The sequence below is a fragment of the Actinomadura sp. KC06 genome (genome assembly GCF_004348735.1).
GTDB lineage: Bacteria > Actinomycetota > Actinomycetes > Streptosporangiales > Streptosporangiaceae > Spirillospora.
In genome coordinates this window covers 1-52,292 of sequence record NZ_SMKT01000051.1, presented here as the reverse complement: position 1 = coordinate 52,292, position 52,292 = coordinate 1, and the positions used below count along the sequence as shown (strand labels likewise).

The 52,292-nt window shown below is 69.6% G+C and carries 41 protein-coding genes; 17 read left to right on the top strand and 24 right to left on the bottom strand.

Annotation, left to right across the window (positions count from 1 at the left end; all coding sequences use genetic code 11):
* Positions 1 to 321: 321 nt before the first annotated feature.
* On the bottom strand, positions 322 to 2,490 hold the full coding sequence (locus tag E1287_RS18375) for an MMPL family transporter (protein WP_131966180.1): 2,169 nt from the start codon (positions 2,488 to 2,490) through the stop codon (positions 322 to 324).
* Positions 2,491 to 2,605: 115 nt separating this feature from the next.
* Here E1287_RS18375 and E1287_RS18370 point away from each other — a divergent pair, with 115 nt between their 5' ends.
* Entirely contained in the window at positions 2,606 to 3,334 is a 729-nt protein-coding gene (locus tag E1287_RS18370) for a TetR/AcrR family transcriptional regulator (protein ID WP_165969076.1), read from the top strand.
* A gap of 81 nt (positions 3,335 to 3,415) precedes the next feature.
* Here E1287_RS18370 and E1287_RS18365 read toward each other — a convergent pair whose 3' ends face one another.
* A complete protein-coding gene (locus tag E1287_RS18365) occupies positions 3,416 to 4,030 on the bottom strand; it encodes a sigma-70 family RNA polymerase sigma factor (RefSeq protein ID WP_131966178.1) in 615 nt (204 codons plus the stop codon).
* 176 nt (positions 4,031 to 4,206) lie between these two features.
* Between E1287_RS18365 and E1287_RS18360 the strand changes: the two genes are divergently transcribed.
* The 7 genes from E1287_RS18360 to E1287_RS18330 all read left to right on the top strand — a co-directional run bounded on the left by E1287_RS18360 (position 4,207) and on the right by E1287_RS18330 (position 13,281).
* A complete protein-coding gene (locus E1287_RS18360; RefSeq protein ID WP_207934296.1) occupies positions 4,207 to 5,667 on the top strand; it encodes a carotenoid oxygenase family protein in 1,461 nt (486 codons plus the stop codon).
* A gap of 418 nt (positions 5,668 to 6,085) precedes the next feature.
* Positions 6,086 to 7,114, top strand: coding sequence for a hypothetical protein (locus E1287_RS18355; RefSeq protein ID WP_131966176.1), 1,029 nt, complete (start codon positions 6,086 to 6,088; stop codon positions 7,112 to 7,114).
* A gap of 166 nt (positions 7,115 to 7,280) precedes the next feature.
* Entirely contained in the window at positions 7,281 to 8,423 is a 1,143-nt protein-coding gene (locus E1287_RS18350) for an FAD-dependent oxidoreductase (RefSeq protein WP_131966175.1), read from the top strand.
* A 250-nt stretch (positions 8,424 to 8,673) separates the two neighbouring features.
* Positions 8,674 to 9,846: a hypothetical protein gene (locus E1287_RS18345; protein WP_131966174.1), complete on the top strand. Its 1,173-nt coding sequence runs from the start codon at positions 8,674 to 8,676 to the stop codon at positions 9,844 to 9,846.
* Positions 9,847 to 10,083: 237 nt separating this feature from the next.
* Positions 10,084 to 11,379, top strand: coding sequence for a cytochrome P450 (locus E1287_RS18340; protein ID WP_131966173.1), 1,296 nt, complete (start codon positions 10,084 to 10,086; stop codon positions 11,377 to 11,379).
* 20 nt (positions 11,380 to 11,399) lie between these two features.
* On the top strand, positions 11,400 to 12,416 hold the full coding sequence (locus tag E1287_RS18335; protein ID WP_131966172.1) for an alcohol dehydrogenase catalytic domain-containing protein: 1,017 nt from the start codon (positions 11,400 to 11,402) through the stop codon (positions 12,414 to 12,416).
* 19 nt (positions 12,417 to 12,435) lie between these two features.
* Complete coding sequence (locus E1287_RS18330; RefSeq protein WP_131966171.1) at positions 12,436 to 13,281, top strand: phytanoyl-CoA dioxygenase family protein; 846 nt, start codon at positions 12,436 to 12,438, stop codon at positions 13,279 to 13,281.
* A gap of 83 nt (positions 13,282 to 13,364) precedes the next feature.
* Here the strand turns inward: E1287_RS18330 and E1287_RS18325 are convergent, their stop codons facing one another.
* The 6 genes from E1287_RS18325 to E1287_RS18300 form a co-directional block, all read right to left on the bottom strand.
* On the bottom strand, positions 13,365 to 14,936 hold the full coding sequence (locus E1287_RS18325; RefSeq protein ID WP_131966170.1) for an MFS transporter: 1,572 nt from the start codon (positions 14,934 to 14,936) through the stop codon (positions 13,365 to 13,367).
* Between the two features lie 55 nt (positions 14,937 to 14,991).
* Positions 14,992 to 15,297: a hypothetical protein gene (locus E1287_RS18320; protein WP_131966169.1), complete on the bottom strand. Its 306-nt coding sequence runs from the start codon at positions 15,295 to 15,297 to the stop codon at positions 14,992 to 14,994.
* Positions 15,297 to 16,373, bottom strand: a complete 1,077-nt coding sequence (locus E1287_RS18315; RefSeq protein ID WP_131966168.1) for a sigma-70 family RNA polymerase sigma factor — start codon at positions 16,371 to 16,373, stop codon at positions 15,297 to 15,299. The genes E1287_RS18320 and E1287_RS18315 overlap by 1 nt, the downstream gene beginning before the upstream one ends.
* 127 nt (positions 16,374 to 16,500) lie before the next feature.
* Positions 16,501 to 17,895, bottom strand: a complete 1,395-nt coding sequence (locus tag E1287_RS18310) for an extracellular solute-binding protein (protein ID WP_131966167.1) — start codon at positions 17,893 to 17,895, stop codon at positions 16,501 to 16,503.
* Positions 17,896 to 17,918: 23 nt separating this feature from the next.
* Positions 17,919 to 18,743 carry a methyltransferase domain-containing protein gene (locus E1287_RS18305; RefSeq protein WP_165969075.1) on the bottom strand — a complete coding sequence of 275 codons (825 nt, stop codon included), beginning with the start codon at positions 18,741 to 18,743 and terminating at the stop codon, positions 17,919 to 17,921.
* Positions 18,744 to 18,759: 16 nt separating this feature from the next.
* Positions 18,760 to 19,005 (bottom strand): phosphopantetheine-binding protein, encoded by a 246-nt coding sequence (locus tag E1287_RS18300; protein WP_131966165.1) that lies wholly within the window; start codon positions 19,003 to 19,005, stop codon positions 18,760 to 18,762.
* A gap of 228 nt (positions 19,006 to 19,233) precedes the next feature.
* Here E1287_RS18300 and E1287_RS18295 point away from each other — a divergent pair, with 228 nt between their 5' ends.
* Positions 19,234 to 19,902, top strand: coding sequence for a class I SAM-dependent methyltransferase (locus E1287_RS18295; RefSeq protein WP_131966164.1), 669 nt, complete (start codon positions 19,234 to 19,236; stop codon positions 19,900 to 19,902).
* Positions 19,903 to 19,961: 59 nt separating this feature from the next.
* Positions 19,962 to 21,488, top strand: a complete 1,527-nt coding sequence (locus tag E1287_RS18290) for a 4-hydroxyphenylacetate 3-hydroxylase N-terminal domain-containing protein (protein ID WP_131966163.1) — start codon at positions 19,962 to 19,964, stop codon at positions 21,486 to 21,488.
* 99 nt (positions 21,489 to 21,587) lie between these two features.
* Here the strand turns inward: E1287_RS18290 and E1287_RS18285 are convergent, their stop codons facing one another.
* From E1287_RS18285 to E1287_RS18275, 3 genes are read right to left on the bottom strand one after another with little or no spacing between them, the layout of a single operon-like run.
* A complete protein-coding gene (locus E1287_RS18285) occupies positions 21,588 to 22,340 on the bottom strand; it encodes a DUF2306 domain-containing protein (RefSeq protein ID WP_207934295.1) in 753 nt (250 codons plus the stop codon).
* A 26-nt stretch (positions 22,341 to 22,366) separates the two neighbouring features.
* Positions 22,367 to 23,803 carry an FAD-binding monooxygenase gene (locus E1287_RS18280; protein ID WP_131966162.1) on the bottom strand — a complete coding sequence of 479 codons (1,437 nt, stop codon included), beginning with the start codon at positions 23,801 to 23,803 and terminating at the stop codon, positions 22,367 to 22,369.
* 34 nt (positions 23,804 to 23,837) lie between these two features.
* Complete coding sequence (locus tag E1287_RS18275) at positions 23,838 to 24,590, bottom strand: glucose 1-dehydrogenase (RefSeq protein ID WP_131966161.1); 753 nt, start codon at positions 24,588 to 24,590, stop codon at positions 23,838 to 23,840.
* Positions 24,591 to 24,762: 172 nt separating this feature from the next.
* Between E1287_RS18275 and E1287_RS18270 the strand changes: the two genes are divergently transcribed.
* From E1287_RS18270 to E1287_RS18245, 6 genes are all read left to right on the top strand, one after another.
* Positions 24,763 to 27,717 carry an AMP-binding protein gene (locus E1287_RS18270; RefSeq protein ID WP_131966160.1) on the top strand — a complete coding sequence of 985 codons (2,955 nt, stop codon included), beginning with the start codon at positions 24,763 to 24,765 and terminating at the stop codon, positions 27,715 to 27,717.
* Positions 27,714 to 29,330 (top strand): tyrosine 2,3-aminomutase, encoded by a 1,617-nt coding sequence (cmdF, locus tag E1287_RS18265; RefSeq protein WP_207934294.1) that lies wholly within the window; start codon positions 27,714 to 27,716, stop codon positions 29,328 to 29,330. The genes E1287_RS18270 and cmdF overlap by 4 nt, the downstream gene beginning before the upstream one ends.
* Positions 29,331 to 29,380: 50 nt before the next feature.
* A complete protein-coding gene (locus tag E1287_RS18260; RefSeq protein ID WP_131966159.1) occupies positions 29,381 to 30,871 on the top strand; it encodes a tryptophan 7-halogenase in 1,491 nt (496 codons plus the stop codon).
* Between the two features lie 22 nt (positions 30,872 to 30,893).
* Entirely contained in the window at positions 30,894 to 32,231 is a 1,338-nt protein-coding gene (locus E1287_RS18255; RefSeq protein ID WP_131966158.1) for a cation:proton antiporter, read from the top strand.
* A gap of 28 nt (positions 32,232 to 32,259) precedes the next feature.
* Positions 32,260 to 33,591, top strand: coding sequence for a condensation domain-containing protein (locus tag E1287_RS18250; RefSeq protein WP_131966157.1), 1,332 nt, complete (start codon positions 32,260 to 32,262; stop codon positions 33,589 to 33,591).
* Between the two features lie 129 nt (positions 33,592 to 33,720).
* Complete coding sequence (locus E1287_RS18245; RefSeq protein WP_131966156.1) at positions 33,721 to 34,905, top strand: acyl-CoA dehydrogenase family protein; 1,185 nt, start codon at positions 33,721 to 33,723, stop codon at positions 34,903 to 34,905.
* Between the two features lie 59 nt (positions 34,906 to 34,964).
* Here the strand turns inward: E1287_RS18245 and E1287_RS18240 are convergent, their stop codons facing one another.
* The 13 genes from E1287_RS18240 to E1287_RS18180 all read right to left on the bottom strand — a co-directional run bounded on the left by E1287_RS18240 (position 34,965) and on the right by E1287_RS18180 (position 51,307).
* A complete protein-coding gene (locus E1287_RS18240; protein WP_131966155.1) occupies positions 34,965 to 35,537 on the bottom strand; it encodes a glycoside hydrolase family 25 protein in 573 nt (190 codons plus the stop codon).
* Positions 35,538 to 35,657: 120 nt separating this feature from the next.
* Entirely contained in the window at positions 35,658 to 36,875 is a 1,218-nt protein-coding gene (locus E1287_RS18235) for an amidohydrolase family protein (protein WP_131966154.1), read from the bottom strand.
* Entirely contained in the window at positions 36,876 to 37,886 is a 1,011-nt protein-coding gene (locus tag E1287_RS18230) for a BMP family protein (RefSeq protein WP_131966153.1), read from the bottom strand.
* Positions 37,887 to 37,947: 61 nt separating this feature from the next.
* A complete protein-coding gene (locus tag E1287_RS18225; RefSeq protein ID WP_165969073.1) occupies positions 37,948 to 38,919 on the bottom strand; it encodes an ABC transporter permease in 972 nt (323 codons plus the stop codon).
* A gap of 11 nt (positions 38,920 to 38,930) precedes the next feature.
* On the bottom strand, positions 38,931 to 39,989 hold the full coding sequence (locus E1287_RS18220; protein ID WP_131966151.1) for an ABC transporter permease: 1,059 nt from the start codon (positions 39,987 to 39,989) through the stop codon (positions 38,931 to 38,933).
* Positions 39,990 to 40,077: 88 nt separating this feature from the next.
* Positions 40,078 to 41,685 carry an ABC transporter ATP-binding protein gene (locus E1287_RS18215; protein ID WP_207934293.1) on the bottom strand — a complete coding sequence of 536 codons (1,608 nt, stop codon included), beginning with the start codon at positions 41,683 to 41,685 and terminating at the stop codon, positions 40,078 to 40,080.
* Positions 41,686 to 41,764: 79 nt separating this feature from the next.
* Positions 41,765 to 42,826, bottom strand: a complete 1,062-nt coding sequence (locus tag E1287_RS18210; protein WP_165969072.1) for an LLM class flavin-dependent oxidoreductase — start codon at positions 42,824 to 42,826, stop codon at positions 41,765 to 41,767.
* Positions 42,823 to 44,925: a hydantoinase/oxoprolinase family protein gene (locus tag E1287_RS18205; RefSeq protein WP_131966150.1), complete on the bottom strand. Its 2,103-nt coding sequence runs from the start codon at positions 44,923 to 44,925 to the stop codon at positions 42,823 to 42,825. Before E1287_RS18205 ends, E1287_RS18210 begins: the two co-directional genes overlap by 4 nt.
* Complete coding sequence (locus tag E1287_RS18200) at positions 44,922 to 47,204, bottom strand: hydantoinase B/oxoprolinase family protein (RefSeq protein ID WP_131966149.1); 2,283 nt, start codon at positions 47,202 to 47,204, stop codon at positions 44,922 to 44,924. Before E1287_RS18200 ends, E1287_RS18205 begins: the two co-directional genes overlap by 4 nt.
* Positions 47,201 to 47,860 carry an isochorismatase family cysteine hydrolase gene (locus tag E1287_RS18195; RefSeq protein WP_165969071.1) on the bottom strand — a complete coding sequence of 220 codons (660 nt, stop codon included), beginning with the start codon at positions 47,858 to 47,860 and terminating at the stop codon, positions 47,201 to 47,203. The genes E1287_RS18200 and E1287_RS18195 overlap by 4 nt, the downstream gene beginning before the upstream one ends.
* A gap of 303 nt (positions 47,861 to 48,163) precedes the next feature.
* On the bottom strand, positions 48,164 to 49,054 hold the full coding sequence (locus E1287_RS18190; protein ID WP_207934292.1) for an agmatinase family protein: 891 nt from the start codon (positions 49,052 to 49,054) through the stop codon (positions 48,164 to 48,166).
* Between the two features lie 178 nt (positions 49,055 to 49,232).
* Positions 49,233 to 49,718 carry a nuclear transport factor 2 family protein gene (locus E1287_RS43795; protein ID WP_165969069.1) on the bottom strand — a complete coding sequence of 162 codons (486 nt, stop codon included), beginning with the start codon at positions 49,716 to 49,718 and terminating at the stop codon, positions 49,233 to 49,235.
* 746 nt (positions 49,719 to 50,464) lie between these two features.
* Positions 50,465 to 51,307 (bottom strand): DUF1028 domain-containing protein, encoded by an 843-nt coding sequence (locus E1287_RS18180; RefSeq protein WP_131966145.1) that lies wholly within the window; start codon positions 51,305 to 51,307, stop codon positions 50,465 to 50,467.
* A gap of 227 nt (positions 51,308 to 51,534) precedes the next feature.
* Here E1287_RS18180 and E1287_RS18175 point away from each other — a divergent pair.
* Positions 51,535 to 52,292, top strand: a 758-nt coding sequence (locus tag E1287_RS18175) for a FadR/GntR family transcriptional regulator (RefSeq protein WP_131966144.1), incomplete at its 3' end; no start/stop codon positions are given.

The following is a 52,292-nucleotide window of genomic DNA, read 5'->3' as shown; positions in this document are numbered from 1 at the left end:
GGCTGGGGCTGGGGCCATTAAGCAGGGCACGGGCGCGCACCGAAATCCGCTGCGCGAACCGTCCCATACGGCTCCAAGCGCAACCGGACGCGGACGGGGATTCGGACACCGGACGACTGACGCCCGATTCGGCTTGACCACCCCACGGACGGTGATGAAGTCCATACAAACTCACGCGGGCTTCTGTCACGATCGTCTCACCACCGTTTCGAATTCTTGCTGGCCGACGCGGAGGGGTGTCCTCCATCGGCGACTTCATCGGGAGTTCCGCCGCGGGGAGCCACCGGGTACGGCGGCTCCCCGCGGCGGTCGTCCACCCCTTTATTGTGCCGTGACCGACGGCACCGAGCGACCGACCGAATCCTCATCGGCCGGGTCGGTCTCGCGCCTTGGCCGGACCGTCCGGCCGAGGAACGGGGCCCACCAGCCCGCCTTTCCGAAGATCTGCATCAGCGCCGGGGAAAGCAGCAACCGGATGATCGTCGCATCGATCGCGATCGCCACGACACCGCCCACTCCGGTCATCTTCATGAAGGTTACGCCGCCGAGTGCGAAACCGCCGATCACGACGATCAGCAGCAGCGCCGCGGCCGTGATGATGCTGCCGCTGCGCTGGAGCCCACCGATGATGGCCTTGCTGTTGTCGCCCGTGCGATCCCATTCCTCGCGCATCCGCGAGACGAGGAACACCTCGTAGTCCAGGGACAGCCCGAACAGCAGCGTGAAGATCAAGATGAGCTGGTTGGCCTCCAGCTCGCCGGTGGAGGTGAAGCCGAGCACGCCGGCCAGGTGCCCGTCCTGGAACCCCCAGACCACGACGCCGAGCGCGGCGGCGATGGACAGGCCGTTCATCAGCACCGCCTTGATCGGCAAGAGCACCGAACGGAACGCGATGAACAGCACGAACAGCATCACCGCGGTCAGGATCGCCCCCACCACGGGCAGCCGAACTCCCAGGCCGTCGAGGCGGTCGACGAGCGCCGCGCTGGTGCCTCCGACCATCACCTCCCCGCCGGGCGGCGCCGGCAGCTCCCGGATCTCGGTCACCAGCGCCCGCGCTCGATCGGAGGTCGGCGGCACGGACAGCGACACCCGGAACAGGGTGGACGAGCCGCGCGCGGCGGCCGGCCGGACGTTCTCCACGCCCCGCAACCCGCGGATCCCGTCGCCCAGCCGCTGCGCCGCGGCGGGATCGGCGCCGGAGACCAGGACGTCGACGTCGTTGACACCCGGGGCGGGGAAGTCGGCGGCGATCCGCTCCGCGGTCACCCGGCTGCGGGCGTCGGAGGGCAGCATGCGCTCGTCGGCGGCGCCGAGCCGGATGTGCAGCAGCGGCAGCGCCATCACCACGAGCAGCGCGAGCGAGGCGGCGGCGAAGATCACCGGCCGCCGGGTGACGGCGGTGCCCAGCCGGATCCACCGGTCGGGCCCGGTCGCCGGACGCGCCTCGCGGCGGCGCCGTCCTGGCAGCGGAACCCGCCAGGAGTCGACCCGCGGCCCGAGCACCGCGAGCAGCGCCGGAAGGACCGTCAGCGCGCTGACCGCCGCGACCACCACGGTGCCGATGCCGCCCATCCCCATGGAGCGGAGGAACGGCTGCGGGAACAGCAGGAGCGCCGACAGGGCGAGGGACAGGATCAGGCCGGAGACCGCCACCGTGCGCCCCGCGGTCGCCATCGTCGTGCGCACCGCTTCGGGAACGTCCCGTCCGCGGGCCAGTTCCTCCCGGAAACGGCTGACGATGAACAGCGCGTAGTCGATGCCGAGGCCGAGCCCCAGCAGGATAATCACATTGACCGAGAAGATGGAGATGTCGGTGGCGTAGGTCAGCAGCCTGGTGACCAGGAACCCGCCCAGGATCGCCATGCCGCCGACGGCCAGCGGCAGCAGGGCGGCGACCGCCGACCGGAAGATGAACACCAGCAGCACCAGCAGGATCGGCAGGGTGATGGACTCGCCCAGCCCGACGTCCTTGGTCGCTTCGACGTTGAGGTCGTCGTAGACGGCGACCGGACCGCCGATGGTCTGTGCCAGACCCGGCGCCTTGAGGGCGTCCTCGATGTCCTTGAAGCTGTCCACCCTGGCGTTGTTGTCCTTGCCGCGCAGAGTCAGCGCCAGGTAGGTGGCCTTGCGGTCCTCGGCCACGAACACCGGGGCGCCCGTCTGCTGGAACGACAGGACGCGCTCCACCTCGGGCTGCCGGCCGAGCCGGTCGATGACCGGCGCGACGGCCGCCTTGAACCGCGGGTCGTCCACGGTCCACGATCCGCTGGAGTACATCACCAGCAGGTCGACGCGCTGCGGACCCACCTCGCGATCGATCTGCCCGATGGTCTTCTGCGCTTCGGCCTTGGGATCGTCGAACCCGCCATCGGTCAACGCGGTGAAGACCGTGGTCCCCCATGTCGACGCCACGAGCAGGACGCCTCCGGCCAACGCCAGGATCGTCCATCGCAGCCTTACGGCCGCCCGTCCTATGCCTGCGAACACCGCTCCACCCCTCCCGGTTTGGTATGCATGGATCATTCTTGTTACTGCTGATAACTCTTTCAGCACTGCTAACGTGAGTCAAGAGGTAATGTTCTCTTGGGGGTGGAGGCAGCTGATGACAACGGTTCCGAGCAGGCGAGACCGCATCCGTGCCGCGACGGTCGCCGAGATCAAGGAGGTGGCGCGCCGGCATCTGGTGCAGGGCGGGCCGGCCCAGATCTCGCTGCGGGCCATCGCCCGGGAGATGGGGATGACCTCACCGGCGCTGTACCGGTACTTCCCCAGCCTGGAGACGCTGGTGACGGTGCTGACCGGTGACTTCTACGACGAGGTGCGCCTCGTCATGGAGGAGGCGCGCGACGCCGTGCCCAAGGCGGACGCGCTGACACGGCTGCGCGCCGTCAGCCACGCGTTCCGGGAATGGGCGGTCGAGCATCCGGCCGAGTTCGCCCTGATGTTCGGAGCCCCCCTGCCCGCCTTCAGCGATCACTTGACCAGCACGGACATGGCGCAGGCGGCGTGCACCGAGGCCGGCATGCGCTTCGCCCGGGTGTTCTCCAACCTGTTCAACGAGCTCTGGTTCCACCAGCCGTTCCCGATACCCGAGCCGGACGAGATCGCCCCCGACCTGCGCGAGCAGCTCGCGGACGTCGGCGACCGGCTCGGCGGACTGCTGCCGGTCGGCGCCGTCTACGTCTACCTGTCCTGCTGGACCAACCTCTACGGAATGGTCACGATGGAGACGTTCGGGCATCAGCGGTGGGCACTGCAGGACGCGAAGCCGCTGTTCGACGCCAAGCTGGAGGCCATGCTCGGCCGCCTCGTCCCCAGCGAAGTCCCATAACGCGCCCACTGGCTTGAGCACGCGAAAATCCACCCCCCGCCGGAAACGACCTGCCACACCGCCGGGCACGCCCCATCCCGGTCAGCCTCGGTTGGGTGACGGTGCCTTCATCTGGTCCGCCAGGTGTCGCAGGATCCGGCGGCGAGTGGGGCCGATCGAGCCGCGTGGAATGGCCAGCGCGTCGCTGATCGCCTCGTAGCTCATCGGCGGCTCGGTCAACAGCAGCGCCATCAGGGCCTGATGCTGGTCGGGGAGCCGGCGTACGGCCTCCAGCACCCGGGTGGCCTCGCACCGGGTCAGCGCCGTGTCCTCGGGTCCGGGCCCGGAGTCCTCCTGTTCCGACCACAGGCGGGAGTCGCCGACCGGAACCGGCTCGCGGCAGGCCACCACCTTCAGGGCCTCCCGGCGTGATGTGGTGACGAGCCAGCCGCCGATTTTCGCCGGCTCGCGGAGCCCGCCGATGCTCTGCGCGAGGCGGAGCCACGTGGCCTGGCACACGTCCTCGCAGTCGGCCCGGGATAACCGGAGCGACCGGGCGACCGTCCACACGACCGGTGTGAACGTCCTGATCAGGATTGCCCAGGCGCCGGCGTCCCCCGCCGCGCAGCGCCGCACGATCTCCGCTATCTCCGTTGTCTCCGTCCGGCCCTGAATCGGGCCGGATTGTTCCGTGGCTGCGTCGATCTCTGAGTCCATACGATCGCCCCCGCGCCGGTTTGCTCATCGGACTGGTGAAACAAACTGGGCGTATGCTTGCATGTGTGCAGTGGTAAGTAAAGTATCTCTATGTAACTAGGTAGCTACACGTAACCATTCGTATACGTCAAGCCTGGCTTTTCCTCCTGGCCGGGCCAGAAGGGGGCATGTGTGTGATGAACGAGAGTGAGATCATCCCGGCAACGTTCACATCGGGCTTCTCCAGCCTGACCAATGAGGTAATTGAGGAAGACCTTGTGGTGCAGGGCGCACTACCAGGCTGGCTCACCGGGGCCCTGCTGCGCAACGGGCCCGCGCTGTTCGACGCGCACGCCGGCCGGTCGGTCCGGCACTGGTTCGACGGCCAGGCGATGCTGCACCGCTTCACCATCGAAGCGGGCACCGTCACATACACGAATCGTTTTCTGAATTCGCCCGCTTACCGGGCCATTCGCCATGAAGGCCGGATCACTCACGGGGAGTTCGCAACGGACCCGTGCATGTCCATCTTCCGGAGGTTCATCAGCCGTTTCATTCCCGGCCCGAGCGGCGTTCAAGATCGGGAAGCGAGCGTAAACGCCAACGTCAACATCGTCCGGGCCGGTAATCGATCACTCGCGATCACCGAGGCGCCGATGGCCGTGCAATTCGATCCCGGCACGCTGGAGACGCTCGGCGTCGTCGGATACAGCGACGACCTCGATGCGCACACGACGACGGCGCATCCGCACGTCCAGCCGGGCACCGACGACCTGGTGAACGTCTTCCTGCGGTTCTCGCGGGTCAGCGAGTACATGGTCCAGCGGCAGCGCGGCAGCGAGCTCCGGCGGACCCCGATCGGCTCCTACGGCACCGACCTGCCCGGCTACATGCACAGCTTCGCGATCACCGAACGCTACGCCGTGCTGGTCGTCTACCCGTTCGCCGTGAACGCCCTGTCCTTCGTCCTACGTAACCGACCGTTCATCGAGAACTACCGATGGCGGCCGGAGCTGGACACGCGGTTCGTCGTGCTGGACCTCCAGGACGGCTCCATCCGCGGCGAGTTCCATGGACCGCCCCTGTTCGCCTTCCATCACATCAACGCCTTCGAGGACGGCCCCGACGCCATTTCCGTCGACATCTGCGCCTACGAGGACTCCGAAGTGATCGACGCGCTGTACCTGCACCGGCTGCGGGACGGCGCCCCCGTCCCCATGCCGCTGCCGACCCGCTACCGGATCGACATGGCGTCGGGCGAGGTCACGACCCGGCGGCTGTCGTCCGAGCCGCTGGAGCTCCCGCAGATCGCGTACGGGAGCCGGAACGGCCGCGAGTACGAGGTCGCCTACGGCGTCAGCGCGTCCGATCCGGCGGGCGGCGACTTCTTCGACCGGCTGTGCCGGCTGCGCGTCACGACCGGCGACACCCTTCACTGGGACGAACCCGGCTGCTATCCGGGCGAGCCGGTGTTCGTGTCCGCGCCGGACGCCACCGCCGAGGACGACGGCGTGGTGCTGTCGGTCGTCTTGGACGTCGGACGCGGCCGATCCTTCCTGCTGGTCCTCGACGCGTCCACATTCGAGGAGCTCGCGCGGGCCGAGGTGCCGCACGGCATCCCGTTCGGCTTCCACGGCCACTTCACCCCGAACGGCTGACGTCCCGTCCCCGGCCACAGGTCGCCGTCGAAGTCCGCTCCGCGCCGCAGGGGAACCCGTTGGCGGGGGACTCGGAGTGACCCATAGCCGGGGTGTCCGCGCAGGGGCGTCAGCTGTCAGTCGTCCATCACCATGACGTGGGCAAAGTGTGAGCGTCGATCGGTGTGTCGCCGAGCGAGCGATTCACGTCGCGGCGTCAACTTTTCGCGAGGGTCATGGCGAAGGGCGGTCTCGTGCACAACATCGTGGTCGGACGCGCTGAAACCATCGGCGCGTTACGAGCGGTTCGGCCCCTACCCGGTTCCGATGCGCGAGTTCGCGTCCGCCTTCCAGCCGCCTGTACGACGATCCCCCGGTCAACCACATGGACAGGGGGACTCGACCGATGACATCCCGGAACCCATCGGCACGAGGATCGATGGTGTCTCGCCTCCTGCGCCGCCCGGCGCGTCCACTGCTCGTCGCGGCGCTCGCCGTCCTCCTGGCCGGAGCATCGCCGGCACCGGGAACTGCGCTGGCCGCAGAACCCGGTGGCCGCGGCACGACGGTCTGCTTCGTCGCCCGCGACAACCCAGACCGCGAACATACGATCCGCGTGCCATCGCGCGCCGTACCGAAGCTCCTGCGCACCTCGTTGTCGTATGTCGGCCCGTGCGCCGAGTACGGCCACTCGCTCTCACTCGGCGACGGCGCGATGCGTACGTACACGCAGCGTGTACGCAGCCGTCCGCTCGCGATGGGCGTGACGTTCCGGGCGTCGACGTTGCGGAACCTGCCCATCCCGGTGAGCGACGGCAAGCACTGCTTCGACAAGGACGGCAGCGGCGACCTCGACCTGCACAAGGAATGCGCCGTCGGCCATGAACTCGTGCTCGACCTGCCGCGCGGGTTTCGCAGCGCCATCGACACGCCGTTCAAATGGTCGCTGACGAACTGGAACCCCCAAGGGCACATGCCGACCGGCGTCTACGACGTCCCGCACTTCGACTTTCACTTCTACATCCAGCCGCTCGCGGAACGGAACCAGATCCGTCCTGGTCCGTGCCCGATGCTCACCAACTGCGACGACTACAAACGCGCGAAACTGCCGGTGCCCGAGCGCTACCGTCCACCGGACTTCAGCGATGTCGACGCGGTCGAGCCCGCGATGGGCAACCACCTGATCGACCTGACCGGCCCGGAGTTCAACGGCAGGCCGTTCACGCACACGTGGATCTACGGCCAGTACGACGGCGAGATCACGTTCTACGAAGCGATGATCACCAAGGCCTGGTTCGACGGCCAGCGCAAGGGCGCGACCGGCGACATCTGCGTGCCGTTCAAGCAGCCGCGCGAGTGGCGGTTGGCCGGCTGGTATCCGACGAGCTACTGCATCGCCTACCGCGAGAACCGTGACGACTACACCGTCGCCCTGACCGACTTCCGCTACCGCGGAAAGAGCCGATAGCCGGAGCCGCCCGTCCGGTGGTGATCACCATCAGCCGCCTTGGCTCGTGGTCCTGCACAGACTGACCCGCTCAGTTCCTCCACGCCGCCCCGTCCGCCAGCCCGACGGCGGCAACGGTCTGCGGGTAGGTTCGGCAGGGCAAGCGTGCCGGGTGGGAAGGACCGCGATGGGCTCGTTCGTCGTCGTCGGGGCCGGGCTCGCCGGGGCCGCGGCCGCCTGGCAGCTGGCGCGGCGCGGTCACGAGGTGACCGTGCTGGAACGCTCCACTCCAGCCAACGCCGCGGGCAGCTCGCACGGGTCCGCGCGGATCTTCCGGTACGGCTACCACGACCCGTTCTACACCCGGCTCGTCGCCGACTCGCGGAGCGAATGGGACGAGCTGGAACGCCAGGCCGGTGAGCGGCTCATCACCCCAACGGGCTCGCTCGACTTCGGCGCCGCCCGCGCCCCGGCGGCGCTGGCCGCCGTGTTCGAGCAGGTCGGCGTCGAGCACGAGCTGCTCACCGCCGCCGCGGCCGCCGCGCGCTGGCCGGGGCTCGGCTTCGACGGCGAGAACGCCGGCGTCCTGTGGCACCCGGGTGCCGGGGTGATCGACGCGGAAGCCGCCGCGGCGGCCATGCTGCGGCTGGCGCTGGCCGATGGCGCCCGCGTCGAGACCGGCTGGCCGGTGGCGTCGATCGAACGGGCCGGCCGCGGCCATCGCCTGGTGGGCTCGGACGGACGCGCCGAGGAGGCCGAGAAGGTCATCGTCACCGCCGGCGCCTGGCTGCCGGACCTGCTCGGCGAACTTCCTCTGCCGGGGCGGTTCCTGACCGCGTTCCCTCCGCTTCAGGTAATGCAGGAGAACGCCTACCACTTCCCGTATCGCGACACCCTGGAAGGGACGTGGCCGACGTTCATCCACAAGAAGTCGACCATGCTGATCTACGGCCTGCCCGGCGGCCGCGACGCCGTCCTCCCCGACGGCCGGTCCGGCCAGAAAGTGGCCGAGTACAACGGCGGACGGCCGATCCGGAGTGCGGCCGCACAGAACGGCGAGATCGATCCGGCCAATCGTGAGCGGCTCATCGCGTACGTCCGGCGGACGTTGCCTGGTCTCGTCCCCGAGCCTTATGCCGAAACGACCTGCCTGTTCACCAACACCCCCACCGAGGACTTCGTTGTCGACGGTGTGGACGGGATCACCGTCGCCTCAGCCTGTTCGGGACACGGCGCCAAATTCGCTCCCCTCATCGGCCGGATCATCGCCGACGCGGCCAGCGGCGAACGCGCGGCACCACAGCGGTTCAGAGCAACCCGCGGCCACTGACCTTGATCGGCATAAAGAGTGCTAGATCACTGAGGCCGTGACGTTCGCGGGACGCTCGCCACGGTGGGGCCGCCTGCGCAGGGTGTCAGTCGTCGAGCGCGGAGGGCGAAAGTGTCTCGAACTTCACGGCCGTACAAGCGATCAAAGCCCATGTGATCGTTGAGCCGTTGAATCGGCCGCGCGCGTTCCTCTCGGGGACCGTTGAGGCCGGGTATACCGCTGCCCCGCCCGGCGTCCGGAGGCCGCGGGCATGATCGGTCAGCTCGTCCGGCGGCTGCGCGCCGAGCCTCGGTTAGCCGCCGCCGTCGCGGCTGTCATCGTCATCGTGCTGGTCGCGGCCGGGGTGGGGGTCGCCCGGTCCAGCGAGGACGAGCCGCGCCCTTCTCGCGTCCACGGTGTCGCCGAGGGGCCGTTCGAGACTCCGCGCCGTGGGCCTGACACCGTCCCCGAGCTTCCCGACCTGCCCGATGGGTGCGGAGTGTCGAAGCGAACCGCCAAGGCACTGGTTCCGCTGAACCGGTACGAGGACCCCGACGACTGCGTCTGGCTCTCCCAGTCCGGCGCGAGCGGCCACAAGAAGGTCCTCACGGTGAAGGTCGACCAGCTCGACACGTCCCGGAACATGCCGGCGACCTCGGCGTACGACACGGCGTTCGGCACGCTCAGCCCGCCCGCCGAACGCGTGGACGGCCTCGGCGAGCAGGCCATCTCGCGATTCTCCAGCGTGGCGAAGGGCGGGCGAGGCGAGTACGTCTTCACCGCTCGCGGACGGTACTACGCCATCGTCTACGAGGGGTACGAGCAAGGGCGGCCGATCTCCAAGGAGGTGGCGCTGGCCGGAGCCCGGCGGGCTGCGATCGATGTCGCCCGCAAGCTCGGCCTGCCCGCGAAACCGACCCCGCACAAGAAGGACGACCCGCAGGGACCATCCCCGCTTCACCAGGTTCCACAAGCTTGCCGGTTGGTGTCCGCCGAGACGCTCGGCAAAGTGGTCCGTGACGGCGTGAACATCGAACCCTGGAAGGAAGAACCGCTCCTCGCCGGATTCCGCGATGTTCACGTCACCTCCTGCCGCTGGAAGGCCGACAAGACCGTGGACTCGAAGACGCAGTCCGCGGATCTGACGGTCGAGGTGGCGTCGGTCTCCGATTATTGGCCGGGGGCCGGGTATCGCGCGGCATCCCATGGCTATGCGGGGCTGCAGCGCAGATCGCGTGGGGTGCTGAAGGAGTTCCGTCCGCTGGGAGGACTGGGCGAGCAGGCATTCGGCGGCCACATGCACGACTTCGGCCACGTGGGATTCCGCGTGCGGAACGTGGTCGTCCTGATCACCTACAAGGTCGCGCCCCTCCCCACTGGCGAGGACGACGTCGCCGGCGCCTACACGGTCGCTCTCGACGTCGCCCGAAGATTGCAGCGCTAAAGGTCGTTCTAATAAGCCTACATAAATCGTGGGTTGCGGCTCTGAATGACAATGCCGAGGCCGCGGGCTGAAACAGAAGAAATCCGGACTAGCCGTTCACGTCGGCGCCAGCCGGTAAACCGGCATGCCCGGAACCTTATCGGTAGGCAGGGAGCACTTCAGAAGATGCGGAGGTACGCACGCGGAGAGATCATGAGATGGCGGGATCGGCAATAGTTCCTGGTCAGAGGGGGTCCAATGTCCACCGATAGTGCTGCGTCGGCGGCCCGGGCGGAGTCGGCGGCGGTCGACAGGACGGCGCGGCGCGGCGCCCGGCCCGATCCGGTGGTCATCGACCCGACCGGTGCCGACATCCATGGTGAGGCGGCGCGGATCCGGGCGCGCGGTCCGGTCGCGAGGATCGAACTTCCGGGCGGCGTGACGGCCTGGTCGATCACTGGTTATGACGAGGCCAGGCAGGCGCTGTCGGACAGCCGGTTCTCCAAGGATCCACGCAAACATTGGACGGCCTTCGTGCGCGGTGAGATCGGGATGGACTTCCCGCTCATCGGCTGGATCCTGATGGAGAACCTGACCACCATGCACGGAGCGGACCACAGCCGGCTCCGCCGCCTGACCGCGGGCGCGTTCACGCCGCGCCGTGTCGAGAAGATGCGCGAGAGCATCGAGAAGGTCACCGCGGAACTGCTGGACGACATCGACACCACACCGCCGGGCCAGGCGATCGACCTTAAAGCGCGTTTCGCGCACCCGCTTCCGTCCGCCGTGATCTGCGACCTGTTCGGAATACCGGTCGAGCGGCGCGCGGAGATGCTGCACGGCGGCGAGGTGAACGTCAATACGACGATCACCCCGGAGGAATCCGCGGCCAATGTGGAGAAATGGCATCAGACGATTCTTGACTTCGTCGACGGCAAGCGGCGGGCGATGGGAGACGACCTCACCTCGGCCCTGATCGCGGCCCAGGACGAGGACGGCTCCAAGCTCACCGACAACGAGCTGGCCGGCACGATCCACCTGATGCTGGCCACCGGCACCGAGCCCGTGATGAACCTGATCGCGAACGCGGTGTGCGCGCTGCTCGCGCACCCGGAGCAGCGGCGGCTGGTGCAGTCGGGCGGGGTGTCCTGGCAGCAGGTCATCGAGGAGACGCTGCGGGCCGAGGCGCCGGTGGCGCACCTGCCCTTCAGGTTCGCCGTCGAGGACATCGAGCTGGGCGGTGTGACGATCGCCGAGGGCGACCCGGTGCTGATCGGGTTCGCCGGCGTCGGGCGCGATCCCGCCGTTCACGGCGACACCGCCGCCGAATTCGACTGCACGAGGCCGGACACCTCGCACCTGTCCTTCGGGCACGGGATCTACCGCTGCATCGGAAAGCCGCTCGCGCTGCTGGAGGCGGAGATCGCGCTCTCCAGCCTCTTCCGCCGCTTCCCCGACCTCACGCTTGCGGTGTCGCGGGCCGAGATCAAGCCCCAGGAGACGTTCATCATGAACGGCGTCGGCTCGCTGCCGGTCCTCCCGAAACCGCGGTAGAGAGACAGAGGAGAGGTCTTATGCGAGCGGCAGTGGTCCCCAAGGTCAGTGCGCCGTGGGAGGTTCAGGACGTCCCGACGCCCTCGGCCGGTCCGGGCGAGGTTCTGGTACGGGTGCGCGCGTGCGGCGTCTGCGGCAATGACGTCGGGTTGACGCGGGGCGGATACCCCTTCCCGCCCATGGACCCGGTGATCGTCGGCCACGAGGCGGCCGGGGAGGTCGTCGAGGTCGGCGCGGGAGTGAGCACGCTCGACGTCGGCGACCGGGTGGGGACGACGTGGGTGCAGGGCACCTGCGGCCGCTGCGACTACTGCCGCGAGATGAAGCCGCTCACCGGGCAGTCGGCGATGAACTGCGCGGCGCCCTCGCTCGCCGGGATGACGGTCCAGGGCGGGCATGCCGAGTACATCGCCATCCCGGCCGACAGCACCGTCAGGATCCCCGATCAGGTGCCGTTCGAACTCGCCGCGCCGGTGCTGTGCGCCGGTTACACGGCGTGGAGCGCGTTGCGGGTGGCCAGGGTCCAGCCGTCCGAGCGGGTCGCGGTCCTCGGCATCGGCGGCCTCGGCCACCTCGCGGTGCAGTTCGCGAGCGCGTGCGGTTTCGAGACCGTGGCGATCACCAGCACCCCCGGCAAGCAGGACGCGGCCAAAAGGCTCGGCGCGGACCTGGTGGTCTTCAGCGGAGAGGAACTGCGCGCCGCGGGCGGAGCGGACGTGATCCTCCAGACCGGCAGCTCCTTCGCCGCGGCCTCAGAGGTCCTGCGCGGCCTGCGCCCGGACGGACGGCTCGTGCTGGCCGGCATCGATCCCCAGAACTCCTTCACGATCCCGCCCGACTTCCCGTTCTTCGCCCAGGGCTGCACGGTCATGGGCGCCACCCACGGCGGCCTGCATTGGCTGGGCGAGGCGTTCGACCTCGTCGCCTCCGGCCGGGTGGCCCCGGTCATCGAGGAGTTCCCGCTGGCGAGGGTCAACGACGCAGTCGAACGCGTGGCCCGTGGAGATGTGCGCTTCCGGGCCGTGGTGACCTACTGACCTCACACACGGAGGCGTAATGACCGCACTCATCCGGGTAACGAACGACGCCGACGTCGACGACGTGGTCGAGATCATCGAACGGGACGGCGGCGTCGTGGTGGAGGACTTCGCAGCCCCCGACACGTTGCGGGGGCTGTGGGACGACCTGGGCCCCCGTCTCGACGCGACCATGCTGCCGGAGGACCAGTTCGGCGGAACCAGGACGAAAAGGGTCAACGGCCTGTTCGGCCGCACCGACCACCTGACGCCGGTGGTGACGCATCCGCTCTACCTGGGGCCCGCGCGCCGGATCATGCAGAAGCCGGTCAGACGCTGGGTCGGCCGCTACCGGGCGGAGATCACGCCGTCGATCCAGATCGGGGTGACGCAGGCGGTGCAGATCATGCCCGGTGAGAGCAAGCAGCCCCTTCACCGGGACGACACCCTGCACCTGCGCCCCCATCCGGGACCGACCACCCGCGTCCAGTTGATGCTGGCCATGAGCGATTTCACCGCGGACAACGGCGCCACGCTGGTGATCCCGGGCAGCCACCACTGGGACGACGAACGGCGTCCCAGGCTGGAGGAAGCGGTCCCCACCGAGATGCCGGCGGGTTCAGCGCTGGTTTGGCTTGGGGCGGTGTGGCATGCCGGAGGGCGCAACAGCACGGACCGGCCGCGGACGGGCCTGACCATCGGCTTGGATCTGGGCAACATCCGCCAGGAGGAGAACCAGTACCTGGCCGTTGCGCGGGACAAGGTGCTGGCCTATCCCCAGGAGGTACAGGAGCTGCTCGGCTACGACCTGTGCCCGCCGTATCTGGGCTGGTACGAGATGGAGAACCCCTCCACCTGGTTGAAGCAGTCCGCCGACCGGTCATGAGCGACCGCCCCTGAGCGACAACAGGACCATCACATGAGTACGGGAGGCGCGCGGGGCTCGCCTCCCGTACCCATGAACCCCGGTCAGCCGACCGGGGCGGTGTCGTCCTGGGTCGCGGCGGTGTCCTTCTCCTGCTGAGCACCGGTAGGAGGAACCGACCGCAACAACCAGGCCGTCGTGATGGCGATCCCGACGAGCAGAACCGCGCTCACCGCGGCCACCACGTGGAAGCCGCTGGCGAACGCCTCCTGAGCCGGTTCGAGCAGGCTCGCGCCCACGTCGTCCGGCAGCTTCGAGGCCGCGTCGCTCGCGCCGGCGAGGCTGTCCTCCGCCGCGGCGGCCGCGTCGGCGGGCACCCCGGCGGGCACCGTGATCGAGTCACGGTAGATCCAGGCGCCGAGGCTGCCGATCAGCGCGACCCCGATCGCGTATCCGAACTCGCCGCTGACCTCGGACATCGAGGCGGCCGAACCGGCCTTCTCCTCCGGCGCGGAGCCGACGATCAGGTCCGTGGCCAGGGCCACCAGCGGACCGGCGCCCAGGTTGATCAGCGCGAATCCGATCACCACGGGCGCCAGCGCGCCGTCCGCGCCCGCCTGGGTGAGCGCGAGCAGACCGACGACCGAGACCATGAGGCCGAGGCCGATCACGTACGCCGGCCGGTACCGCCGGGCGAGCAGCGGCGCGGCCATGTTGCCGGCGATCGAGCCGGCCATCGCCGGGATCATCCACAGCCCGGCCACGAAGGGGGACAGCTCGGCGACCAGCTGGAAGTACTGCGTGATGAACAGCATCATCGCGCCCGTGGTCAGCGTCCCCAGGAACATCCCCAGCAGCGCGGCGCTGAACGACCTGTTGCCGAACAGCCGCAGGTCGAGCAGCGGGCTGGTCAGCTTGCGCTGCCGGAGCACGAAGATGATCCCGAAGACGATGCCGATCAGGCTGATCGCCACGGGGGCGGCGCTCCAGCCGTCCTTCGCGACCTCCTTGAGGCCGTACACGAACGGCAGGATCGCCAGCAGCGACAGGCCGACGCTGACCAGGTCGAGCGGCGCCCGCACGCTGGTGTCGCGGTACTCGGGCAGCAGGATCGGGCCGGTGACCAGGAGCAGGACCATCGCGGGGACGCCGAGCAGGAACACCGAGCCCCACCAGAACGCGTCCAGCATCACGCCGCCGACCAGCGGGCCGGCGGTGGCGCCCGCCATGAAGCAGACCATCCAGACCCCGATGGCCAGGCCGCGCTGCTGGGCGTCCTTGAACATCGTGGTGATGAGGGACAGCGTCGACGGCATCAGCGTCGATCCGGCGATGCCCAGCAGGGCCCGGGAGACGATCAGCATCTCGGCGTTGACGGCGAACGCGGCGGCGACCGAGGCCGCGCCGAACGCCGTGGCGCCGATGAGCAACAGTTTCCGGCGGCCGATACGGTCGCCGACATTGCCCATCGTGATCATGAAGCCGGCGAGCAGGAAGCCGTAAATGTCGGTAATCCACAGCTGTTCCGTGCTGCTGGCGTCGAGGTCCGAGCTGAGGTGCGGCAAAGCAAGCAACAGCACGAAGACGTCAATGGACACGAGGAAGGTCGGCAAGGCCAGAACGGCCAGACCGATCCATTCTCGACGCCCCGCGCGGAGCGCTTGGCTGTCGTTCACGGTTTCTCTCCTTTGCTGAGGTGCTAGCTGTTGGAACCCCAGTGCGGCGAGAAACTCATCGGTCTGCTGCGGAATTCGGCCCTGACCTGCGGAAGATGACGGTCAGGACGGCGGTTTCGGGGCCGAGGCCGTGCAGCGTCCGCAACGGCAGTTCGCTCAGCGTCAGCACGTCCCCGCGATCGAACCGCTGGCGCACGCCGTCGACGGCCTCCACTTCGATCGAGCCGCGTTCGACGATGACCAGCGCGTCCTGCCAGTCGGCGCTGACGTACTCCCTGCTCGCGCCCGGCGGGATCGTGAAGGTCCGGCGCGCCATCGAGGACGGAACCCGGTCGCGCGGCATGGAAAGCCGGTCGTCCATCACAGTTCCCCGGGCAGTTCGAAGAACGGGAAGACAACGGGAGTGAAACTGGTGATCTCCGCGATCTGGCCGTCGTCGATCCGCAGCACGTCCAGCGAGAACGCTCGAAATCGCGAATCGCCGGGAGCCTTGGCATAGCAGGCCGCCGCCGGTTGCGCATTGGCGCGGGTCGCGATGAATCGCAGATCTCCGATGAAGCCTTCGGAACCGGGATCGAAACTCGACCGCAACGCGGCCAGAATCGACGCGCGGCCCCGGTACCAGGTGGGCGTCGGCGGCATCGTGCCGACGGCGTCCTCGCGCAGCAGAGCCGCCAGCGTCCGGATGTCGGCGCGCTGGTGCGCCTCCATGTACCGGTGCAGGACGGCACGCTCTTCGGCGCTCGCCTCCGCGACGGGAGACCACTCGACCCGGCGGGACGGCAGGTGGGCCATGAGGGTGGCGCGGGCGCGCTGCAGGGCGCTGGCGACGGACGCGCCGCTGGAGTCGAGCAGGTCGGCGACCTCCTTCGTCGGCCAGCCCAGCACGTCCCGCAGGATGAGCACGGCCCGCTGCCTGGGCGGCAGCAACTGGATCGCCGCGAGGAAGGCGAGTTCGATCGTCTCCTTCGCCAGGACCGCGGTCTCGGGCTCCATCTCGTCGGAAACGAGGTTCTCCAGCAGATGGTCCGGGAACGGTTGCAACCACGGCTGGTCCGCGGGCGGCGCGACCGGCCGGGTGGGGTCGCCGGCCGGTCCCAGCTGCGAGGGCAGCACGCGTCTCGGGGTACGCGTCAACGTGTTGAGGCACGCGTTCGTTGCGATCCGGTACAGCCAGGCGCGAAACGACCAGTGCCCCTCAAGGCTGAACCGCTCCCGGGACCGCCACGCGCGCAGGAACGTCTCCTGCACGAGGTCCTCGGCCTCCTCGAAAGAGCCGAGCATCCTGTAGCAGTGAACCCGCAACTCGGGTCGGTAGCGTTCCGCCAGAGCGCCGAACGCCAGCTCATCGCCGTCCCGTGCGGCCGAGACGACGGCTTCGTCGTCGCCGAGTCGGCTGTGCCCGAAACGAGGTTGCAATGTGCTCACCTTGTCCATGCAGATGTAACCCACCTTGGCGGTGAAATCCATCGGTCACGGAGCGCACCGCGGACGGGTACAGGCAGTAGCCCGAGGGTACTGGACCCTGCCCCGCCCTCGCGGGTCGACGGCGCGAACATGCAGGTCAGCGGCGCGGCCGCGACGCGTGATAGGCGTCCAGCCGGGCCTGCGACTCGCGGTCCGCCCGCCGCATCGCCTTCTCCGGCGTCGCCTTGCCGGTGAGGACGTCGATCATCGCGACGGACATGATGTCCTGCATGGCGTAGAAGTCGCCGATGAACGCGCCGAGCGCCGCCGGGGTGTGCGCGTTGCGGCTCAGCTGCTGGATCGCCACCTTCTTGTGCGGGTTCTTGGTGAAGTAGCCCTCTCGCGCCAAGTGTTCGACGGCTCCGTGCGTGACCGGCATGAAGCCGCTTCCCGGTTCCTTCGCCCATGCGGCGCCGTTGGCCGGACGGTTGATGAACTGCATGAAGGCCAGCGCGCCGTCGCGGGTCCGCTGGTCCAGCCGGTCCTGGATCCAGAGCGCGTCACCGCCCAGCACGTAGCCGGCGAGAGGGACGTCGCCGTTGTGCGGTAGGTAGGTGGTCTGGACGGGGAAGTCGCCGTTGATCCCGTCCTGCACGATCGGGTCGGTCTCCACGGAAGAACTGAACAGGAAGGCCACCTGCTGCGCGGCGAACGCCTTCCGGATCCCGATCCAGTCACCGCCCACGTCCTTGCCGGTGAGCACGTAGTGGCCCTTCTTCTGCTGTCCGGCCCACCACCGGGTCCAGTCGAGCATGGCCTTGGACGTGAAGTCGACCTTCCTCGCCGGCGCCGCGCGGCCGTTCTCGTGATCGGCGAGGTTCACGCCCTGCGTCGAGGCCGCCTGCTCGAAGAACCAGCCGTGGGTCGGCCAGGTCATGCAGTTGTCGGGCCCGTCGGGCAGCTTCGCGATCGCCGTGCACGCCGCGTCGAGTTCGTCCCAGGTGCGCGGCGGGCGTTCCACGCCCGCCGCCTTGAGGATCTTCATGTTGGCGAACTGCAAGGTCGTCGAGATGTTGCGCGGCATGGCCGCCAGCCGGCCCCGGTGGCGGTAGAACTTGCCGGCCGTGGGCAGGATGTCGCCGATCACGACCTTCTCGCCGAGGATCGTCTCCCGGTCCCCGACGGCCTCCTCGACCGAGGCGAACAGGGGGCGGCCGTCGGCGGCGTCGGCGTCGAGGGCCTCCTGCGTCGCGGAGTAGTAGTACTCCGCGACGTCCGGCGCCTCGCCGCGGGCGGCCGCTTCCCTGACCTTGCCCGGCAGTTCCAGCAGATCGTGCCCCTGGATGTCGATCTTGACGTCGGGATGCTCGGCGCCGAATTCGGCGGCCTTGGCCTTCACCCAGTCCAGATGCCCCGGCCACCGGTCGGCCAGCCAGAAGGTCACGCTCACGTCCCGCTCGGCGCGGTCGTCCGCCGCGACCGCGCCGCCGGCGAGCGTGATCGCCGCCACGGTGACGGCCAGCGGGGTGAACAGGTTCCGAGTCAGGCGCATGGTCCCTCCAAGGACGCCTCAGATCAGGGTTTCCGGGCCGAGATGATCACGTATCCGATGTCGTCCTTGCGCGGCGCGTAGAAGCCTTGGAGGCTTCGCGAGAATTCACTCATCGTCGAATCCCCGACCGCGGTCGATATCTCGTCCCTGCGGGCCATCGCGGCCTTCAGATACTTCGACTTCTTGCCGTATACGCGCGGGCCGCACTGGGTGTGCTCTTCGACGCCGAATCCCGCGTCCTGCACCCTGTCAAGCCATTCCGGCAAGGACGGGAGAACGTTCATCTTCACGGTCGACATGAACTTTTCGATACGCTTCGGGTCCGCGGTCGGCATCAGGCTGAAGTCGGAGAACGATATGCGGCCGCCCGGTCGCAGCACGCGGAAGAGCTCGCGCAGCGCCCGGTCGAGGTCCGGTGAATACATCAGCGCCTCGATCACCAGCACGGCGTCGAACGTGCCGTCCGGATAAGGGAGATCGGTGTAATCGCCGTACTCGAACCTGACCCGGTCGGCCAGATCGGTCCCCTTGGTGCGCCGGATCGCGTCGTCGATCTCGGCGGCGCTCACGGAGACGCCCGTGACGCGGGCGCCGAACTCCCTGGCGAGATATCGGGCCGGTTCGCCCTGGCCGCACCCCGCGTCGAGGACGTGCTCCCCCGGCCGGACGCCGAGCGTGTCGACCACCTTCCGGGTGATCCGGTGCACCGCCTCCTCCAGCGGCGCCTCGTCCTCGTCGTCGTACCAGTACCACATGTGCAGGTGGCCGTATCCGAACCCGTCCCTTATCGCCGCGTTCTCGTCATAGGTCTTTCCGATCTCCACGGGATCGAAGCCCGGCCGAGCCATGACTGCCCCCTTGGCGCTACGCGATGGACTTGGCGGCGGAGAGAACCTCGTGCGTGAACGAGTCCAGGTCCGGGTCCTCGAAGAGCAGGCCGACATCGACCTCGATGCCGAGCTCGTCCTCGATCCGCGCGGCGATGCGCACCGCCGAAATCGACTGGCCTTTCAGCTCGAAAAAGGTGGCGGAGGAATCGCCGTCGGGAGCGCCGAGTACATCCCTCCAGATCTCGGCGACTTTTTCCGAGATCAGGTTCTTTTCCTGCATGACTCCTCCTGTTGACGCGTGCGGCGACGTTCCACGAGGTCGTACGTTTCTCATTTGTAGCAGTTCGTTCGTGGCGGGGTTTCTTCGATGATGCGCACCTCCGGGGGGCGGCGGCCGGCGCCGTGATTCGGCAACACAGAAGGTGCCGTGGCCGACCGGAAGATCCAATGATGGGCGGAGTGGGGCGCGCGTTGTGCGCCCTGTCTGTGAATCGGCTCTGGAGGTGGCATGGGGCGGCAGTTGTTCGTCACTCCCGCGATGGGGGACTATCTGGACGGATCGGGTTCTCCCCTGGATCCCGCCTTGGCCGGCCTGATCGAGGACACCGGCGCGGCCGGCGAACTGTCGGCGATGATGGTCCCGCCGGAACAGGCCCGCCTCCTGACGATGCTGACCCGCCTCATGTCGGCCTCGCTCGTGCTCGACATCGGCACGTTCACCGGCGTCTCGGCGCTGGCCTTCGCGACGGGGCTCGCCCCCGGCGGCCGAGTGATCACCTGCGACGTCACCGATCAGTGGCTCGCCGTCGCGGAGAAGCGCTGGGAGCAGGCGGGCGTCGCCGACCGGATCGAGTTCAGGCTCGGAGCGGCGGCCAGGACGCTGCGCTCGCTGCCACCGGAAACCGGCGCCGACCTCGCCTTCATAGACGCGGACAAACTGAATTACGCCACGTACTACGAACTGCTCCTGGAACGGTTGCGCCCCGGTGGCGTGCTGCTGGCCGACAACGTGCTGCTGGACGGCTACGTCCTGGATCCAGAACTCGCGAAGGAAAGGCTGCTGCACCGCAGCGCCAAAGCGCTGCACGACTTCAACGCCGCGCTCGCGGCCGACGATCGGGTCGAGGTGACCGTGTTGCCGGTGGCGGACGGGCTGACGATCGCCCGCAAGAAATGACCTGGAACGAGGAGAGCGCGATGGTCGGAAACGAGACATCTGAAGCACCGACTCGGCCGATGACCGGGGACGAGTACGTCGAAAGCCTGCGCGACGGCCGGGAGATCTTCCTCTACGGCGACCGTGTCAAGGACGTCACGACGCACCCGGCATTCCACAATCCGATCCGCATGACGGCCAGGTTGTACGACTCGCTGCACGCTCCGGAGACCCAGGGCGTGCTCACCTGTCCGACGGACACCGGCCGGGCCGGATTCACGCATCGGTTCTTCACCACGCCGCGCAGCGCCGATGATCTCGTCGCCTGCCAGCAGGCCATCGCCGCCTGGGCGAGGATGACCTACGGCTGGATGGGGCGCAGCCCGGATTACAAGGCGTCGTTCCTCGGCACGCTCGGCGCGAACGCCGACTACTACGCGCCCTTCGCCGACAACGCGCGCCGGTGGTACCGGGAGGCGCAGGAGAAGGTGCTGTTCTGGAACCACGCGATCGTGCACCCGCCGGTCGACAGGGACCGGCCTCCGGACGAGGTCGCCGACGTGTTCGTCCATGTCGAGAAGGAGACCGACGCCGGGCTGGTCGTCAGCGGCGCCAAAGTGGTCGCGACCGGTTCCGCGCTCGCCCACCACAACTTCATCGCGCACTACGGGCTGCCGATCAAGAAGCGTGAGTTCGCGCTGGTGGCGTCGGTGCCGATGGACGCACCCGGGATGAAGCTGATCTGCCGCGCGTCCTATACCCAGCAGGCGGCGGTGATGGGCAGCCCGTTCGACTATCCGCTGTCGTCGCGCCTGGACGAGAACGACACGATCCTCGTCCTGGACAAGGTCCTCATCCCCTGGGAGAACGTCTTCGTCTACGGCGACCTCGGCAAGGCGCAACTGTTCAGCGGCCGGTCGGGGTTCTTCGAGCGGTTCACCTTCCACGGCTGCACCCGGCTGGCGGTCAAGCTCGAGTTCATCGCCGGCCTGCTGGTGAAGGCGTTGGAGATCACCGGCTCGGCGGGGTTCCGCGGCGTCCAGAGCCGGGTCGGGGAGGTGCTGGCCTGGCGCAACCTGTTCTGGGCGCTCTCCGACGCCGCGGCGCGCAACCCGGTGCCGTGGCACGACGGCGCGGTCCTGCCGAACCCCGAATACGGGCTGGCCTACCGCTGGTTCATGCAGGTGGGGTACCCGCGGGTCATGGAGATCGTGCAGCAGGACGTCGCGAGCGGGCTCATCTACACCAACTCGAGCGCCGAAGACTTCCACAACCCCGACATCCGCCGGTACCTGGACACGTACCTCCGCGGGTCGGGCGGCACCGACGCCGCCGGCCGGGTCAAGGTGATGAAGCTGCTGTGGGACGCGGTGGGAACGGAGTTCGGCGGCCGGCACGAGCTGTACGAGCGCAACTACGCGGGCAACCACGAGAACACGCGGATCGAGCTCATGAACGCCCAGCTCGCCGGCGGGCAGCTGGACCGCTTCACGAGCATGGTCGACGCCTGCCTCAGCGAGTACGACCTCGATGGCTGGACCGTCCCCGATCTCGCCTCGTTCTCCGAGCTCGGCTCGGCGTGGAAGGGGATGTCCGACGGCCGGTGAGGGCCCCGAGCACGGGGCGACGGACGACGGGCGGGACACCTCATCGCGTGTCCCGCCCGTACCGTGAGCTCACCGGCTATGCGCTCACCGGCTGTACGCTCATTGCGTCGCCACGACGCGCCGTGGTTTCCGCCGCCGCCGGTGTTCGGTGTGGATCAGCCACCACTGCGCGATGATCAGGTTGACCACCCAGCTCGTCCAGGTCGAGGTGTCCATCAGGATGTCGGCGGGGATCTTGATGCTCGGCATCGCCGTGGTGAGCACGAAGATCACCCGGCCCCACGAGGTGCCCAGCGCCAGCGCGAAGCTGTAGATCATGAGGCGCCGGTGGTCGGCGTAGCGCCGCTGCCGGGCCGCCCGCCAGCCGAACGCGGTGACGACGAGCCAGAGCGCCGCCGACAACGCCGTTCCGCTGGTCGCGGTCGAGTAGGGCAGGATCACGAGTGCGAGCGTCGCCGACGGCAGCGCGCCGGCGAAGACGTACACCCGTCCGCTGATCCGGTGCAGCCGCGGCCACTGCTCCCGGATGGCGGGGATCACCTGCAGGAAAACGGTGACCATGGCGATGTTCCCGGTGAGGATGTGCGCGACCAGCACCGGGAAGTGCGCGGGGAACGCCGGGTCCAGGATGGATCGCGACCGGGCGGGGTCCAGCGCCGCGTACGGCAGCGCGTGGAACAGGTTGAACCCGACGAGGACGAGGAGACCGATCAGCCAGGGGTTGACCCACCACCTTCGTGCTGCGCGCTCGGGCGGTACCTGCTCGCCGGAAAGCTGCGGCGCGGCCACGACGGCCGCCTGACCGCCGTTCACCCTTCGCCGGGTCGCCTTCTCAGTTCCTTCCTTGCTCATGCGGGGCTCTCTTCTCGGTTCGGGAGCTACGTTGCGCGGACGTGCCTGTCCGCCGCCCGCGGGGCCGTTGCGGCGGGGTTGGTGACGGTGGTGGCGGGCACTCGCCAGGCCTTGCGCAGCACCCGCAGGACGACCTTGGGCTTCATGAGGGCGTCGGGGCGGTCGACCATGCCGGCGCAGCGCATGTACGCGGCGGCGACCTTCGCGTCCTTAGTCGCCGCGACCTGCACTCTGGCCAGGTACGCCTGGCCGAGCCGGACCTTCAGCGGCCGTTCGCCCTGCACCCCCGGGAAGCTCAGGTCGACCGTGTTGGTCATCTCCCAGGGCGGATCGATGACGTCCCGGGCGAGATCGCGGAAGTAGTCCTGCGGCACGGGCGCCGCCCCACTGTGCAGGTGCTCGCGGAGGGTCAGCGCGGTCATCGCCGCGACCGTCATGCCCTGCGCGTACACCGGGTTGAAGCACGCGACGGCGTCACCGACCACGAGCAGCCCCTCGGGGAACCGGGACATCCGCTCGTAGCGCTGGCGCACCGTGGTCGGGAAGCGGAACGCCACCGGCTCGTCGAGCGGCTCCGCGTTCTGCACGGCCTCGTAGATGTCGGGGCAGGGCAGCGTCTTCAGCCACCCGTACAGGCCGGCCTGGTCGGTGGGCGGGTGATCGCCGAGGATTCCGTAGGTGGTCAGCTCGGTGCGGCCGCCGTCGGTCTTGGTGAAGATGGCGCCGCGCGGCAACGCGGGCCAGGCGACCGGAATGATCGCCAAATCGCCGTGGTACGGGTCCTTCTTCATGCGGTAGTGCTGGGTGACGTAACCCAGCCCGATCTTCTTCCGCTCCTCCTCGACCCGCCCGTAGCCGAGTTCCTCCAGCCAGACAGGGGTGCGGGAGCCGCGGCCGGTGGCGTCGACCACCAGATCGGCGTCGATGACCTCCTCGGCGGACGCGCCGTCCTGCGGGTCGTCCAGGCGGTGCACCCGGACGCCCGTCACCTTTCCGCCTCCGGGTGCGGTCACGAGTCCCAGCACGTCCCGGCGCTCCACGAAGGTGACGTTCGGCAGCTGCTGGGTCCGCTCGCGGATGTGCTGCTCCATGAGAGGCGCCGTCGCGGGCACGGCCAGCAGACCGACGTGGGGCTGCTTCGCGCGCTTGCCGCGGAAGTACCAGCGCACCGATCCCGCCATGTCGCCGCTCGGGCACCCGTCCGCGATGAGCTCATCGGTGATGCCCGGATAGAGCTCCTCCATCACGAGCCTGCCGCGGCAGTGCATCGCGTTGATGTGCTTGCCCTGCGGGCGTCCGCGCCGCGTCCCGGCCACGCCCACCAGGCGGTCGCGGTCCACGATCTGGACCTCGTCGTACGCCTCGGAGAGCACCCGGGCGGCGAACAACCCGGCGATACTGCCGCCTAGCACGACTGCGCGGGTGCCGCTCTCGTGCGTCGTCGCGGCCTGCTTGACTGTCACAACGAACTCCTCATGCCAAGTAGGCGGGCAAGGGTCAGCTGGGCATGGCCTTGGTCAGCCCGCCGTCGACGACGAGTTCCTGGCCGGTGATGTAGGACGCCCGGTCGGACAGCAGGAAGTGCACTGCGTTGGCGATGTCCTCGGGGAGGCCGAGCCGGCCGAGCGCGACCTGCGCCCGGAACATCTCGCGGACCTCGTCGCTGCCGGTGATGGCATTGAACATGTCGGTCAGCACGTGCCCCGGCGTCACGGCGTTGACCCGGATGCCGCGTCCGGCGGTCTCGGTCGCGAGCGTGCGCGTCAGGTGCAGCACCGCGGCCTTGGTCGCGGCGTAGACCGACGAACCGGGCACGCCCGCGTGGGCCGTCCATGAGGAGTTCAACACGATCGCGCCGCCGTCGTTGAGCAGCGGCAGGGCCTTCTGGACGGTGAAGTAGACGCCCTTGAGGTTCGTGCTGACGACGCTGTCGAAGTCGGCCTCGGCGAGCTGCGCGGCGGGGGCGTTCACCCCGATCCCGGCGTTGGCGAACACGCCGTCGAGCCGTCCGAAGCGAGCCTTGATCTGTTCGGCGAGGCCGTCCAGATCGCGCGTGTCGGAGACGTCCGCGGGCGCCGCCAGCACCCGGTCGCCGTTGTCGAGTTCCGCGGCGGCGGTCTTGAGCCGCAGGTCGTTGCGTCCGGCCAGCACCACGTTGGCGCCGCTGTTCAGCAGCCGCTCGGCGGTGGCCAGGCCGATGCCGCTTCCCCCGCCGGTGATGAGGATCGTCCTGCCGTCGAATTCAGTCATGGGGCCAGGGTCACAGGCCCGGCGAGCGGGGGCATCTCCTCGATTGCGGAGTCGCCGTCATGCATCGCATTTCACGAGAAGCCCCCGGTGCGACCCGGGTGTGACACTCGGTGGAGTCGAATTATTGCCAGATGAAGGCTGCCCCGGTCGGGGCTTCTTTTGGGGAGCTCGAATGCTTGCAGGCCAGGAGGCGCACTGGTTTCTTGAGCAACTGGTCCCCGGCAGCCCCGCCAATGTCATCGACCGCCGGTACCGGGTGGTCGGAAAGCTGAATATCGCGGCCCTGGATGCGGCGTGGAGATCGATCGTCGACCGCCACGATATTCTCCGGACGACCTTTGACCGGTCCGGTGGCCGCCCGGTTCCGGTGGTCAATAAGCAGTCGGAATCCGCCTTTGTCGACCACGAGATCGAGCCCGGCGCTTTTGACCTGACCGCTGGTCCGCTGGCGCGGCTGGCGGTGAAACGGGAGACCGGAACGAGCCACATCGTGCAGATGGCGCTGCACCGCTCGATCGCGGACGACGAGACCGTTTCCCTGCTTCGGGACGAATTGTCGACCGGCTATGGCAACGTGCTACGAGGGTGCTCGCCGATCGAGGGGCTCCCGAGCCCGGCGGAACACTCCGGAGAACGTCGGCGACCGGCCGGCTGGTGGTCCGCACGGCTGTCACCTGCGCCGGAGCCAGTGGATCTTCCGGCCGATCGGCCAAGGCTCGACGTCCCGTCGCCCGAAGGCGGCGTGGCTCGATTCGGCTGGGATTTCTCCGCGTCGTCCGCCGCGCTTCTCGCCGCCTTCCAAGCACTGCTTCACCGGTATTCACAGCAGGACCGGGTTCCGGTGTGCGGCCCAGTGTCGCTTCGCACCGGATCTGACCACCTGCCCGGTCCCTTCACAAATCTGGTGGTGTGGTGCAGTGACATCTCTTCCTCATGGACGTTCGCCGAGCTGGTGGACAGAATCCGCCACTCGGTCGACGAGGCGAAAGCACACCGGGACACACCGTTCGCCGATGTCGTACGCGAACTGAGACCCGCTCGGGATCCACGGCGGATTCCGCTGTGTGCCGCACTTTTCGTCCCGGCCGGAGAACCGGAGAGGGAACTGCGGCTGCCGGGCGCGTCAGTGCGCCGGGAACTGCCGGAGCGGGTACCGGTGCACCACGATCTCACTTTGCGGATCGATCGGACCGAGCCGACGGTGAGCGGCTCGCTGGAGTATCGGGCGAGCATGTACGACCCCGAATCCGCCTCTCGTATCGTCGAGCAACTCCACACGCTCCTTGGCGCGGGAATCGCGAATCCGAACACTCCTATAAGGGCGCTGCCATTGGACAACGGAACGGCAGGTTCGGACCGCATCGCAGAAGGGCTCCCGGCTCACAAGCCGGCGCACGCGCCAGCGCACGAGCCGGTGCACGAGATGGTGCGCTCCTGGGCGGAGCGCAGGCCCTATGACACCGCAGTGGTCGGAACGGACGTGACGCTCACCTACGGCGCCGTCGACGCGGCCGCGGCGGAACTGCAGGCGACCCTGCAGAAGCTCGGGTGCGGCGCGGGAACGACGGTGGCCGTACAGATCCCGCCCGGCCCCGAATACGTGACGGCCCTGCTCGGCGTGTTCCGGGCCGGGGGCCACGTGCTGTGCCTGAACCCCGCGGAAAAGGGGGATCGCAGCAGCGCCGTGCTGACCGACATGGGGGCGCAGTGGCTGGTCACCGCGGGCGGCGGCGGGTTCGACGTCCGGCGCCAGCCAGGTACCGGTGGCGGTGGCGGCGACCCCGACCGGGCCTACATCGCGCACACGTCCGGCTCGACCGGCCGGCCCAAGGGAATCGCGCAGTCGCACGCAGCGCTCGCGCAGTTCGCTTCCTGGATGCGTACCGAGTTCGCGATCGGCCCCGGCGCGAGGGTCGCGCAATGGGCCGTGCCGAGCTATGACGCGAGCCTTTGCGAAGTGTTCATGTCCTTGGTCGGCGGCGGGACGCTGTATCCGGTGCCTCAACGGATCCGGGCCAATCCCGACAAGCTGGTGGCCTGGCTCGAAATGCAGCGGATCACGCACTTCCAGACGGTGCCGAGCTTTGCCAGGGAGATCCTCGCGGCCATCGAGCGGCGAAATACCCCGGCCATTCTGTCCCACCTGACCCATGTGCTCCTCGCGGGAGAAGCCCTGTCGGCGGATCTGGCCCACGCGTTCCGCGCGGCGGCGCCGGCGGCCCGTGTCGTCAATCTGTACGGCCCGACCGAATCCATTCTCGCGACGTGGCATGAGGTCGACGGAACCGAGCGCGGCATGGTTCCAGTCGGCATGGCCATTCCGGGTCGTCAGGTCGTCGTCGTCGATGAGCGGGACGAGCCGTGCCCGGCAGGCGTGCCCGGCGAGATCGTGATCCGCGGCCCATTCGTCGCGCGTGGCTATCTGGGTGCGACGGCGGACCAGGCGGCGTTCCTGCCATTGCGCCGCGACACCGAGTCCACCGGCAGTTATCGAACCGGAGATCGGGGGCGATTCCGCTGGAACGGCGAACTGGAGTTCCTCGGGCGGCGTGACTTCCAGATCAAGCTGCACGGAAAGCGGTTGGAGCTCTCCGAAGTGGAGACCGCGCTGGCCGCTCACCCGGGGGTCGTCGAGTGCGGAGTCGTCCCGGTGGCAGGACCGGACGGGTCGCCGGCCGGGCTGGTCGCCCACGTCGTCCCCGCAGGTGCCGGCGCCGATCGCACCGGACTCGTGCGGGAGTGCCGGGACCGGCTGCGCGGCTGGTTCGGCGGCCCGGGACCGCCGGTCGCCGTCGAGGTTCGCGACCGGCTGCCGAGAACGGTGAGCGGAAAGATCGACCGGCGGCGGCTGTCCGAAGACGGGCACCGTCCCGACGGAATCGGCGGAGGCGCGCTGCCACCGCAGGAGAAGAGAATGGCCGAGATCTGGAGCGAAATGCTGGTGTCGAGCGAGCTGGCCGACGGCGGCGGCGACTTCTTCTCGGCCGGGGGCCATTCAATGCTGGTGCCGATCCTGGTCGAACGGATCTATGAAGTGTTCGGTGTACGGATCTCGCCGTGGAAGGTTTTCGAGAATCCTTCGCTGCACGCAATGGCGCAGCTGGTCGAACGTAACGATGGGATGTGAGTGAAGTGACAATCACCGAGAAGGGCGTGTCCATCGCCTTGGACGGCGAGTCGATCGACATCGACCATATCCGGAACATCGCCGAACGGGGTGCCCTGTGCACCGTGGAACCGGCGTGCCTGGAACGGGCGGCACAGAGCCGGGAGATGTTCGAGAAACTCGTCCGCTCCGGCATCCCGGTCTACGGCGTCACGACCGGATACGGCGAGATGATCTACCGGATGGTCGACACGGCGAAGGAGACCGAACTGCAGACCAACCTGGTCCGCAGCCATTCCGCCGGCGTCGGGCCGATGTTCGAGGAGGCCGAGGCCCGCGCGATCGTCGCGGCCCGCCTGAACGCACTCGCCAAGGGGTACTCGGCCGTGCGGCCCGAACTGATCAATCAGCTCGTGCTGTACCTGAACGAGCGGATCGTCCCGGCGATCCCGGAAGTGGGCTCGCTCGGGGCCAGCGGAGACCTGGCCCCGCTCGCCCACGTCGCGGTCACCGTCATCGGCGAGGGGTACGTGCTGCGGGACGGTCACCGGGTACCGACCGCGGAGGTGCTGACCGAACGCGAGATCACTCCGATGGACCTCAAGTTCAAGGAGGGGCTCGCGCTGATCAACGGCACGTCGGCGATGACCGGGCTGGGCTCGCTGGTCGTCGGCCGGGCGCTGGACCAGGTACGGCAGGCCGAGATCGTGTGCGCGCTGGTGCTGGAGAGCCTGCGCGCGTCCAACAGCCCGTTCCAGCCGGAAGGCCACGAGATCGCCCGGCCGCATCGCGGGCAGATCGAGTCCGCCGCGAACATGCGCGCCCTGCTGGACGGCAGCGCGGCGATCCTCGAGCACTCGGCCCTGCGCCGCCAGGTGGAGGAGTACAAGCAGTCCGGCAACGGGGTGGGCCGGAACGAGGTCTACATGCAGAAGGCCTACACCTTGCGCGCCATCCCCCAGGTGCTCGGCGCCGTCCGGGAGACGCTGTACGACGCGAAGGCGAAACTGGAGACCGAACTCAACTCGGCCAACGACAACCCGCTGTTCTTCGAGGGCAAGGAAGTCTTCCACGGCGCGAACTTCCACGGTCAGCCGATCGCGTTCGCGATGGACTTCGTCACCATCGCCCTGACCCAGCTCGGGGTCTTCTCCGAGCGCCGGACGAACCGCCTGCTGAACCGGCATCTCAGCGAAGGGCTGCCGGAGTTCCTGGTCGCCGGGGAACCCGGCCTCAACAGCGGGTTCGCCGGGGCGCAGTATCCGGCGACGGCGCTGGTCGCGGAGAACCGCACGATCGGGCCGGCCAGCACGCAGAGCGTTCCGTCCAACGGCGACAACCAGGACGTGGTCAGCATGGGGCTGATCTCCGCCAGGAACGCCCGGCGGGTCCTGCGCAACAACGACCGGATCCTCGCCCTCGAATTCCTGGCCGCCGCGCAGGCCGTCGACCTGTCGGGGCGGCGCGACCTGCTCGGCCCGGCGGCGAGGGCGACCTACGAGCAGGTCCGGGCCCTGGTGCCGACGCTGGCCGAGGACCGGTACATGGCCGACGACATCGAGCGGATCGCGGCCGCGGTGTCCGACGGGCGATTCCTGTCGGTCGCCCGTGACGCCGGGATCGCGCTGCGCTAGCGGGCACCGAACCGACCGAACGTCCAGGCGGATGCCGAGGAGGCGGAACATTGAGTAGTGACAACCCTGTGTACGACGTGATCGTGGTCGGCGGCGGGCCAGGGGGCTCGACCGTGTCCACACTGGTGGCCAAGCAGGGCCATCGCGTGCTCCTGCTGGAGAAGGAGACCTTCCCCCGCTATCAGATCGGCGAGTCGCTGCTGCCGTCGACGGTCCATGGGATCTGCCGGATGCTGGGCGTCACCAAGGAACTCGAGGACGCGAACTTCATGGTGAAACGGGGCGGGACGCTGCTGTGGGGCAGCAATCCGGAACCGTGGACCTTCTCCTTCTCCATCTCGTCGAAGTTCTCCGGCGCCGGAGCGACGGCCTTCCAGGTCGAACGCATGAAGTTCGACAAGATCCTGCTGGACAACGCCCGGCGCAACGGCGTCGACGTGCGCGAGCGCTGCTCGGTGCTCGACGTCGTCGAGGACGAGTCCGGACGCGTGTGCGGCGTCACCTACACCGACCCGGACGGCGCACAGCGCGAGGCGCGGGCCCGGATCGTCGTGGACGCGTCCGGCAACAAGAGCCGCATCCACAGCCGGGTGCACAGCAAGCGGGTCTATTCGGAGTTCTTCCGGAACCTGGCGCTGTTCGGCTACTACCGCGGCGGCCGGCGCCTGCCGGCGCCCAACCGCGGCAACATCCTCGGCGTCGCGTTCGAACACGGCTGGTTCTGGTACATCCCGCTGACCGACGACCTGACGAGCGTCGGCGCCGTCCTGCTGCCGGACGCGCTGGACCGGGTGCAGGGCGACAAGGAGGCGGCCCTGAACGGCTTCATCGAGGACTGCCCGATGATCGCCGAGTACCTCGCCGACGCGCACCGGGTCACCAGCGGCACCTACGGCGAGATCCGGGTCCGAAAGGACTACTCCTACAGCCGCGAAAAGTTCTGGCGGCCAGGGCTGGTGCTGATCGGAGACGCGGCGTGCTTCATCGACCCGGTCTTCTCCTCCGGCGTCCACCTCGCGACCTACAGCGGGCTGCTGTCGGCCCGGTCCATCAACTCCGTCCTGGCGGGCACGGTCGACGAGACGGCCTCCTTCGACGAGTTCGAACGGCGCTACCGCAAGGAGTTCGCGCTGTTCCATGACTTCCTCGTCGCGTTCTACGACATGCACCAGGACGAGCAGTCCTATTTCTGGAAGGCCAAGAAGGTCACCAACAGCACGGCCGACCACTTCGAGTCGTTCGTCGAGCTGGTCGGCGGGGGCGCGTCAGCGGACACGGCGCTGTTCGAGGCCGGCTACGTCGAATCGCGCCAGGACGCGTTCCAGGAACTGTCCGACATCGTCGAGAAGCGGGAGACGGGGACGGGAGAGGAGCCTGACCTGTTCCAGTCCTCGCTGGTGAAGCCGATCCTCAAGGGCGGAGCCAACATCCAGGTCCAGGCCGCGCTCGGTTCGAACGCCGACGAGCACACGCCGATGTTCGAGGGCGGCCTGGTCTCGTCGGACGACGGGATGCACTGGGCCGTGCCGACCCGCAGCTGATCGATGGCCGGGGGCGCAATCCATGGGCGATGACTCCGCGCCGGTGCAGTTCCTGTCGGCGCACGCGCTGCAGGTCTTCCTGGTGCAGATCGGCGTGTTGCTGCTGCTCGCGCTCCTGCTGGGCCGGCTCGCCGGCCGGCTGCGCATGCCGGCGCTGATCGCGGAACTGCTGGCCGGGGTGCTGCTCGGGCCGTCGGTGCTCCACCACCTCCTGCCGGACGCCTCGGCCTGGCTGTTCCCACGCGACGCGCAGCAGTTCGCGATGCTCGACGCCATCGGGCAGGTGGGTGTGCTGCTGCTCGTCGGCGTGACCGGGGCCGGGTTGGACCTCCGGCACGCACGGTCCAGGGTGTCGACCGCGGCCTGGGTCAGCGGGCTGGGCCTGGTGATCCCGCTCGGGCTCGGCGTCCTGACCGGCGTCCTGCTGCCGACCGCGCTGACCGGCGCGTCCGGCGCGTCCGGCGCGTCCGGCGCGTCCGGCGCGGCCACGTTCCCCCTCTTCCTCGGCGTGGCGATGTGCGTGAGCGCCGTGCCGGTCATCGCGAAGATCCTCCTGGACATGAACCTCCTGGAGCGCAAGGTGGGGCAGCTGGCCCTGACCGCGGGCGTCATCGACGACGTCTTCGGCTGGTTCATGCTCTCGCTGGTCTCGTCCATGGCGACCGGGAGGTTGAGCGGCGGCGGTGTGACCAGGTCACTGGCGTCGCTCCTCGGCGTGGCGGCACTGGTGGTCGTGATCTGGAAGCTCTGCGCCCGCGGCGCCGAACGGCGCGGGGAGCGGGATGCCCGGCACACCCATCCGGCGGCGGGGGCGGCCCTGATCGTCAGCATGATCCTGCTGTCCGCCGCGGGGACCCACGCGCTGGGCCTGGAGGCCCTGCTCGGCGCGTTCCTGTGCGGGATGTTCGTCGGCCGGTTCGCTGATTCGTCCCTTCCCGGCCTCGCCGCCCTGCGCGCGATCGTGCTGTCGGTGTTCGCGCCGGTGTTCTTCGCGGTCGCGGGACTGCGCATGGATCTGACCCTGCTGGCCGACTGGGCGCTCCTGGGAACGGCGGTCATCATTCTGGCCGTCGCGGTCATCGGCAAGTTCCTCGGCGCGTTCCTCGGCGCCCGCATCTCCAGGCTCGGCAAATGGGAAGGGCTCGCACTCGGCGCGGGCATGAACGCGCGCGGGGTGGTCGAGGTGATGGTCGCGATGGTCGGGCTGCGGCTGGGCGTACTGAACACGGAGATGTACACGATCATCATCCTGGTCGCGTTGTTCACTTCACTGATGGCGCCGCCGATCCTGCGAATAGCGATGAAGAGGCTGCCGGATGAGGATCCCGTTTCAACAAAAGCAATGAGAGCAGCATTGTAGAACATCGAGCAGAAGAGAGGTATTCGCCATGACCACGGTCGCGGAACGACGTTATCCGGTGTCGTTGCAGCAGGAATTCCTCTGCATTTTCGACAAGGGGGACGATGCGGGCCCGTTCGGCCCTCGATACCACCACGTCGGCGGCTGGCGGGTCCGTGGCCGGATCGACGACGCGACGCTGCAGGCGGCGCTGGACGACGTCGTCCACCGGCACGAGGCCCTGCGGACGGTCATAGTGCGCGACGAGGGCGACCCGTACCTGCGGATCTCCGAGCCCGTCCCGGTGCGGCTGGAGACGAGGACGCTGCCGCGGACGCCGCCGGACCTGCGCGAGCTGGAGGCGGAGCGATTCCTCAACGAGATCGAGGGCGGCGAGTTCGACGTCCGGTCGCTGCCGCTGGTACGCGCGTTCCTCGGCAGGTTCGACGACGATGACGCCGTGCTCGCGCTCATGGTGCACCACACAGCCGTCGACTCGTGGTCGGTGATGCTGATGGTGCGCGACCTGGCCAACCGGTACGCGGCCCGGTCGGGGTATTCGGTGCCCGACCTCGCGCCTCCGCTGCAGTATCGCGAGTACGCCGCGATCCAGCGCGCGGAGACCGGCGGCGGCGCCAGGACGAGGGCGGCGCGCGAGTACTGGCGGCGCAAGCTCGACGGAGGCGAGATCATCGCACTCCCGACCGACCGGATGCGGTCGACCGCGCCGGATTTCCGCACCTCCTGGTACCGGTTCTCGGTGCCCGGCGAGCTGGCCTCCACCGCCCTCGCGCAGGCGTCCAAGCTCCGCGGCTCAGCGTTCATGGTGTTCCTGGCGGCGTTCAAGGTGATGATCCGCGACCTGACCGGCAAGACCGATCTGGTGGTGCCGACCTTCACGTCCGGTCGCTCGGGAAGCCGGATCCAGGACACGGTCGGCGCGTTCTTCAACTTCCTGCCGCTGCGCACCGACATCGCCGACTGCGCCGACTTCTCCGACGTCGTGCGCAAGTGCCGGACGACCTGCCTGGAGGCGTACCGGCACGAGCTGCCGCTGATGCAGTTGCTGGAGGAGGCGCCCGGCCTGATGCGGCCCGCCGCGGTCGACGGTTTGGCCGCGTCGGTGTTCCAGGTCGTCCAGTCGCCGTTCAGCATGAGATCGGACACCGTCGGCGATCTCAGTTACACCTCGATCAGCCGGCATCTGCTCTCGCTGCCCGTCGGTTCCGATATCCCGGACGGCTCTCTGTGGTCGCTCCAACTCGGCCCGAACGGGGAGCTGACCGGCAGCCTCGGCTACAGCAGCAATTTGCACGACGAGGCGCCGATGGTCGCCATGCTGGAGCGATATCTGGAAACGCTGCGGCGCTGTCTCACCTGACGGGCGCGCCGTTTCCTTTCCCGTCCGCACTCACGAAGAAGCACCACTTCGCCGCGGGTGAGAGGCTCGGAATGGAAGCGAGCCGAGCACTTACCACGACGGTCAGGACGCAACCCACGAGGAGAATTCATGGAAACCGCACAAGCTCTGTCCGCCTCGGAGGCGGTCCGCAGCGCGTCGGGTCTGGTGCCGGAGCTGCGCGCCAGGGCGGCCGAGGCCGAGCGGCAGCGGCGACTGGACGACGACCTGATCGACCTTCTGGACAAGGCCGGGATGCTCAAGCTGCGGGTCCCCGCGCGGCACGGCGGGCACGAGGTCGACATGCGGACCCTGGTCGCGACGATCGCCGAGCTGGGCCGCGGAGACGCCTCCGTGGCGTGGACGACGGCGGTCTGGTCGATCTGCAGCTGGCTCGCCTCGCTCTTTCCCGACGCGGTCCAGGACGAGGTCTTCGACGTTCCGGGCACTCGGATCTGCGGCCTGCTGAGCCCGACCGGAACCGCCGTCCCGCAGGACGGCGGTTTCCTGTTCAACGGCCGGTGGGCGTTCAACACCGGCGCCCTCCACAGCCACTGGAACGTCCTCATCGCGATGGCCCCGGCGCCCGGCGGCGACCAGCAGTGGCCCGTCATGGCGATCGCTCCGATGTCGGACATGTCCATCATCGACGACTGGCACACCAGCGGGTTGCGCGCGACCGGCAGCGTCACCACCGTCGCCACGGACCTGTTCATCCCCATGGAGCGGGTGCTGCCGCTCCCCGCGCTGCTCAGCGAGCAGTACGCCAGCGAGGCCAACGCCGGAAACCCGATCTTCCGCACCCCGCTGCTGCCGACCGCCTGCATGAGCGTGACCGGGACGGCGCTCGGGCTGGCCGCCGCGGCGAAGGAGGAGTTCCTGCGCCGGGCGCCCGAACGAAAGATCACCTACACCACCTACGAGCGCCAGCTCGAGGCGCCGATCACCCACCTGCAGCTCGCCGAGGCGCAGATGAGGATGGACGAGGCCGCCTTCCACGCCGAGCGCGCCGCCGCGGCCCTGGACGCCAAGAGCGCCGCCGGCGAGTCGTGGACGGTACAGGAGCGCGCACTGATCCGGCTGGACGCCTCTTCGGCGTGCGAGCTCGCGATGCGGGCCGTCGAGATCTTCAGCACCGCGAGCGGCGCGTCCTCGATCTACGACTCCGCCCCGATCCAGCGGATCCGGCGCGACATCCAGGCGATCAACCTGCACGCGATCCTGCACCCCAACACCAACCTCGAACTCTACGGCCGGGTCGCGCTCGGCCTGGAGCCCAACACCGTCTACCTGTAGGTCCGTCCGGGAGAAGCCGCGGGGTCGACCTGCGGCTTCCACCTATGTCCGGGCGGCCGTCAGGTGGTCGAGGCCCATTCCTTGAGGGCGTCGCGGGACTTGAAGTCGGCGACGTTCTTGTCGAGCGGCTTGGACGTGTACTGGTGGAAGAGCCACTTGTCCTTGATGAGCGGGTCGCCGGCCTCGCGGTAGTCGGCGATCCATAGCCCGTCGGCCTTGTAGTCGCCGGTGCTCTTCCTCGTCCACAGGTCGCGGTTGACGTACAGGATCAGCTTGTGGTCCGGGCGCAGCTTCTTCACCTCGCGCAGGAACTTGTCCTTCTGGGCGCTGGTGGCACGCCGTCCCTTCGGGTCGGTCTCCCAGTCCAGGGCCAGGATGTCGCCGTCCTCGGCGCCGCAGTTCTCGACGAAGTACCGGGCCTGCGCGGTGATCCGGGCCAGGCTCAGGCCCCGGCGGCCGAGCAGGAAGTGATAGAACCCCACTACGCAGCCGTCCCTGCGGGCCTGCGCGGCCTGCTTGGCCCGGCGGGGGTTGGTGTAGGTGCGCCCCTCGGTCGCCTTGACGATCACGAAGTCCAGTCCCTCGGACTCGAAGGAGGGGTTGTGGGATGAGACGTCGATGCCGTGAAGCACGACGGCCCCCTTTCGGCTGTCGCACCGACCCCTGAACCGCTTGTTCCTCCACCACCGATGCCGCCTACACGCGATTGGGTGACAAGCCCGTTCATCCTGGCCACACCGTCATGGCGTGGGTCACGGGTCATGGACGACGCGGGTGCGGTGGACGATCCTGGGGCCGCGGATCACGATGCGGGCCTCGGTCGTGGTGGCGATGGCCTCGCGGAGCGAGCCGGCGGCGATGGCGAGGAGTTCGGCCCGGAAGCCTGGTTCGACGCGGGCCGGCGGGAGGCCCATGACCCGCCGGGCGCCGTCGCTGACCAGGTCGTACGCCTGGTCGACGGTGAGGTGGCCGGCCATGACCAGCAACTGCGCGGTCTGGAGGGGGTCGCAGCGGCCCAACGGGTTGAACGGGTCCTGGACGTTGTCGCCGCCCGCCGCGACCAGCACGCCGGCGCGCAGCAGTTCTCCGACCGGGGCGAGGCCGCGCGGCGTGCCGGTCTGCAGGTCGCGGCCCTGGAGATAGAGGTTGGTCGGTGGGCAGACCACCACGCCGACGCCCGCCGCGGCGACCGTCCGGGAGACCTCCTCCTGGACGGCGGGCGTCCGCATCCCCAGACTCACGCAGTGGCTGGCCGTCACCGCGGGCGGCGCGCCAGGGGATCCGGCCAGATGGGCGAGAGCGGGCAGGTCGAGCGCGTCCCCGAGGTGCTCGTCCATGTGGAGGTCGACGGGTACGCCGTGTTCGGCGGCCATTGCCAGCACCGTCCGCAGGTGGTGGGCGGGGTCTTCGTCGATGTGCGGGGCGCCGCCGAGCATGTCCGCGCCCAGCGCCAGGGCGTCCCGCAGCCTGGACGGGGATTCGCTGCCTTCTCCGGTGAAGGAGTTGGCCATCGCCACCACCTGTACGTCGACGAGGCCGCGCAGCTCGTCGCGTACGTCCACCAGCGCCTCGACGGCGCGCAGCTCGACGCCGGGCCCGACGTCCGCGTGCGTGCGGATCGCCGTGACCCCGTACGACAGCCCGAGCAGCGCCGCACGCCGGGCGCGCCGGGCGATGTCCTCGGTGGTGAGCGTGGAGCGGTGCTCCCGCCAGGCGGCGACGGCGGCCGGCAGGTCCGCGTTCGGCACCGGCACCTCGTCGGCGGTCAGGGCCTTGTCGAGATGGGCGTGCGGTTCTGCGGGGGCCGGGAGCAGGACGTACCCGTCGAGGTCGGTGACCGTCTCGCCGGGCCGGGGGACGGCCCGGCCCGGCGCGGCGACCTCGGCGATGAGGTCGCCGGAGACGCGTACGTCGGCGCGCGAGCCGTCGGCCAGCGTCGCGCCTTGCAGCAGCAGACCCTCTGGCGGCATTCAGCCCTCCGTCACGTAGGGGACCTTGAACGTCCCGTCCACGATCTGCTTCTTGACCTTCTCCATCTCCTTGATAGCCGAAGTCAGCTTGCCGGTGGCGGGGTAGCCCGGGTTGAGCGTGAGGTCCACGCCGCCCTGGGCGAGGCCGAAGTGGTACTTCTTCCCGGGCTGCGTGCTGCCCTTGGACACGTCGTTCACCAGCGCCGTGTAGTAGGGGACGAGGTTGTACGTGACAGAGCCGACGAGATTCTTCGGCGCCAGGGACCGCATGTCGCCCATGTAGCCGAAGCCGCCGGTGTTGGTGGCCTTGATGGCCTGCACCATCCCGTTGGCCGGGCCTCCGCCGCAGGCGATGGCGACGTCGGAGCCCTGCTGATGCTGTGACATGGTCGCCTGCCTGCCCTTGGCGGCGTCGTTCCAATCCCCGATGTAGGTCGCGATCATCTTCGTGCCCTTGCGGACCCGTTGCGCGCCCAGCTCGAACGCCTTGAGCAGCGCGTGGCACAGCGCGATGTCCTGCCCGGCCGTCCCGCCGATGACGCCGCTGCGGGTGATGTCGCCGGCCAGCATTCCGGCGAGGTAGGACGCCTCGTACAGCGGTTCCTCCAGCAGCGCGACGTTGTCCGCGCCGGTGGAGCCGTACGTGGCGAAGTGGGTGTCGCCGAACTTCTTGGCCACCTCCAGCACCGCGTCGCCCCAGGTCGAGTGGGCGATGACCAGGTCGGTGCCGGACTGCGCGTACTGCGCGAGCACCCGGGAGATCCCCGCGGTGTCCTGCGGCGCGTTGGTCGTCACCTTGAGTTCGATCTTGCCTTCGGACTCCAGCCGCTTGGCCGCGCTGAGCGCCTGCCCGCACCACGGGTCGCTGGCCGTGCACGGCATCACCAGCGCGGTCTGCAGCTTGCCGTCGGCGGCGGCGTCACCGGACGAGTCGCCGCAGCCGACGGCTCCGAGCGCCGGAAGAAGCGCCGCGGCGGCGGCCACGGTCCTGGTCCTGAACTTGTCGAGCATGTCCTTCTCCAGTCGTCGTACGTCGGCGTATCTCTCTCAGGACGGGAGCCTTTCCGTGGGGCTAGGAGCTCCTGGCCTCCTTCCGGAACGGGATGCCGAGCGCGGACGGCTGCGCGGCACGGCGGCTGCGGATCGTCGCCGCGACCATCACCGTCAGCGTCACGACGTACGGCAGGGCCGCGAACATCTCGTACGGGACGGCGGAGTTGACCCCGCCGCTGATCGTCTGGACCCGGAGCTGGAGCGCGTCGGTGAGCCCGAACAGGAACGCGCCCGCCAGCACCAGCGCCGGGTTCCAGCGCCCGAAGATGACCAGCGCGATCGCGATCCAGCCGCGTCCGGCCGTCACGGTGTCCTCGAAGAGGTTGAGCTGGCCGACGACCAGCACCGCGCCGCCCAGCCCGGCCATCCCGCCGCAGACGAGCAGCGCGGTCCACCGCACCCGGCGGACGTCGACCGAGACCGAGTCGGCGGCCTCGGGACGTTCGCCCACGGCCCGGATCGAGAGGCCGAGGCGGGTGCGGTGCAGCAGCACCCACGTCCCGAGCGCCAGGACGAGCGCCACGTAGAACAGGAGGTTCTGCTGGAAGAGGATCTCCCCCACCACCGGGATGGAGCCCAGGAGCGGGACGTGCAGATCCGGGATGCCGGGGATCGTCGGCTGGTCGGCGCCGCCGAAGAGCCGCTCGAAGACGAACGCGCAGATCCCCTGGGCGAACAGCACGATCGCGATGCCGTTGATGATCTGGTCGGTGCGCAGCGTCACGCTCAGGAAGGCCATCAGCGCGCCGAGCACGACCCCCGCGACCGGACCCGCGACCGCTCCGGCGACCGAGCTCTCCAGGTAGTACGCGGCGAGGAACGACGCCAGCGCGCCGGAGAGCATCATGCCCTCCAGCCCGAGGTTGAGCACCCCGGCGCGCTCGGCGACCGTCTCCCCCACCGCGGCCAGCGCCGTGGGCATCGCCAGCGCCAGGCCGGTCTTGAACAGCACGATCAGGGCTGCGGATCCGAAGACCGCTGACCAGTCCATCCCCATCACCGTCACTCTCGGCCGAACCGGTCGGCGATCAGCAGGAACACGACGAAGACCCCGGTGATGGCGGCGACGATCGCGTACGGGAGGCCCTCCGTGACGCTCATCCCCTGGCCTCCGGTCACCAGCGCCGCGAGCAGCAGCCCGGCGACCAGCACCCCGGGCGCCTGGAGCCGTCCGAGCAGCGCGACGACGATCGCGGTGAACCCGTACCCCTGCGAGAGGTCCGGGTCCAGGCGGTCCGAGACGCCCAGGACCTGTAGCGCGCCGGCCAGCCCGGCGAGCCCGCCGGAGATCAGCATCAGCCGGACGACCATCCGTCCGGACGGCACGCCCGCCGCCTGCGCCGCCTCCTCGTTGAGCCCGAGCATCCGCACCTGGAAGCCGAACGGGGTGCGGGCGCTCACGTACCAGATCAGCGGGACCAGCACGAGCACGGCCAGCGCGCCGGCGTGGACCTGGAGGCCGGGAAGGTCGGGAAGGACCGCCCCCGCGGGCACCTGCTCGCCTTTGAGCGCCGAGGTGGTGGACGGATCGCGCAGCGGCTTCCGGATCACATAGCTGAAGATCAGCGTCGCGACGTAGTTGAGCAGCAGCGAGGTGATGACCACGTTGACGCCCCAGCGCGCCCGCAGCACCCCGACCGCGTACGCCCAGGCCGCGCCGCCGGCGACCCCCGCCGCCAGCGACGCGCTGATCAGGACCGGTGCGGACCCGGCGGGCAGCATGATCGCGGTCGTGCCCGACGCGAGCGCGCCCATGAAGAGCTGCCCCTCCGCGCCGATGTTGTAGACCCGTCCGCGGAACGCCAGCGCCAGGCCCAGCCCGATCAACACCAGCGGAACCGCCACGGTGAGCACCTGGCCCACACCGTACGGGGAGCCGAAGGCACTGTCGAGCAGCGCGCGGTACCCGGAAACGGGGTCGCCGCCCGCGATCACCATCAGCGCCCCGCCCGCCACCAACGCGAGGACGACGGCGACCGGCGTGGACACGACGGGTCGGCCCATCACCCCGCCGAGCCGGTCGGGAAGCGCGGAGTCCCGCCCCAGCCGCGCGCCGACCATCACGCCCCGCCTTTCTGAAGCGCAACCCCATGGCCCCCGGGGAGCAGGCGGGGCGGGAGCCCCGAAGACCCTCGGTTCGCTGTGGTCATCAGGCCTCCTCGAAGTCGGGGCTCGGAGCGTCGTCGGCGGAGCGGGCGGCCTCGGCGGCGTCGGGGGCCTGCGGTGGGTGGTTGAGGGCGCCGCCCATGGCCAGGCCGATCTGCTCGCGGTCGAGGTCCTCCCGTGGCCAGGACGCGACCAGCCGGCCCCGGTAGAGGACGCAGCACCGGTCGGCGATGCTCATGACCTCGTCCAGGTCGGTGGAGATGAGCAGGACGGCGAGTCCGGCGGCGCGGGCCTCGGCCAGCCGCTCCCAGACGAACTCGATCGCGCCGACGTCCAGGCCCCGGGTGGGTTGCGCGGCGACGAGGCAGCGCAGTCCCGCGCTCAGCGCCCGGGCGAGCACCGTGCGCTGGGCGTTGCCGCCGGAGAGCGTCCCGGCGAGCTGCGCCGGGGACGACACCGCGATCGAGAAGCGCTCGACCTCGGCCGCCCCGTGTTCCTCGATCGCCTGCCGGGAGACCCGGAGCGGGGTCCCGAACGGCGCCCGGCCGATCCGGTCGAGGACGAGGTTCTCGGCGACCGAGAGGCCGCCGACGATGCCGCGCCGGTTGCGGTCCGACGGGACGAGCCCGAGCCCGTGACCGAGCCGCGCGCCGGGCGGCAGATCGGTCACGTCCCGTCCGTCGAGGAGGACCCGTCCGGCCGCCGGCGCCCGCAGGCCCGTCAGGACCTCCTCCAGCTCGGGCTGCCCGTTGCCCTCCACGCCGGCGATCGCCACGATCTCGCCCGCCGCGACGGTGAAGCTCACGTCATGAAGCGCGATCGGGCCCCTGTCCCCGTTCGCCCTGATCCCGTCGACGGTGAGCACCGTCTCCTTCCGGACGGACGGGCCCGTCCGCGGCGCGACCGTGCCCACGTCGCGGCCGACCATCAGGCGGGCGAGCTCCGGCTCGGACGTCGCGGCCGGATCCAGGACGCCGACCCGCGTGCCGCGCCTCAGCACGGTGATGCGGTCGGCCCAGCGCATGACGTCGCCGAGGTGATGGGTGATGAACACGACGGCCGCGCCCTCCCGCGCCATCGCGCGCAGCCGGGGGAACAGCCGCTCGCTCTCCACCGGGGCGAGCGTCGAGGTGGGCTCGTCGAGGATGAGGACGCGCGCCTCGTGGTAGAGCGCCCGCAGGATCTCCACCCGCTGCTGCTCCCCGACCGAGAGCTGCCAGACCTTGGCGTGCGGGTCGACGTCCAGCTCATACCGCCGGGCGAGCTCCGCCAGCCGGTCGGCCACCGCCGCCAGCCGCCGCCGGCCGAGGAACAGCCCGCCGGGCCTGCCGAGGACCATGTTCTCGGCGACCGTCAGCGTCGGGACGAGCATGAAGTGCTGGTGCACCATCCCGATGCCCTCGGCGGCCGCGTCGCGCGGCGCGGCGAACCGCACCGCCCGCCCGCCGATCTCGATCGTCCCGGCGTCGGGCCTGGTCATCCCGTACAGGACGTTCATCAGCGTGGTCTTGCCCGCGCCGTTCTCGCCGAGCAGCGCGTGCACCTCACCGGGCCGCAGTTCCAGGTCCACCCCGTCGAGCGCGCGCACGTCCCCGTACCGCTTGACGATGCCGCGCATGACCAGCGGCTTGCCTGCCGGTGGTGTACGCATCGGTTGCTCCCTCCCTCCAGCGACGACTGCTCGGGCTCCATGGGAAACCCGCGGGCTCCACGGCGGTGTGCCGGGTTCATCAGGGGTTTCCAGCGCGAGCACCCGGTCTTCGGACGTCCAGCCGGGACGCCACCTCGGCGTGGAAGCGCGCCATGGTCTCCCGCACCTCCCCGCCCGGCGGGACGAACGGCACGATCACCACCTGGGCGATCTGCGGGAATCCGGCGAGCAGACGGGCCAGCGCCGCCCGGCAGTGCTCCGGGGTGCCGGCGAGCCCGAAACGCTGCAGGACGTCCTCCGGGAGCAGCTTCCCGGCGGCGGTGACGGCGGCGCGCTCCAAGCTCCACCCGTGCGCCTCCATCGCGGCGGCGAACCGTCCCGGCAGCTCGACGCCGAGCTCGCCGAGGATCGGGCGGCTGGTGGCGAGCGAGGTCGCCACCATCGGCCGGATCGCGTCCAGCGCCGCGCCCGGATCGTCGGCGACGCAGCAGTAGAACCAGGCCACCAGCCGCACCTCGCCGAGCGCCCGCCCGGCCCGCTCCGCGCCGCGGGCGATCCGTCCGGTGGCATACGACCAGCCCTCCGGGGTGGCGAGGTTGCCGACGATGACCCCGTCCGCGACCTCCCCCGCCACCTCAAGGACGCGCGGGCCGCGGGCCCCGACATAGATCGGAACGTCCGCGCGGACGGGCGCGAAGTCGAGCCGTGCCCCGTCCGTGCGGACCACGCGCCCGTCGAGCGTCACCTCCTCGCCGGCGAGGAGGGCCCGGGTCACGGCGACGGCCTCGCGGAGCGCGGCGGCGGGCGCGTCCCGCCGGACGCCCAGCGGGCGGTGCCCGGTCCCGCCGGTCCCGAGGCCGAGCACCGCCCGGCCGCCGGACAGCTCGTCGAGCGTGGCCACGGCCGAGGCCAGCAGCGCCGGATGGCGGGTGTACGGGTTGGTCACGCCGGGCCCGAGCGCGACCCGGGAGGTCGCGCCGGCGATCGCGGCCAGCAGCGCGATCGGGTCCCGCTGCAGCCGGTCGTCGTTGACCCACACGTTGTCGTACCCGAGCGCTTCGGCCTCGCGGGCCAGCGCGATCGTCTCCCGCACCGGCAGATCACCGGGCAGCGCCACCCCCAACGCGGGCTGGTCGGTCATACGAGGTCCAAGCGGAGGTTGAGGTGACCGTCCACCCAGAGGTGCTGGCCCGGGTGGACGAGCACCGTCGTGTCGACCGCCTCGATGATGGCGGGCCCGGCGAGGCGGTTGCCCGGACGCAGCTTCGCCGCCTCGTAGGTCGGGACCGTCTCGGACGTGCCAGGCCCCAAGTGCACCAACCGTTCTCCCGAGCGCGCCGCCGAGGCGTCTTTGCCCTCGTCCGGCAGCGGCGCGGGCTCGGGGATGCCGAGACCTGCGACCGCCTCGACCGAGAAGGTCATGGCCTCCACACCGGCCTTCCGGTAGGCGGTGCCGGGGCCGTACGTGTCCTCGTAGGAAGTGGTGAAGCGTTCGATGACCCGTTCGCCGCCGTCCGCCGCGGCGAGGTCGGCGTCCTCGACCGGGACCCGGACCGTGTGCACCTGCCCGCGGAACTGCAGGTCGACGAAGCGCCGCAGGGTGAGGTCGTGCACCGGCAGGTTCGCCGCGGCGAAGTCCTCGCGCAGCCCGGCGGCCAGGCCGTCGAACGTCGTCCGCCATCGGGCCAGGTCGAACGGCGCCCGCGCCGGGTCGGACACCTGGGCGATGCGCTTGGCGTCGCTCAGCCCGATGCCCATGGCGGAGAAGACGGCCGCCTCGCGCGGCACGACGACGTGGCGGCAGCCCAGCGTGGCGGCGTACGCACCGGCGTGCAGCCCGCCCGCGCCGCCGTACGCGAGCACCGTGAGCCGCGCCGGATCGAGGCCGCGCTCCACCGTCACCCGGCGGATGAGGTCGGCCATCTGCGCGTCCACGATGCCGATGACCCGGGCCGCCGCCTCCTCCGGCGTCAGCCCGAGCGGCTCGGCGACATGCTCCCGGACGGCCTCGCGGGCCGCGTCCGCGTCGAGCCGTATCCGGCCGCCGAGGAAGTTGGCGGGGTCGATGCGGCCGAGGACGACGTTGGCGTCGGTGACGGTCGGCTCTGTGCCGCCCGCGCCGTAGCAGACGGGCCCCGGCGAGGCGCCGGCGCTCCGAGGTCCGACCTTGAGGACGCCGGTCCCCTTCTCCACCCAGGCGATGCTGCCGCCGCCCGCGCCGATCGACGCGACGTCGATGATCGGCAGCGCGACGGGATGCTGGGCGAAGATCGGCGCCTCCGCGTACGCGGGCTCGCCGTCCACCACCATCCCGATGTCGAAGCTCGTACCTCCGACGTCCGTCGCGATCACCCGGTCGAAGCCGAGCCGCGCGGCGAGGTTCCGCGCGCCGAGCATCCCGCCGGCCGGGCCGGACGACAGCAGCGCCACGCCCCGCTCGCGGGCCTCCTCGATCGACGAGACGCCGCCCGAGGAGTGCATCACAGTGATCGCGCCCCGGTGCCCCTTGTCCCGCAGCCGCTCGGCCATGATGTCGAGATAGCGATGCACGCCGGGGGTCAGGTAGGCGTTGAGCACGGTCGTCGACGTCCGCTCGTACTCCCGGATCACCGGCGCGAGGTCGCTGGACGCGGTGACGAACCAGCCGTCCTCGCCGTCGCCGAGCCATTCGCGCAGCTTCCGCTCGTGCTCGGGGTTGAGGAACGACCACAGCAGGCTGACGGCGATCGACTCGACGCCGGCGTCCCGTAGCCGCTTGCGCAGCCCGTCCGGGCCTTCCAGCCGGTCGAGCTTCAGCGGCGCCACGATCTGGCCGGCGCGGTCCACCCGCTCGTCGATGCCGTGGACGCTCGTCCGCGGCACCAGCGGCTCGGCCTTGGACAGCCCGGCGACGTTGATGATCTCGGCCTCGGAGAGCCCGGCCACCTTCTGGACGGTCCGCCCGATGAGCATCACGTCCTCATGGCCGCGGGTGGTGAGCAGTGCGGTGCGCGGGCCGGTCCTGGTGATCAGGATGTTGGTGGCGACGGTGGTGCCGTGCGCGAACAGGGTGGTGTCGGCCAGCAGCGTCCCCAGCGGCATGCCGAGTTGCCGGGCGGCCTGGGCGACGGCGTCCAGGACGCCCTGCTCGAACTGCGGCGGCGTCGACGGCGCCTTCGCGCGGGTGGCGGTGCCGTTCCCGTCCAGCACGACGCAGTCGGTGAACGTGCCGCCGCTGTCGACGGCGATGACGTAGCTCATGTGCGGTTCTCCCCCTGCCGCGCGTCGTCCAGGGCCAGGCGGGCGTCGTCCAGGACCGGATCGCCGGGACGGGCGATCTCGATCTCCAGAAGCGCCAGGCAGCCAGGGCAGTAGAACTCGCGCAGCTCGAATCGGGCGCCGTTGATCTTGTGCGGGTTGACCTCCGGGCCGATCCGCTGCACCGGAAAGCGCGCCTGCGCGGCGAGCTCCTTGTACGGACGCTCGGCGGCGCCGAGCACATGCCCGCACCGGCACCGATACACCGCCCCCTCGCCAGACGAACCGGAGTGACCACGAAACAACAGCTCACTCAACCGCTCCCCGGCAACGGCATCCCCGCTCCCTCCGGAGTCACCCGGCAGCCCCCCACCGGCAGAACGCGGCGGGACGGCGGCCTCGGCGGGGTTGGGCAGGCCGGCGGCGGTGGCGCGTTCGTGGCGGAGGTCGGCGCGGCGGCGGGCGGTGGCGGCGAGGTCCACCTCGAGAGTGCCAGGGGCCAGGACGACGCCCCAGACGCGCTCCGCCCACTCGCGGCTGACGAGGAAGGCGCCGACGTCCCGGGCGACGAGCGCGGGGTCGCGCTCCAGCGGGTCTCCGTAACCGCCGCCGCCCATGGACACGACCCGGTACACGTCATCGGACCGCATCGACGTGGCGGCGAACGCGCCGAAGACCTCCAGCGTGCCGTCGAGGTCGTCGAGTTCCTGCGGAACCTCACCCCGCGCGAGGCGTGCTCGGACGTCCGACCCGCGCACGATGGCGAACTGGTTCGTCGTGGACGGGTAGCCGCCGCACAGACCAGGCGATTCGGGCTGCTCCACCCCGAACGTGTGAAGGATCTTGGTCGGGATCTCCTCGACCCCGTGGACGATGTACATCATGCTGGGCCCGGCGCCGCCCCGGTACTTGCCCGGCCCGCCGGAGTCGCGGGTCTGCCGCCGGTAGAGGTACAGGATGGGGTAGCGCAGCTCGTAGCTCTCGACGTTGGCGATGGTCGCGCGCAGCGAGCTGGTGTGCCCGCCCGTGTCGATGCCGTCGCGGGTGGCGAGCGCGCCCCCGCCGCCGGCCATGCCGTCCAGCAGCGGACCGCCGAAGCGCTCGCCGTCGGCCTCGTACCCGAACAGCTCCTCCAGCGCCTTGACGCCCTGCCACCCCGCCATCGCGCGGTGCCGGTGCAGGTCGCTGGCGGCGAGCATCTTGCCGCAGGTGATGCTGGCCAGGTTGCGGACCTCCCAGATGGAGGTCGTGGTGGACTTGGAGACGCCGGCGGGACGGGCCGCGTCCACGACCGAGCCCTCGCGGGACTCGATGGTCAGCGCCCGCCGTACGCCCGCCGGTGACCACGGGATGTCCCAGCACAGGTAGACCAGGACCGCGGCGAGGACCCCGCCGTGCAGCGCGGGCCGCGCGCAGTTGATGACGGCGGGCGCCTGGTCGGCCGTCTCGGTGAAGTCGAAGGCGAGGTGCTCGCCCTCTTTGCGCATCGTGACGTGGCAGTCGTAGATGTCGTCGCCGAACTCGATATACGCGCGGTGCCGCCACGTGCCGTCCGGCAGCTCGGCGAGCCGTGCCCGCAGCCGCCATTCGGTGTAGTCGATGACGTCTTCCATCGCGGCGAGCACCGTCTCGGCGCCGAACTCGCGCAGCGTCTCCACCAGGCGGGTGCGGATGACCTGCACCGCCGCGACCTTCGCCCGCAGGTCGAGGCCGAGCAGCTCGGGCAGCCGCGAGTTGTTGAGATAGGTGTTCTCGACGTCCCGCCGGAACCTGCCGCCCTCGTACACCTTGATCGGCCCGATCAGCGGCTGCTCCCCGTAGATGTCGGCGGCGTCCGGCTGGACCTGGCCTGCGGTCGGACCTCCGACGTCGATGGCGTGCAGCGACGCGCCCGCCCACGCCACCAGGTCGCCTTCGTAGAAGATCGGCGCGACGACCTGGACGCAGTTCTGGTGGCAGACCGAGACGTACGGGTCGTTGCATAGGAACACGTCGCCGTCCGCGAAGCCCGGATTGTCGGCGTACGACTCCAGCAGGTGCTTGACGTGCGCCGACAGGGTCGTCGCCTGCGCGCAGATGAAATTGTCGATGTAGACCAGGTCGCCGTTCGCCGTCATCAGCCCGGTGTTCATGTCGAACACCTCCGTGGCCACCGGCGAGCCCGACAGCCTGCTGATCGTCAGCGCGCCCTCGTCGTTGATGTACCAGAGGCGGTGCCTGACGATCTCGAACACCGACGGGTCGAGCCGCAGCCGCCGTCCGGCCTGAGCTCCGACCGTCATGCCGACGCCTCCACGGCCTCCGGCGACATGACCACGGAGGGCAGCTCGCCGAGCGTGACGACGGCGCCGAAGTAGGTCTCCACCTTGGCGAGCGTGTCCTCGTGGAACCGCTTGCGGGGCCCGGCCACGCACTCGCGGACGACGATCACGTCGAGGTCGCGGTAGTACCCGTCGCGGATCGTGGTCTCGACGCAGAAGTCGGTGTTGCAGCCGGAGATGATGATCTGCTCGATGCCCAGCATCCGCAGCTTTGTGTCGAGCGTCGTCTCGAAGAACACCGACGCGCGGTGCTTCTCGACGATGATGTCCTCGGGACGGAGGACGGCGGTCACCTCGTCCACGAAGTCGACCTCCCAGGTGCCGCGCAGGCACGGCGCCCACTTCTGCTTGTCGATGTGGGACGGAATGCTGCGGCGTTGCCGGGTCACGTCCTCCGGGTAATGGATCTGCTGCGACCACAGGATCGGCATCCCGTAACCCCGGCACATCTCCACCAGTTCGAGGATCCAGGGCAGGGCCGCCCGCTGGTTGGCGGTGCCGATCCCCGCCTTCTCCATCCGGCTCTCGGGGTCGCAGAACCCCTTCTGCATGTCGATGACCAACAGTGCGGTGCGGGACGGATCGATGTACGGCTTGGTCGCCGGAACGTCGGTCATGCGCTTCCAATCTCGTTTCGTCGCCTGCAGTGCAGGCCGTTTTCGCGTATTTCGCGTGTGGGACACGGTCATGCAAGGCTGGCATTGTCATACGCGGCGGAATTGCCAATACGCGGCAGGTTTTGGTTATGCGCGGCGAACTCGGTTATGCGCGGCGGATTGCCCATGTGCGCGCGCCAAGCTCAGCCATGCGGAACGATCGTGTGGTCGTGCGGAACGGACTCGGCTAGGCGCGCTAGCTCGGCCATGCGCGCGGGACGTTCGATCGTGCGGGGCGGACGTGTTTGTTCGGGGCGGACTCGGTCATGCGCGAGGGGCGGACGGGAGGGGATGGCCGTCACGGGCGCGGCACGCTCGGGCGGCGATGATGTCGATGACCAGGCGTGCGGCGACACGTGCGGTGTTGCCGGAGGCGTCGAGCATCGGCGCCACCTCGACGCAGTCCGCGGCGCAGATCGGCCCGGCGGCCACGATCTCCAGGGCCCGGACGATCTCCCGTCCGGTCAGTCCTCCTATCTCTGGTCCACAGGTGCCCGAGACGTACGCGCCGTCGAGGACGTCGATGTCGATGGAGAGGTAGACGCCCGCGGTGCCGTCGGACGCGGCGGCCAGGGCACGGCGGGCCACCTCGTCGATCCCCAGCCGGTCCACGTCGCGGACGGTGAAGACCCGCACGCCGTACTCCTCGGCGATGTCCTTCTCGTACTTCGGGTTGGCCGCCCCGTGGATGCCGACCAGGACGACGTTGCTCCCGTCGACGTTCGGCAGGTCGAGCACCCGGTGCACGGGTGAGCAGTGCGAAAGCGGCTCCCCGTCGATGTCCGGCGCGGTGTCGAGGTGGGTGTCGAACATGATGAAACCCATCGGCCCATCTAGGTGCCGCGCGAGGGCCCGGGCTCCGGGGATGGTGGTCATGTTGTCGCCGCCCAGCAGTACCGGGAAGCAGCCGGCGGCGTAGAGCTCGTCCAGCGCCCGCTCCGCCCGCTCGACCGTGACGGCGGCGCGGCCGGGAGCGCCGTCCACGTCACCGCAGTCGACGATCTTGAGATGGTCGGAGACGGTGACGTCGTAGTCGAAGTGGTAGCCGGCGCCGAACGAGAAGTGCGACGAGGCGTCGCGGATCGCGCGCGGGCCGTGGCTCGCACCCGGACGCGTGACGGTCGTGCTGTCGTACGGAAGCCCGAGGACCGCCACGTTCGCGCCAACTGATCGGAGCTCGGATCTCTCCGGAGCCACGTGGGGGGACTGGAGAAACGTCGCGATGCCTGCGTGCAGGATTGCCACTGATTTCAGCCCTTCTCGGGGTTTGAGGTAAGAGGTCGGACCTCTGTGCACTCATTCTTAGCCGCCCGGTCCGCGGCCGTCAATACCCTCACCGGCGCCGTTCGGCCGCCGTGTCCCCGAAACCGGGCCGCGGCTCGTCTTCTGGCGCGAGCGGAGAGCAATGGAAATGCCAGATCTTCCAGACGCGCCCGCCCTCGCCGTCGTCGCGCCGCAGGACGCACGTCTCGCGGAAACGCACGCGTACCGTCCGTCCATCGCCGTCGTACAGCGGAACGACCGCGTCCAGCGTGGCCGACCCCGATCCGTCCCCGGTGACCTCGAACGGCAGCGCGCCCTCCGACGTCACGTACGCCATGTCCCCGTCGACGACGACCCTGATGTCCCAGAGCCGGGGCGGCTCGGTGGGCACAAGCCGCCCCTTGTAGTACTGGAAGAGCGCGATCTTCTCGTTGAGCCCGTAATAGGGATGGCCGTTGAGATTCCACATGAGGTAGCCGGGGGCGAAGCACTCGCGCATCCGCTCGACGTCCAGTCCCTGGTTCGCCTCCCACCACTGCCCGTGAACCCGCCGCACTTCCCGCACATCCGCCACCGGCCCGAAATCGCTCCCGCCAAGCCCCAGCTCAGGCCCCGCCACATCGCGCCGAACACTCACCGGAGCCCGCCCGCGATCACCCGCCAGGGACTCCCGCCTGTGCCATGGCACCTCACGCCCGCCCTCCTCCGGCCCTCCAGGTTCGTTGGCGACAAGCCCCTGCTCAGGCTCCGACACCTTGCGTGGACGGTCCTTCGCGGGCAGCCCGTGATCGTCCGTGTTCCGATCCCGCTCAACCGACATCTAGCTCTCCTTCACACTTCGACTCGTACATCTGCTCGACGTCCAGCCTCTGGTCCGCCTTCCTCCACAGGGCGCGAACCCGCCGCGCGACACGCACGTCCGCCAGCGGCCACCATCACCCGCGCGGCACCCCTGACCAGCCCCGACACCGTGCGCTCCCGGCCGGTAGCCGGGTAGGAGAGTGCCCGCGTCGAGGACGACGGTGCGACCACTCACCGCCAGTGAGTCGATCCCGGTCAATCGACATCTCGCTCCTTTGCTCACTCGGCTTGCTCAGCGCCGGCCCACGGAGGCCATGGCGCGTCCGCCTCGGCGGTGGCGTGTCTCAGCACGGATTCGGTCGTCGGGACGGGATCGCTTGTGGCGCGATCATTGATCGGCTCGTACAGCCCGGGAGATCCTCGGGGGGCGGCGTCCGGTGGTCGGAGGTTGGCGTGCGGGAAGGGTCGTCTGAGGCGGTCAGTCCCTGCTGCGGTCACGTATCAGCTGGTCGTGGCCTTGCGGAGCTCGGTCAGGACGACAGGATCGATGCGGTCGGCGCCACGGACGCGCTCCTCAAGGTTCTCCACACCAGCCCACGCGAATAGATCTGCCGCCAGGTCGCCCTCGTCATGCCCGAGCGTCCCCAGGCGATCGCGCAGCTCGGCGCGCAGCGGATCATCCACGGTGAGCCAGCGGTCCTCCGGCGTATGGCCGAAGTAGAGCTCGTGCAGCCCGCGCAACCTGCGCAGCTCGACCAGCGGCTGCGGGTGGTCGTCGACGCGAAGGTCCATCACGACGCTCGCGCCGCCGTATCCGCCGCCCTCGCGCACCACCCGCAGGACTGCGGACTGCTGGCCGCGGCGATCGCCGCCCGCCGCCTGACCTGCCTCCATCGCGGCGAGCAGCCGGTCGCCCAGCGGCTGCCCCGCTCGCGACTCGTGCTCGGACGCCAGGTCGTCGAGCGTGGCGGCGGACACGAGCATGTTGCCCTGGGCCGCGTAGCCGTCGCCGACCCGGCCGCCCGCCCAGTCCATGCAGCCCGAACCGGTGTACGTTGCGGAGCCGCCCGCGGCGTCCACTATCCCGAGTTGGCGCAGCTCACGCCCGTCGTCGCCGGCCAGCAGTCGGTCGAGTGCCTCGGTGGCGGACGCGCCGCCCGCCAGCAGCCGCAAGCCCTCCTCTCCATGCGCGGCATGGATGAACGACTGGGTTGCGACGGCGCCGACCTCGGCCTCGGCCCACGCGCTGAGGGCGCCGATGGCCAGGAACCGGGAGGCGATCGCGACCCCCCACTCCCGCCGGACGGGGTCGCAGGCAACGATCGAGAACGTGGCGGACCTCATGGCGGCTCCCTGGTTCGACCTCCGACGTCAGGTCATCAAAGACTGGTATTCGTCCGAATGTCAACGGGGCGCGGTATCATGAGGATGGAGGTCCAACCCTTTTCGGCTGGACGGCGCTCACGCTGCCGGAACCGTGCGTCCACCGCACGGAGCGCGGGCGGTAACAACAGAACGCCGGCGACGAAGACCGGTGTGAGACACGGATTGGGGCACGACAGGTGACGCCGATGTCGCAGGGTGAGCCCAGGCTTGAGCCGCTGCGCTCTGAACCGATCAAGGAACGTGTGATCCGCGAGCTGTCCCGGCAGATCGAAGAGGGCACGTTCCAGCCCGGCGAGCAGCTGCCGAACGAGCGCAGCATGAGCGAGCAGCTCAAGGTCAGCCGGGGCACGGTCCGGGAGGCACTGCAGTTCTTGCAGACCCTGGGACTGGTGGAGATCCGGCACGGCGTCGGAACCTTCGTCCGCTCCTCGGGCGACTCGCGGCCGTTGCGGACCGAGTGGCGCCAGTGGACCGCCCGGCACGCCGATCAAGTCCACGACATGCTCGAGGTGCGCAAGGGCCTGGAGTCCTTCGCCGCCGAACTCGCCGCCAAGCGCGCCACCGAGACGGACCTCGCGGCCCTCGACAAGGCGTTCGCCCACATGGAGGCCGCGTTCCAAGACCGCGACCTGATCGCGATGGTGCAGGCCGACGTCGCGTTCCACCGCGCGTTGATCGCCGGCGCGCACAACGAGGCGCTGCTCGAGCTCGCGAACACCATGGGCGAGCAGCTTCTGCCGGAGCGCGGCGCCACATGGGACCTGCCCGAACGGCCCGAGAAGTCCATCGCCGAACATCGCGCCATCCGCGACGCGATCCGCTCCCGGCGCGGCGAACTCGCGCGCTGGCACGTCATCGCCCACCTGGAGAGCGTCGAGCAGGACATCGCCGGCTCCATAGCCCCCGACAACCGCTCGACTTCCTCCCGTCTCTTATCCACAGC

Coding starts and splice junctions, on each gene's coding strand:
- E1287_RS18370 (WP_165969076.1), top strand. CDS start 2,606: ATGACAACGGTTCCGAGCAGGCGAGACCGCATCCGTGCCGCGACGGTC.
- E1287_RS18365 (WP_131966178.1), bottom strand. CDS start 4,030: ATGGACTCAGAGATCGACGCAGCCACGGAACAATCCGGCCCGATTCAG.
- E1287_RS18360 (WP_207934296.1), top strand. CDS start 4,207: ATGAACGAGAGTGAGATCATCCCGGCAACGTTCACATCGGGCTTCTCC.
- E1287_RS18355 (WP_131966176.1), top strand. CDS start 6,086: ATGGTGTCTCGCCTCCTGCGCCGCCCGGCGCGTCCACTGCTCGTCGCG.
- E1287_RS18350 (WP_131966175.1), top strand. CDS start 7,281: ATGGGCTCGTTCGTCGTCGTCGGGGCCGGGCTCGCCGGGGCCGCGGCC.
- E1287_RS18345 (WP_131966174.1), top strand. CDS start 8,674: ATGATCGGTCAGCTCGTCCGGCGGCTGCGCGCCGAGCCTCGGTTAGCC.
- E1287_RS18340 (WP_131966173.1), top strand. CDS start 10,084: ATGTCCACCGATAGTGCTGCGTCGGCGGCCCGGGCGGAGTCGGCGGCG.
- E1287_RS18335 (WP_131966172.1), top strand. CDS start 11,400: ATGCGAGCGGCAGTGGTCCCCAAGGTCAGTGCGCCGTGGGAGGTTCAG.
- E1287_RS18330 (WP_131966171.1), top strand. CDS start 12,436: ATGACCGCACTCATCCGGGTAACGAACGACGCCGACGTCGACGACGTG.
- E1287_RS18320 (WP_131966169.1), bottom strand. CDS start 15,297: ATGGACGACCGGCTTTCCATGCCGCGCGACCGGGTTCCGTCCTCGATG.
- E1287_RS18315 (WP_131966168.1), bottom strand. CDS start 16,373: ATGGACAAGGTGAGCACATTGCAACCTCGTTTCGGGCACAGCCGACTC.
- E1287_RS18310 (WP_131966167.1), bottom strand. CDS start 17,895: ATGCGCCTGACTCGGAACCTGTTCACCCCGCTGGCCGTCACCGTGGCG.
- E1287_RS18305 (WP_165969075.1), bottom strand. CDS start 18,743: ATGGCTCGGCCGGGCTTCGATCCCGTGGAGATCGGAAAGACCTATGAC.
- E1287_RS18300 (WP_131966165.1), bottom strand. CDS start 19,005: ATGCAGGAAAAGAACCTGATCTCGGAAAAAGTCGCCGAGATCTGGAGG.
- E1287_RS18295 (WP_131966164.1), top strand. CDS start 19,234: ATGGGGCGGCAGTTGTTCGTCACTCCCGCGATGGGGGACTATCTGGAC.
- E1287_RS18290 (WP_131966163.1), top strand. CDS start 19,962: ATGACCGGGGACGAGTACGTCGAAAGCCTGCGCGACGGCCGGGAGATC.
- E1287_RS18285 (WP_207934295.1), bottom strand. CDS start 22,340: ATGAGCAAGGAAGGAACTGAGAAGGCGACCCGGCGAAGGGTGAACGGC.
- E1287_RS18275 (WP_131966161.1), bottom strand. CDS start 24,590: ATGACTGAATTCGACGGCAGGACGATCCTCATCACCGGCGGGGGAAGC.
- E1287_RS18270 (WP_131966160.1), top strand. CDS start 24,763: ATGCTTGCAGGCCAGGAGGCGCACTGGTTTCTTGAGCAACTGGTCCCC.
- E1287_RS18255 (WP_131966158.1), top strand. CDS start 30,894: ATGGGCGATGACTCCGCGCCGGTGCAGTTCCTGTCGGCGCACGCGCTG.
- E1287_RS18250 (WP_131966157.1), top strand. CDS start 32,260: ATGACCACGGTCGCGGAACGACGTTATCCGGTGTCGTTGCAGCAGGAA.
- E1287_RS18245 (WP_131966156.1), top strand. CDS start 33,721: ATGGAAACCGCACAAGCTCTGTCCGCCTCGGAGGCGGTCCGCAGCGCG.
- E1287_RS18235 (WP_131966154.1), bottom strand. CDS start 36,875: ATGCCGCCAGAGGGTCTGCTGCTGCAAGGCGCGACGCTGGCCGACGGC.
- E1287_RS18230 (WP_131966153.1), bottom strand. CDS start 37,886: ATGCTCGACAAGTTCAGGACCAGGACCGTGGCCGCCGCCGCGGCGCTT.
- E1287_RS18225 (WP_165969073.1), bottom strand. CDS start 38,919: ATGGACTGGTCAGCGGTCTTCGGATCCGCAGCCCTGATCGTGCTGTTC.
- E1287_RS18220 (WP_131966151.1), bottom strand. CDS start 39,989: ATGGTCGGCGCGCGGCTGGGGCGGGACTCCGCGCTTCCCGACCGGCTC.
- E1287_RS18215 (WP_207934293.1), bottom strand. CDS start 41,685: ATGCGTACACCACCGGCAGGCAAGCCGCTGGTCATGCGCGGCATCGTC.
- E1287_RS18210 (WP_165969072.1), bottom strand. CDS start 42,826: ATGACCGACCAGCCCGCGTTGGGGGTGGCGCTGCCCGGTGATCTGCCG.
- E1287_RS18205 (WP_131966150.1), bottom strand. CDS start 44,925: ATGAGCTACGTCATCGCCGTCGACAGCGGCGGCACGTTCACCGACTGC.
- E1287_RS18200 (WP_131966149.1), bottom strand. CDS start 47,204: ATGACGGTCGGAGCTCAGGCCGGACGGCGGCTGCGGCTCGACCCGTCG.
- E1287_RS18195 (WP_165969071.1), bottom strand. CDS start 47,860: ATGACCGACGTTCCGGCGACCAAGCCGTACATCGATCCGTCCCGCACC.
- E1287_RS18180 (WP_131966145.1), bottom strand. CDS start 51,307: ATGAGGTCCGCCACGTTCTCGATCGTTGCCTGCGACCCCGTCCGGCGG.